This window comes from Acinetobacter sp. CAU_H_S170_2 (genome assembly GCF_058890445.1).
The window spans coordinates 2703624-2761294 of the sequence record NZ_JBZYAE010000001.1; the positions used below are offsets into that span (position 1 = coordinate 2703624).

The window sequence follows — 57671 nt, forward strand, 5'->3', positions numbered from 1 at the left end:
CCACAACCCGATGACACGGCGCAATAATTGAAATCGGATTTTTGCCATTGGCTGCACCCACTGCACGAACGGCTTTTACATTGCCGATCTGTAGCGCAATATCTTTATAGCTTCGGGTTTCACCAAACGGAATTTGCAGTAAAGCCTGCCAAACTTGCTTCTGAAAATCTGTCCCCGCAAAATCCAAAGGCAAATCAAAACATTGACGTTTTGCCACAAAATACTCGCTCAACTGTCGTTCAGTTTCCAGTAAAATCGGATGCTGATTGTGTTCGATCAGCTCAGCTAAACGTACCCGTTTGGGATTTTCATTTTCCCACAATACGGCAACCAAGGCTTGATCATGTGCCACCAGTCTCAGTACCCCGACAGGAGATGGCATATATTTAAAAAATAAGCGCATGGTTCACCACAAAAATTGTCTATGTATACAATATTATGACGATGAAAGTTTCATCAGTACAAGCCCAGAAATGATTAAAACCGCTGCGAGCATCCGCATGGCATTGGCAGGTTCACCCAAAATCAAAATACCAACCAAAAATGAACCAATCGCGCCGATCCCTGTCCAAACGGTATAGGCAGTGCCCAAAGGTAAGGTCTTCATGGCATAAGACAGCAATGCAAAACTGGCCACCATAAATACAAGAGTCAAAATACTCGGCGTCAGTTTAGTAAAACCATCCGATACTTTCATCGCATAGGCCCAAACCACTTCGAGTAAACCTGCAACTATTAAAATCACCCATGCCATAAGCAATACACCTTTTATTCAGAGCAGAAACAACAAAGCTTCAAACGAAGGATCGCTTGAAGCTCTACATATTTGAATGAATTTAGCTGGATGAGAGTTTCATCAAAATCAGGCCCGATACAATCAGCACCGCAGCAAACATCCGCATAGCCGTTGCGGGCTCACCTAAAATAAAAATCCCCACCAAGAAAGATCCAATCGCACCAATTCCTGTCCAAATGGTATACGCGGTCCCTAGCGGCAATGTTCGCATTGCATAGGCCAGTAAACCAAAACTTAAAATCATGAACACAATGGTGATGATGCTGGGTGTGAGTTTGCTAAACCCTTCGGACAGCTTCATTGAATATGCCCAAACGATTTCAAACAGACCCGCAAAGATAAGAAAAACCCAAGCCATGCTACTGACTCCTCTTCACTAGAGTCAGGCCGTCCTGACGAATTTTCTCAATATGAGGGAGGTCGTTCCTCCTAAATATGCCTTAAATTATAGCAAAGAGCGCACCAAAATGAATTATTTTCACACTTAGAAATCATTAAAGCGCAAAAAAGAGTGATCCATACCAACAGATCACTCTTTCAGCACAACCTTGGTGCAATCTCAGATATTCACTTTAAACCTAAACGTGCGACTTAGAACTTAAAGCGAAGACCCACTCCATACTGCCAACCTTTCTCTTCGTCGCTTTCAGCTTGCCAAGCCGTCGCTTCATTGCCTTTGCTATATTCATAGGCAATGTCCACATAAGGCATGACTTTTTTGCTGATCTCATAACGTGTCTCAAGACCAACGGCTGCACTACTGAGACCCGATTTTTTGGCATATTTAGAGTCATCACTGAAAATAATGTTCAGATCTAAATAAGGCTTGAAAATCAGCTTTTGGGTCAGTAACAAGTCCCGCTCAGTTTCTAAACTAAACGCAGCATAGTTGTCTGCACCAGCATATACATAGGCATCGGTTTCAAAGAAATACGGCGCTAAACCATGTAGGCCAAGCACCCCATCCACTTTTTCTTCCGTATCCCATCCCTGCTGTTCACGCTCCACCTTTTCAGCTCGGTAACGTGCACCCGCCTGTACATCCCAAAAGTCTGAGATCATACGGCTATACAGCACTTTGGCATCATACTCAGCCTTATGCGATTCCTGCTTATCCGCATGGACTTTAATAAACAGCTTGTTTTCATCTGTCCCGATACGGGTTTCAAACTCAGACTTTACACCACCATCTCCGTCTTCATTCAGCAACCATTTGTTATCGACAGTGGTAACCGCATAAATTTGCGCACCGTGCTCTTTGCGGTGATCATGCGTATGTGCTGTTGAATCATAATTCATCTGCTGTACATGTTGTGCGCTAGCCTGTGGAGCAGCTTGAGTTGGAATGGTCATCGCCTGATGCTGTGCATGTTGTGACATCACAGACTCAGTGGTCATGGAGATATTTGCGCTTGCTTCAGCAGGCATATGATGCCCTTCATGCGCCATAGTCGCAGCACTCATCAACACCAAAGAACTACTCAATATGCTTTTTGAAAAAAGATTAATGGTGCGCATGATGATCTCCTTTCTGAGCATTTGGCTGCTTGCTTGGTTGAGTCTGAACTTGCTTCTCCGATGAAGACTGACCCACCGCAGTTTTCTGTTTAAGCATCTGAGCATGTTCATTGGCACTATGCTGATGATGCTCATGTGCCATATCTTTGGACTGAACTTGGCTTGTAGATTTGGCTTTTTGTTTTTCATGCTGTGCATGAGATTCGGCAGCCATAGCTAACGAACTCAATAAGACACTAAGAGCTAAAGTAAAACCTGAAAAAAGATTAGTGATGCGCATGTTCATCTCCTTTTGGTTCAGCTTGAGCTGCTGTTTTTTGCTCTTGAATTGGGGTGGTTGACACTTGACTATCACTCACATTGGCCACAATCAGTTTATTCATCATGCCTGAGCTCATGTGGTACAGCAGATGACAGTGAATGGCCCATTCGCCTAACTCATCTGCGGTCAGTAAAGCGGTCACTGTTTTGCCCGGTGGCACAATCAAAGTGTGCTTATTCGGCATATCAACGGCAGCTTGTCCATTTTCCAGTTGCATAAACATACCGTGCAAATGCATCGGATGCGCCATCATGCTGTCATTGACAAATTTGATCCGAATACGCTCGCCGTACTTCACTTTCAACGGTTCAGCATCGCTAAATTTTTTCCCGTTGATGGTCCACAAATAGCGCTCCATAGTTCCACCCAAACGAATCACTAACTCGCTCGTCGCCTCGCGGGTATCTTTTTGCGGCTCTAAGGATTTCAGATCGCTATATTGCAATGCCTTATCACCTTTAGGGGTAGAGGCATTCGCCCACCCATACACTGGTGTAACAGCTTCCTGTACCGAACTTGCTGTCGTATTATGTTGCGCATGACCCATCTGTGTATGATCCATCTCAGACATGGTCTCATGATTCATCTTCGCATGATCCATTTCAGGCATCGCTTCAGGGTTCATTTTGGAGTGATCCATTGCAGGCATCGCTTCATGACTCATCTTTGAGTGATCCATACCTGAATGTTCTGAGCCGTGTCCCATATCTTCCATGGTCAACAATGAGCGTGGACGTGGCGCAGGCATATTTATACTCTGTGCCATTGGAGTCAACTCATTGTGTAAAGTTCCAATGGCGTAGCCTGAACGGTCAATCGACTCTGCTTCAATTTGATAATGCCCTGCTTTCGGTTCCACAATCACATCATAAGTTTCAGCAGTTCCAATCCTGAACTCATCCACAGGAACGGGTTTAACAGGCTGACCATCTGCACTGACTACCGTCATTTTTAAGTGAGGAATACGGATATCAAAAAAAGACATGGCTGAGGCATTGATAAAACGCAACCGAACCTTCTCGTTCGGCTTAAACATACCTATCCAGTTCTGCTCAGGCGTTTTACCATTAATGAGGAAGGTATAACCCGTAACATCCGACAGATCCGTTTTTAGCATGCGCATTTGGTTCCACATGGAACGGTCTTGCCACGCGGCTTTTAAGCCCTCACGCTGTACTTGTTTCCACACGTCAGCAACGGTTTCACGCTGATTTTGATAATATTCTGCAGAAATCTTCAAATTCTTCTGAATTTGTTCACTGCTCTGCTCATGGAAGTCCGACAGCATCACCACATAATCACGCTCTGCTTTTTCATGCTGAGCTAAAGGCTTTTTGTCTTTGGGATAAATGACCAATGCACCATACAGCCCATCTTGTTCCTGTCCTTTAGAATGCGCATGGTACCAATAGGTGCCACTTTGGCGCACTTTGAACTTATAGACAAATTCGCTCTTCGGCTGAATACCATTAAACCCGTTAAAACCTGGTACACCATCCATCAGCCCAGGCAAAAGCAAACCATGCCAGTGGATCGATGAATCCTGTTTTTTGAGGTTGTTTTTAACCCGAATGACCGCATCATCGCCCTCCTCAAATTCAAGCAAGGGAGCTGGAAACTGTCCGTTGACACTAATCCGCTTGAGCGACTTGCCGGTTAAATTGACGGGACTTTCATCAATCACCAATTGGTATTCTTTGACTGCGGCAAAGCTCCAAGAAGATGACATCAGACACACCCCAAGGATGAGGCTTTGTTTAAATTGAATAGACATGACTAAATCCTAATAATTTTAAAAATAAAGTTTTAAAAATCAGGATTAGGCTTTGGGAGGACGTAGAATTTCTTGCCAATAGCCCACTAAATGTTGAGCTTGATAGCGAAAATGGGGGGATGATTGTGCTAAAGCGGCTTCAAGCTGAACCACTGCAAGCAGTTCAGCCTCTAAAAGTGTCAGCGTTGTTTGGCAGTGATACTGTGCACACTCCTGACACTGAACTTGCTTATTTTGCAGCATATCCGAAGCATGACAGTTGCTCTTCGCTGTTATGTCGGTCTGAGCCATATGCATTTGATGTCCAGAGACTGGACTCAATGATTTCGTTTGATGACAGTCGGGCATGCTTTGCCTGCCTGTTGCATGCGCTGAACTTTGCTCACTGGTTGCAGTCTGCATACTTAGTTGCATCATTTGATGCATCGGCGCTGCCGAAGCTTGGGCAATACCACTCCACCCCATTACCAAAGTAATGAGTAAGACAAACCAAGAATGTGTCTTGAGCAATGAACGCACAATCAATCCTATTTAGTCAGTGAAGAATGATATCTCAACGCAACAAAACGCTCTTTGCATGTAAATGCCTGATCTTTTGTTGCTGATCCCAATCTACAGGATAAGCAAAGAATGCTTTATACACAAGTTTATAAATTTAAATTCAATTACTACGACAGTTTAGCCACTACGCACACTTAAACAATAAAGTTATTTTTTAAACAGTGCTATTTTTAAGTACAGATGAATAAAGCATCAGTAACAATCAGGCATTCACACCATAAAAAGGACTCAAATGAGTCCTTTTTATACATTTAACGTCTAAATACTAAACCATTGCTATGTAAACGTTTAAACATTAATCAAGTTATCCATATCGTTATCAACATAGATATCCACCAGTTTATCCATAAAGTTATCCACAACCTGTATAGCATTTATACCTATGAGCTTAAACCTTTACCGCACCCACTTTTGCAAGCTCTGCACGCATATCATCAATCACAGCTTTATAATCTGGTTTTCCAAAAATAGCTGAACCCGCAACAAACATATCTGCACCCGCTTCTGCAATCTCGCGAATATTTGCAGGTGACACACCACCATCCACTTCTAAACGAATATCACGCCCTGAAGCATCAATAATTTTGCGCGCTTCACGTAGTTTATCTAAAGTCATCGGAATAAATTTTTGACCACCAAAACCTGGGTTCACACTCATCAACAAAATTTGATCGACTTTATCCAGCACATAATCTAAATAATGTAACGGCGTTGCTGGGTTAAAGACCAAACCAGCTTTTGCACCGCCTGATTTAATCAACTGTAAAGAACGGTCGATATGGTCAGAGGCTTCTGGATGAAAGGTAATAATATCCGCGCCTGCTTCTAGGAAGTCACCAATCATGCGATCGACAGGTTTAACCATCAAATGCACATCAATTGGGGCTTTGATGCCGTAGTTCTTGAGGGCCTTACAAATACCCGCACCAAAAGTCAGGTTTGGCACATAGTGGTTATCCATCACATCAAAGTGAACCACGTCTGCACCTGCTGCAAGTACATGTTCAACGTCTTCACCTAAACGGGCAAAGTCAGCAGAGAGAATAGATGGTGCAATTAAATAAGGCTTGGACATGCGTGTACCTGGCTTATACAAAAGGGAATAAAGGCATTATAGCAAATTCAGCTTTTGAACTGGGACTTGTGAAAAAAGAAAGCGTTAAGCTTTCTAAATTTGCAACGTAGCGTTGCAACATTCAACTTTTCATTTGACTTGAAACTGTTATGGTAAGAGATCAATCGACGAGGTAAATATGAAAAGTACTGCGGATATTGTCACGACAGATGCGGCTCGAATTGCAAAACGACTGGTGAATCATTGGAAACATAAGTTTGAAATCGAACAAGAACCCAGTAGTTTTACCATTATCATGCCTGAAGCCCGCGTACAGTTAAGCCCTCAAGCCGAACATTTACATGTCAGCATTGAGGCGAGTGAAGAGAAACTGAGTCACTTAGAGCACGTAGTCTTAGACCACCTGATCCGTATGGGACAAACGCCACTCACAGCAACATGGACACAAGTTTAAGTCAACGGCTGAATGAATTAGTTTGATAAGCGTTGCTGTTGGTTAAATTGGCGAATAGCTGCAATACGCTCTTGGGTCGCAGGGTGACTTTGGAAAAATGAACCAATGCCACCGTCCTCCTCTTCTTCGGACTTCCCTTGCGGCTGCTTTTCTTCCTCTTCGGCACGTGCATCATCTTCCATACGTGCTAAAAATTTTGCCAAATGTAAGCTGGAGATATGGTTTTTATCCAGCACTTGCATGGCATACAAGTCCGCATCACTTTCAAAATTGCGTGAATAACTGGCACCAACCAAAGCCACGGGCAAAGTTGTAAATAAGGCCGAACTGTCCCCCGTCACCGCAATCAATAGCACACTAAAACCTAAACTGGATAAGGCTTGCTGTAAGCTATGTCGCTCGACCAAGTGCCCTTGCTCATGTGCTAAAACGCCAATAATTTCATGATCATCTTTGGCTAAATTAACCAATTCATCGGTCAGAATAATGGTGTTGTTGGGAATGGCCAACGCATTGGTTCCAATTTGTCCGCCTGCACGAAACAGTACTTTGGCAGGTTGCCCATTGGCAACAAGGTCTTGATAGCTTTGTATGATTTGTTTTTGACGTGCAAGAGGGATAGTCGAAGGTCCCGTCAGCTTAAATACTTGTTCTTGCGCTTCATCACCGAGTTTATAGATGGTATCGGCAGGCAGTTGCATCGCGACATAATGTGCTGCGCTTGGAATACCCCATCTTAAAATGGCGAAGATAAAAGCGGCAACAAACACAACACTAAACAAGATGAGACTTGGTGAGCGTTCTAATTTCCAAATCGAATGCTGTACATGCTTTTTGTTCAACTCAAACCAGTCAGGCAATGCTTGTGGAAATTCAATCCGTGCATCATCTTTCAACTCAATCACAGGTTGAATCTGCCCCAATGCCCCAATCAACTGCATATCGGCATAGTAATAACGACGTTGCTGCTGGTTATAACAGATCAAGACCGTTTCGCTATCTATCGGTGCAATCGTGGCTGGATAAGGCTTAGAAATCTGCCCATCGTAAAAGATGATGTTTTGTTCCTGCATTTAAGCCTCGTTATAGCGAAATATCGATGTCAAAAATATCACTCAGCTCTTCAGCTATCGCATTCGGGTCATCTTGAGCCAAATTGTACATACGATCTGGATCATTTTTTAGGGTTAAAGTTAATGACTCAATTTGATACTGATACAAACGCACCGCAGCCCATGCCGATAACAAACCGAGCGAAAGAATTTTTAAAATCCAGTTGGTCATCACGATCCATGCATAATGCATTTGACCACAGTCCGTTTGGAAAGGACTACGCCCCAACGTGGCTTTATTCCATGTGGTAATAAAAATACGCGCCATCATCAACGGCCAAATCATAAAAGCAGCAATCATATAAATCACCGCCACGATGATCCCAAACTGGGTTGGAGAACTGCTCCCAACTTGAAGAGTGAAGGCAACGAATAATCCTAAAACAAAGACGATTCCAATAAACAAAAACACAGGGATGTACATAGCACGCATATAGTCAGGCCAATCGGCATGTAGCTCAAAACGTAACTGCCCAAGTTGTAAATTATCCAGCGTGTATTTTTTAAAATACCAAAACAGCACTGGGAAAAAGATCCCGAGGGTAAAGATGTAAATCAAAATGCCTTTCAGCGCCAAGATATAGGCTTCTTTGGTTGTGCCTGTAAAATAAAAACGGCTATTGCCAAATTTACTGTTCCGCGCTCGGAAACGAATGGTTGAACGCACCAACCACGGAACCAATAAAAAGATGATGAGGAAACCAATTAAAGAAGCTTGCCAAGATACCTGAGCCAAAGCTGAAGCGCCAAAGTACACGCCCAAAGCAATAATTCGACCAATCAGGATACGTGTAGGTACACCCGTAAAATCAAACTTGCGGCGATAAAACACCGTGTTGCCATAAAAATAGCGTAAGCGTCTAACCTTCGCCCAAGGCGCATATAAACTGAAGGTAACAATGGTCAATAAGATATTCACAATCCAAATGCCAAAGTACTCTCGGGCATTACCACGGAATTGGAAACGAAAGGTCTGTCCCAAATAGGCGTTTGGCTCATCCGTGGGAACGGCTGGTGGAGGTGGCCAGCTTGCTTCAAAAGAAGCCTCTACAGGTGGCAAAGATGCCTCTGAATTTTGCATGTATACCCTATCTATTATTTTACTGTTTTATTTTTTAAGAACAAAAAATCAATCACCCAACCATGTTAATGCCAGTGCTGGATGATTTCTAGTCAAAAATTAAGAATAAATATGACAAATCAAGATTTAAGATTCGAGCTGTACGGCATGAAACTGCAGGTGATCATCGATAAAACTTTGAATAAAGTAATAACCATGGTCATAGCCTGCATGTTCGCGAAGCGTCAGTGGCTGGCCCGCAGCCTGACAGGCTTGCTGAAATAATGCAGGATTGAGCTGGCTATAAAACTGATCACTCAAACCCTGATCAATTAAAATATCGGCAAAATGAGCTGTTTTTGTTTGGACCAAAGCAGTTGCATCATGTTTCAACCACTCAGCTTGATCTGAACCTAAATAGTTTGAAAACGCTTTTTCGCCCCAAGGACATTGACTTGGTGCACAAATCGGAGCAAATGCAGACACCGACTTAAACTTCTCAGGATATTTCAAGGCCAAGGTTAAAGCGCCATGACCGCCCATGCTGTGCCCGAAAATCCCAATACGCTCTGCTTGTACAGCAAATTGCTGAATCACTAAATCATATAACTCTTCAACGATATAGCTTTCCATCTGGAAATGCTCAGCCCACGGTGCTTGGGTGGCATTGATATAAAAACCTGCCCCTTGCCCAATATCCCAATGATCACCTTGCGCAACCTGTTCACCACGAGGAGAAGTATCAGGCGTTACCAAAACCAGACCTAACTGAGCTGCTAAACGCTGTGCGTGCGCTTTAATGGCAAAGGTTTCTTCGGTACAGGTTAAACCCGCCAAATAAAATAATGTTGGACACGCTTGCCCCGCTAACGCTTGAGCGGGTAAATAAATACCAAACCTGCTCTCGCCTTGAAGGCTGATGGAATTAAATCGGTAAATACGCTGTTCACCATCAAAACTACGGTTAGATTGTACTAATTCCATCAGGGTTCCTTTTTAGATCCAAATTAAGGGGTTGTAACAGCTTTAGGTGGAAACAAGCGCTGTTCAAGTTGTGGAAGCATCAGCTCCATATTTTTACCCATCGACCACTGAGGTTCAGAGGGTTCAAAACCTTGTGCTGTTTCCCATTGGCTCACAGTCTTTTGTGCTTGGCTAAAAGCAGTTTCTATACTGTTTTGTTCACGCATTGCTTGATCGAAAAACGCCCGACCAAAATAAGTATAATCGGCTTCATTGGTACAACCAAAAGACTGACGGTCTGCTGCCGAAGCAGTAATGATCAAGGTATTGTCATTTTGCAATGCTGGTACAAAGCTTCCAGAGAAGCACGATGAAATCACAATCACACGCCAGCGAATACCCGATGCATCTAAGGTTTCGCGTAACCATTTCGGGTCGACCTGAGTTAAGTCTAAAGGTGCATTTTCCATTTCGAACTGGTTCGGTAAACCATGCGAAGTCATATATAAAAATAACACATCGCTTTCACGGTTCATTTGCTGTCCCATACGGCGCAGTGACATTTCAATACTGTGTTTAGAGGCAATCGGAATTTCTGTCCGTGTTGCAGGGTTATTCACCAACATCATCGAACGACCCAAAGTACCAAAACGCGTATCGAACTGTTCTTTTATTCGCTCGACTTCCGAACGGAATACATCTTGATAACTCGCTCCCGCCACACCAAGGAAATACCAATGTGACTGGGCAAATTCACCATATTGCACAGACTCTAGTGCTTTATTCAGTAAACGACTTTGTGCATAAAAGGCATCTTCTGCAAAGGTTGGTGGCGTTTCTTCTACTTTCCAAATCGGCTGACTGGTCACTGACATTTGCCAAACCACAAGGGTAAACAGCGTAGCCAAGACAATCAGAGCACGCTCCCACCAAGGCCATTTCAGCTCACGTGAAAACACCCACACCACAGCCAAACTCTGCCAGACAAACAGTACCATGAACACATTCGGCAGGTAGTCGTAGAAGAAATACGGCAGGACATCAATCATGCCCAAATATTGGATAAAACTTTGTAATAACGCGATATGCGTATCCAACACGAGCCAAAGCAATGCTGGTACCAACATCAAACGCGGATTATTCACCCGTTGAGACAGAAAAATCCCGACAATCAGGGCAATGAAAGGCCAAAGTGCGTAACTGACCAAACCTTGTGGGTTAAAGTCACCGATCTCTCCTGCGCTCAACCAGCTAAATAAAGTATTGGCTGAGCCACCTAAAATTCCCCAGAAGATGAGCTGCATAATCGAAGGATGGACAATTTGCAAAGAGCGTCGTGAACCTAGAAACAACCACATCCCCGCAGTTTGGTTGCTTTTAAAATCATGCCAAAAGTTGATGGAGGGTTTGAAGTCGATCATAAGATTCTAATTAAATTGTGACTTGCGTAGGGACACACTAAGTTTATGCTTGATCAGCATTTTATCAATGATGTTTTTAATTATATAACAAATCTTTGCATACTTTTGAAGCAGTCTTCCACTTCAGTCTAAGCGTTCATGCTGAAAATAGGCATCAAAACGGCATGCATCCCCTAGCCACTGATGAGTGGTTTCTTGATTTGCCAAAAATACGGCCAAGCGAGGACGTTTGACCACCACCCGTTTTGCCACTTTTTGCGCTAAGCCAAGCAGATTATCGCCCAGATCCATTTCACCATCTTCAGGCAATAACATATGTAAAAGCTGCATTTGCTTTTTCACTTGCGCCTGTTTTTTCACCGCTTGCTGGTTTTGATCACGTTGTGGAAACATCGGATCTAGATAAACCACATCGACCTTATTGCCCTGCTCTGCTTGTTGCTGCAAATACTCTTCGGAATCTGAAAAAACCAAGTCAATTCGAGTCACCACGGGATTTAAAAATGCATCCTGCAAAGCCTGTTCCTTACTTGACTCTAACAAGGTGAATAAAATGGGATGGCGTTCTACCAAAGTGACATTGGCGCCTAAATGTGCCATGAGCAGTGAATCATGCCCAAGCCCTGCCGTTGCATCAATGAGCTTAGGTTTTTCAGTCAAGTGGCAAGCACGAGCAATCATTTCAGACTTTAACGACGCACGCTTTAAACGTGGAACTTCAGCTTTCCAATCCGGCTGCATTTTCATGCCATTGGCACAAAGCCAAAGCCCATCGGCATCGGCACACAGACCCAGTTCAGGATGAAAACGGAAGAAACGTGCATTTAACTTTTCGGCGACTTCGATGCTGACTTCGACACCACGAGAAAAAAGCACAGCAACATAGTGCTGTGCTTTTTCTAAATGCTCTTGTTCCACATATAAGCGCATTGGGCCTACCATAACTTCCAACCCGTAAAGGCAAACAGTAGAATCACTAAGCCTGAAGCGATGCGATACCATGCAAAAATCATGAAATCACGCTTCGCCACATAAGCGACTAAAGCACGAATCAACAGTAAAGCCGAGATAAAAGAAACAATAATGCCTGTTGCCAATACGATCCAATCTTGTTGTCCGTCAAACACATGCGCACTTTGGTACAAATCTAACAGACCCGCACCAATAATTACTGGAATACCCAAGAAGAATGAAAACTCAGTGGCTGCTTTGCGCGATACACCTAAGAACATCGCGCCAATAATGGTTGCCCCCGAACGTGATGTCCCTGGAATTAAAGACAGCACTTGAATCAGACCAATCCAAATCGCATCTTTTACACTCAGGTCTTCAACTTCATGCACGCGCTCTTGTGGTGGATGCTTTTCAATCCAAATAATAATCAAGCCACCCACAATCAAACCAATAGCAATCGCAATATCATTAAATAAAAGCTCTTTCACCGTTTGACCAAATGTCAAACCAATCAGCACAATAGGAATCGACGCTAAAATTAGCCCAATCCCGAGACGGCGACCTTGGGGTTCACCACTAAAAATTCCCGTTGCTGCCCCCCACAAACGTGTCCAATATTCATAAATGACGGCTGCAATTGCCCCCATTTGAATGGCGATCACAAAGACATCACTTTTTTCTTTGGTCCAAAAATTCATAAGTTCTGAAGCTAAAATTAAATGTCCAGTACTCGAAATGGGTAAGAATTCAGTAATACCTTCAACAATACCCATAATTGCCGCTTTGAGCAGCAGTAAAAGATCCATAAAAAAACCCTAATTATGCTTTGCCCTGTTCCGGGATTTTTTTCCAAGCGTTATCACGTAAATAGACTGGAAGTGCAAGTTCAGCACTCACCCAGTGTTGTTGCTGTGCATTCTTGCGCGCAATTGTGGCAATATCTTGCGCAGTTGCACTTAAATCTTTGTATTGTATTTGTGATGGATCAATTAAGGTTGCGCCTGAACCAACTAAAGTAAACGGTGTACATTCAGTAGCCGCGGCATAGCTTAGAAGCTGTTCTTCATCGACGGCTTGCATGATGCCGTCCGTATCTAATTGAAAACTTGCAATATAGACTTCACTCATGCGAGCGTCTAAAACTGCGGTGACTGTGGTTAGACCGTGCACACGATGTGCAGCTTGTGCGAGCGCTTGTAAAGTTGAAACAGGAACCACAGGCAAATCATTCGACCATGCCAAAGCTTGAGTCACGGCGGCATTAATACGAACGCCGCTAAAAGAACCAGGACCACGACTAAAAGCGATACAAGACAAATCTTCTGTCTTTATATCCAACTGTAAAAACCCTTGTTCAATCATTGGCAGAATCGTTTGCGTTTGTGCTTTTGCGCGCGTATCCAATTGGAAAAAAAGTTCTTGATTTTCATCTACAATAGAGACGGAACACTGCTCATTTGCAGATTCCAATGCCAGCACTTTCATGCACAACCTTAATGATTTAATCTATAAAAACGTGGCTATGATACTCCACTCAAAAGCACTAGGCGAGATGTTCTCGGAATAGAGCTAAAAAAGCCTAGAAAAATCTAGGCTGAATGGGAAAAAGTAAGCTTATAACTGTGCCGGCTCTAAATCGATAAATTGTTTAAAGTGTTCTGCATAATGCAGTGCACTCATTTTCAAACGAGCTTCAGCCGTTTCATCCAAAGTTTTGACGACTTTACCCGGTGAGCCCATAACCAGAGAATTATCTGGAATGACTTTACCTTCCGGAATCAGTGCATTTGCGCCAATAATACAATTTTTACCAATCATGGCATTGTTTAAAACTACGGCATTAATCCCAATCAGACTGTTATCCCCCACGGTGCAACCATGCAACATAGCTTGATGCCCAATCGTGACATAATTGCCAATATTCATTTCAATCCCAGCATCGGTATGTAAAACCGCATTTTCCTGAATATTGGTAAAGTCACCTAAACGAATTTTGCAATTGTCTGCACGTACGACTGCTCCAAACCAAATACTGACTTGCTGCCCCAATTCGACTTGACCGATAACTGTGGCATTTTCCGCAACCCAGCCATTCCATGGTTGATGCATCGCTTGTGGGGCATGACCTTTAAATTTGTACAGCATATCTCTTCCTTAAAATATTAAACTTACTTGGACAACCGAAATGTCGGTGAATTGACTAAAAATGGCCACTCTTTATGGTAACCCAAACCATATTGAAATAATGTAACAAGCATCCGTGCTGTCAGCCCCCAAACAATTTCATTTTCCACCCGCATACTGGGAAAATAGAGAGATTGATGGGCAAAACGAACTTCATAAGGCACAGCAGGCCCTTCCATCAGCTGTTTAAGTGATGCAAAGAAAATACGATCAATTTCTGTCGGCTGGGCAACCAATTCGACTTCAGGCGGAATCAGCCCGACCACAGGTTTGACTAGCATGCCATTACGGGCCTTTTGCATCGGCAAATCACCGAGCAGCTGTACATCAAAAGGATTCAATGCGGTCTCTTCATAAGCTTCACGCAAGGCAACCACGATATTACTGGTATCTTGCGGATCTCTTTTTCCGCCAGGAAAAGACACTTCACCAGCATGATTAGATAGGTAAACAGAGCGGCGGGTCAGTAAAACTTTGGGATTGTCTTCATTGGTGATCGCGATTAACACAGCTGCATCTGCCGATTTAATTTTGTTTGAAAACCGTAACTGTTGCTGCAGTATGCGTGTTAATGAATGTTCATCCATTGAACGTCGTCCCCATCATTCTTTTTTTCATCATAGCTGAATTTGATACTGAAAAAAGAGAAATGATGCCAAAATTTAATTTTTAAGTTATGCTGAGTCTGAACTTTATCATTGATGATGAATATGGACTTTTGCAGCAATTGCGGACAAAAAACAACAGAACAAATCCCTCTTGGCGACCATCAATTGCGTCGTGTTTGCACCTCTTGTAGTTCTATTCATTATGTGAACCCTAAAGTGATTTGTGGCGCACTCGCACTTTGGGAAAATAAAGTATTGTTATGCCGCCGCGCTATTGAACCGCGTTATGGGCTATGGACATTACCAGCAGGTTACATGGAATTGTTTGAAACCATGGAACAAGGTGCTGCACGAGAAACTCGTGAAGAAGCTGAAGCGGAAGTTGAAATTGAACAGCTATATTGCATGTACAATATTCCGCGTATTGGTCAAATTTATGTGCTCTTTAAAGCGAACTTAGTGGATGGAAAATTCGGTGCTGGCGAAGAAAGCATTGAATGTCGTTTATTTGAAGAAGATGAAATTCCGTGGTCAGAACTGGCTTTCCCAAGTGTCGAACATACCTTACGTCACTATTTTGCCGACCGTAAAAGTAATCAATTTAATCTTCATCTCGAAACCCTAGGTACACGCTTAGACCATACAGGTTAATGTTGCCTAATATCAAAAAAAGCCCATCGATGATGGGCTTTTTTGTATTTACAACGATATTATTTGGCTAAGACCTTATAGCAATCAGCAATGTCAATTGAAACCTCACCCTCACGAAAGTCTGCGGCTGCTTGATTGGCAATGCTATTTTTTTCATAATAATTACTCAAATACGCCTTATAGATATTGGTCCACTTTACCCCTGCACCAGAAAAATCACTGAGGGAAATATAAGCACTTTCATTAACATTGGCAGACAATAAATTACCGAGATTAACACGTGCTCCACCAATCACTGTAGAGGTCTGTTTTCCTTCACTATTCACATCACTTACAATATTGGTATTTGCACCAATAACTGCACCATCAATTTTATCAAAGATAGGATTTGCCAAGAGGATACGGAAGGTTACCGCTTTATTTGAAGTATCTGTCGCACCCAATGTCCCAATTCGGTACTGTATTTGATTGTTATCTGTCGTTAAGGTTGCACCCGTTGTTAGTAGCGGTGTACACGCCGTCGTTTTATTACTAGCGGACTGCATATCAGTACGAATATCTCCCGACTCATCAATTGCAATACCTAAGGCTACGCTATCACTAGAGTTTTTTGCCTTAAAAATTAAGTTGGCATACAGTGGAAAAATATACTTCTGCCCAGCCGCTACATTGCTCTTCGACTTAAATACATCATTATCTAAATAGCCAATTGGAAAAATTTTAAAGGCATCAAATGAACCTTTGAAGGTATCTGTGCCATAGTTTTGCTGCCATAAACCATAGGATGATGGGCTAGCATTCGGATCCTTGGTTAATTGTTTATAAAATTTTTCCGTCCCTGCAATTAGATAGTCATTAAACAACTTGCCTTGGGTAATGGTGAAATCATCCGAATTTGGATCTGTCAGGTTAAACTTAAACGGTTGCTGAATACTTTTAGTTAAGGGGTTAATCCAAGACGTTTGCGCTAAAGCATTCATTTTGGCAGGTTCAATATTTTTCAGTAAATCGACCGTCACACTGGTTGCCAAATCACTGCCTAATTGTTCTTTTAATGGTCCACGCCACTGTACACCTGAACCAAAGGTATAACCTTGTCGATCCGTTAAAATAATAAAACTTCCAATTAAATGGCGAAGATTAGCAGGACTAGTCTTGCAGTCTGTAGCATTACAACCATATAAGCCTTGCGGTAAACCAATCCCTGTCTTGTCCGATAGGGCATTTGCAAAAATCGGGAAGTCCGCTTGATAGGTGGCAGAGTTATTCATGAGCACCAATGTTTGGACCACTTTAAAAGCATCCTCATTGCTGACTTGACTGACATCAATCCATGGTCGGATTTTATCTACGTATGCTCCTGATGCATAATCTTCAGCACTAATCGATGTCAAGAGGAGTGATAAGTCAGCTTTTTTAGAGGCTAAAATACCAAAGGGTTGTACATCCCCAACCACCCCAGCACCACGCTCTAGACCTAAAGCTTGAAAAATTTTCGCCAAAGCCATCGCAATTTTTACGGTCTTATCGTTTGGACTCAAACTGGTTGCAGCCGTTCCACCATTTAACCCTTTTGCCATATCTAAAATACTGAGGCGTGGCAGTGAAGCTGAAACCGTACTCACATTGCCAATTTCAGACAAAGGAACTGTACCGAGTTCGACTTGTTTATCCGAACTTCCAGTCAACAAGAAGTGAATTTTGTCCCCTTCAGAGCACCGACCTGTTGCCGCATTGGTTTTCGGCTCCATCAAAGTCATATACGTATTATCGGGGTCGCTACTACAGACAAAGTTAATCCCATCAACTGGATAATCCAAGGCAAACTCAACACAGTTTTTATCTTTCAGCAAACAGCTTCCGTTGATAGAATTCACTTGATTCGGCTCTGGATTCACATTGGCACTTTCTCCACCACAACCAGCTAAGGCAACAACCAATGTCGACAAGGTAAATGGCCATAAAATTTGTTTTTGCATTTTCATACTCTATTTATTTTTAGCGAATTGCGATTAATTTTAACTGACCGTGATTGGTTAGAACTTTATGTTCGACATCTACAGTAGAAGAGAGTGGTGTCAACAATAAATAATGACTTTGTTCAGGTACATGTAAAATACCTGCGATCATTTCATGCGATAGCATAGAGGGTGAGTTTTCATCATTTTTAAACCCTCCTGCCCCTTCAAGCACACAGGCATTTTGGTCTAAGAACACAGCAAAAGGCCAATAAAATGTGGGATCATTTTGTGTAGATGCATACGAATTTAATTGAATATTTTGAATATTGCTGTCCACTTTGATGATTTCAAATTCAAAATTTTCTTTGATCGGCTTTTTCGGCCAAACATTAATATCGTGATTGGCTTGTAAGCTTTTTGCTTTTCTCAGCTTTTTATCCTTAAAACAAGTTTGTCCTAAGCTAGCGATCGTGTCTTGTTGTGACATTCGGTAATAGGTCGATGCTAAGGCAATCGGTGCTAAGTTTTCTTTTTGCTTTGGTTTAAACATAGTGTTAAGGACAGATTTACTCACTCCTTTTTCTCGCTCAATGACCTGAAAACGAGTCGCTCCAGTTTTATGATCAATCACCCCTTCAGGCATGGTATAAAAACGACGTTTGCCTTCTAAGTTAAATTCACGGTCTTCTAAATATTCATTGCGAACGTAATCAGTTCCATCCATTTGATTAAACATGCTTGAGGATGCTATTGATTTCTCTGCACTTACCGAATCCGTATGAGTTATGCTTTGAGGCGTTGATGCAGGCTTAATGGTTTGAGTACTACTCACTGGGGCTTGCGGGATCTGCTGAGTGGTTTCAATCACTTTTTGTTGAACCAGCACCTTGGTTTCAGTTTTGCTTAATGGACGCTCAGCCTGAATCACTGTAGAAGAAGTGACTTGCTTCTCAGCAGAAAGTTTCTTTTTTGGCGCAGGCTTTGTATCTGGTAAATGAGCCTTCATTTCGGTTATTGGCTGTATCGGCTGTGGTGCAAATTCCTGAGCGGGCATTAGTACTGGTACTCTGACCTCAGAGACTTCACGCGTTTCCTTTTCTTCCTGCTTACGACCCTGTTTCACTTGCTTATCTGGGGACTCACTGGCTTTGCCTTGTACCACCATCGGTCTACCATCTGGACCAATAATCGTAAAAAACTCTCCCGCAAAACTTGCACTCGAAATCCAACCCAATAAGCATAGTGATGAGGGCAATAAAATCCTTTTTATTGTATTCAATGTGCTTACCACCGTGTTCTATAGTTCAACCCTAAAATCGTAATGGTTGTATCTGTTTTTACATTTAAACCGGCATACGGGTTTAATAAAATATTATTTACCCCAGTTTGGTTCGCTAAGCTACTAGAATTTGCAGGAATTTTATCTCGGCTTTGCAAAAAACCAATCGATAGATCTAAATCAGTATCTGCATCAAAACGATAACCAACACCCAAACCAAACAAGCGTGCATTGTTAATCGGCACCATCGTATTCCGTTTATCATCAGGTATCGCACTGGTCCGTGGCTCATAGCCTGCACGGAGTTTTAAACGATCTGTTGCTGAATATTCAATCCCAATACCGTAGTTCCATGGTGACTCAAATGCCAAAGGCAAAGCCAAACTACTATCTGAAATATTGGCTGAAAGCAATTTTGCAATTTTGAGCGCCGAAACTTGACGGTCAAATTCAAATTTAAATTTGTCCCATGCTTTATAGTCGGTCCAACCTACATCGACATTGACTTGTAAATCGGGTAAAAGTTTATATTTAATACCCGCTTGGAAATGTGCTGGATATTCTAAATCCATTGATACCAGACCCGACTCACTGGCTGGTACTGAACTTGGAAAACCTAAAACTGCAGCCAGAATCTGCCCTGTTGGGGAGGACATCAATCCCTTAATGAGTTCTTGTGGTGCTTTAGCATTGTCTATGTGATATTTACCTTTCATCCGCATTTTTGCGGCACTTTGGTAGACCACACCAAAACTAAAATCTTCTGTCGGCTCCCACAGTACACCTAAGTTATAGCTTGGACTCAGAGATTGTTCTGCTGAAAGTTCAAGTTGACCAAAGCGCCCAAAAGGATTCATTCCCTCTTCAGCATTACACATGCCCAGCAAGAGAATGTCGGTAATCACATCAGAGTTTTCTTTGAACGGGGTACAAACGACATCATCAATCATACGCAGCATCCCAATCAACTCATTGGGAAAACGTAGATCATTTTTTAATGCCAAAGCTTGATAAGACATCCCAATTGAACCACCAATGGAAAGTTGATCATTGATTTGGTAGGCCATAGACGGTGATAAATAGGTGATCCGTTCTAGCGCAACTTGTTGACCCATAAAATTGCCAGGATTGCCATCTTCCGCACCGAATCCTGCAATTAATGGCGCATACATAGCTGTTGCAAACGTCATTTTAGAGCCAGGCGGATTATATGCTATACCCGCAGTCGGGGCAGCCACAGGCATACCTTTACCCAAGTCCACCATTTTCTTTAAACCAGGGACATATAAGCTCGGGTATTCAACATCACCGCGGACGGGCCCTTTAAAGTCGGTACAGATATCGGCATCAACTTCAGGCCCATCATTACAAACAATTGGGTCATCTGAATAGCCAAACACGTTATAACCTGCGGGAACAGAGAACTCACGCTCGATATTAAAATCAGCGAGAATACCTTGCACATCCGTTTGCAAACCTTCAATTTTGGTTAGTGCTGCTGGGTTAAAGTGAATAGCACTAATCCCAGGTGGATCAGCAGTGACCGCATTTCCCATTGCCAAAGAGCGAATATCAACTGATAAGTTTTGTCCTAAAGCAGCAAAGGTAACACTAGAATAGCCCGTTAATAATATGGCAGACACCAAAGGGCTAAGTCGGATATTTTTCATACGACTCCCCCTATTATTTAAGCTTTTTTCCAAAACCAAGAATATCTAACGGGAAAGACAACCCTAATGAAACATCAGGCGCATCTTCTGTTAAACCAAGGCCAACCGTCCCATTCACAATTGTTTCAGGTGAAACGCGTACACCTAAGGAAATCGCAAAAGTTGAACTGGTTTGATCTGCTGGAGAGTAACTTTCCCCCGAGCTATAGGTAAATTCAGCCCCAGTATTGAAACTTTGTTGGTATGACATCGTCATTGAGACATCATAGTTAAAGGAATAGGCAAAACCGAAGGCAAAACCACCACTAATCCCAGGTTCAAACGCTTCAATCACACGGCTACCGCGGCGCTGATCTAAGCCCGATTCTTTGAAACCATAGTTTGCAGAGACCGATGCAAACAGCACCACGGGATCAATATATTTACGCGTACTTGCTCCAACACCTGCTGAATAATACCCCTTGCCTGTTGCTAAGTCTGAAGTAGCATTAATTTCATAAGGACTATCCCCAGTTTTAGTAGATACGTTACCAAATAAAATTAAAGGCAAACGGCCAGCTTTGAGTGGAAACGGTTCCCAACGTGCACCAAAGGAAATGTCCCCAAGACCCGCTGTAGAGGTGTCTTTTAATAAGTCAGTTTTGGCAACCAAAGGCAATGATGCTGTTAAGGTTAAGTTATCTCTTAAACCATATTGTGCCGTAAAGGTATTGGTTAGACTGTGTGTTGCATTTTCTTGTACCCGCAGTTGATAGAGCTGACCTTGTGCCATCTCTAAATCCAGTTGAGTATCTCGGTAATAGGTATAATCGATGTCGTAATAAGATGAAATCTCACCTTGTTTAATTAATGAATACTGACGTTCATTTGAGGTAAAAACTTCTTCTAAGTTGGTCTCTTTAGTTGCATCACCCTCTTGCTGTTGCAATGCAGACGACGCTGCTTGCTCAACACTTCCAGTGTTTACAGATGCTGGCTTTTCTGGTTGTGCGGGCGCAGTGGTTTGATCCGACCCAACTTGATCTTGTGCTTGCTCAGTAGTTTGTTCTACCTCAACGGTTTCATATCCTCCTAAGCTCGGTTCTTCCGCAGCATAGGCCACCCCAAGAATCATCTGCACACTCACTGCGAGCAGTGTTTTATTCATCCATGTCTTCATCATTGTCCCTTAGCTACACCTTTGTTCTTGTTTTATTTTTTTCACACTTTATTTGTTTTTATAATAAAGCCTGAGAAAATTGTACGTCGGCTGTCCATAGTATTCCGACTCTTTATTTTTATTACGCTCTAGGCGAATTGTAGATGCACGATCGGCTATTTTTTCCATATAGTGTTGCGGATATTGAATATCGACGAGTGCATAGCGATTGACCGTAGCATCATCTACATGTCGCAGATCGGCTTCCTGTAAAGCCAACATATTTTTACGCATTTCAGTCGGAACATTAATTAAAAACAACGTGTTATTTTCCCAAACATCCTTGAAACGTTGTTCATCAAAACTAATATTTCCTAAGGCAGGATCGGCAACATAGACCCGTCCATCTTTATAGCCCTTATACACCACAAAATGTTTAAAACCAGCATAAGAAATTGGAACAATGGCAGGTTGACCTTGCTTGACCAAATCTTCAAATTCCCCCTTGTAGCCTCCACTTTCTAAGCCAAGTGCAGTCACAAAGCGTTTCATGTCCAATAAAGAAAAACTACGACGCTCAATAATTCGCTCATATTCGCCATAGCGAAGCAAGCCATCCATGGTTTGTTGTTCTGTAAGTTGAGCACCGACATAGCCATTGATTAAGGTGGTCAGTGCTGCTGAACCACAACTATAGTCATAAGCTTGACGGACAATGCCTCGAAATTGGTCTTCTACAGCAGGGTTAATTAGGACAGGTTCATGATGCATTCTGGTAAAAGATGCATTTCGAGAGTCTAAAACTTCAGTATAGTAAACCGCTTCCGCTGGTTTTTTCTTAATATCAAAGGCTTCGGTGGCAAAGTAATACATCATTGCTGAGCCCAATGCGATCTCTAACATAGCTTTTTACTTTTTTTAATAATATAGGCATCCCGCCCATTTTTTGTTTTTAGAGTTAATACTCTATATCCATACATTCAAGAAGATACTGCGTTTTATCTAAAAAAAATAGTCTTTTTTTGCATTTTTTATGAATAAATTTTAGAAAAAAAGCGCGTGAATTCACGCGCTTTCTTGAAGTCTAATTTTAGTGCCCCGAAATGGTAATCACAGCACCTGGCATGTATACACCAGCAGCTGGGCTAAAGTAAGTTTGCATACCTTGAACTTCGACATCACCAATAGATGCAGCATTACGGCTACCCAAATGTACACCTTTAACATAAGTGTCGTGCGCGCCACTTGTGCTAATCATACGAATATAGCCCTTATTCGCACCCTCTTCACCAATCACACTAATTTTTTGATTCAGTGTTAAATCTAGAGAATTTGCATCTGCAACTTTAATGCTTTCCACAAAGATTTCGCCTGCAGCACGCGTTCCTGTTTTAGTTGAGTTATCTAAGATACCGAGATCTTTAATTTCTAAACCACCAACCATAGTCGCACTTAATTGGATCATTGCGCCTTGCGGTGCAGCACCTAGTTGGATGTTTGCAGACATTGGACCTGTTTTCAGTGATAAACCACTTAGAATCGGATTCACCGTACCTGTACCACCACGACGGATAGAAGTTGCACCAGTTGCAGGCATATCAGCTGAAGCCACGACACCAATTTGACCAATATTAATATCTAGGCCTGAAACTTGAGCTGCAACATTAATAAATGCATTACCACTGTTTGCATCTGTGTCAATTTGCAAGTCAGCTAAGTTACGAGAAGGAAGTAAATATGCCCCAGCTTTATCATAGTTTGCACCAATGACAATACCGTTAACTTTATTTACATGCGCTGTACCATCAGCATTATCTTTCCCATTACCTTGAATCACAATAGCACCAGCCTTAGCAGTACCACCATTTGCAGTAGCTAAACCATCATTATCGTGAATAAAGACTTTACCGATTTCGACCTTAGAAATACCAATCCCAATACTAATGCCATCTTGACCTGTAGCGGCACTAAGCGAAGCGTCATCCATTGCTTGCATTGCCATTGCATTTGCACTGATTGCCATTGAAGAAACTAAAGCAAGTTTAGTAATAATTTTCATCGCGTTCCTCTCCTAAGAGCTTTATTTTTGTGATATCGATCACTCGGTGTTAGTTACTGTTTTTTTATTTTGTCGCAGTATTAACACCTATCCTTGAGTGACTTTATTGCCTGAACTAAGTTATATGCGAGTGATTTTTTGATCAACTACTGTTGGTCGCAATCCATAGCTTACCGATAAACGGTATTTCCTCTATGCGTACACCTACAATGAGGTAAAATAGCCTGAATTTTTTAATCCTATTTGCGTTAGCATGACTCTAAGCCAATCATTTAAAAAGATAATTTGTGATTCAAGCCTCTCTGTATCTCATATACTACAGGCATTGAATGAGCTCACACAGTTAGTCTATTTACAAAATGTCGATGCACCTGTCATTGCTTTTTTACCCGAGCGTTATCAAGTTTTTCAAAAAAACCAGCACTTTTTCTTTCAACGCACACGGGATTTTTGTTATATCCGTGATGATGAAGAAATAGACATTTCCAGTAATATTCAGCCAAGCTCAGAACAAAAAGAAGCATCTTTTAGTGGCGGACTCATTGGATTCGTCAGTTATGATTATGCCGCCCAGCAACACGTTCCGGTTCAAATTAAGTCACAGCCAAGCCTATTTTTGGGTTTATACAGCAGTTATCTACAATGGACTGATGCAGGCTGGCTATTTTGTAGTAGTGATTCACAAGCAGAACGCATTTATCGCAAAATTGAATCGTATTTATTACAGCCATCGGCCTTAACCCATCCACTCAAACTTGAGTCGATCTGCCAAGCACGCTGGACTGAAACCGAATACAAACAAGCTTTTCAGCAAGTACAGGAGTACATCAAAGCTGGGGATTGTTATCAAATCAATCTCACACAAGAGTTCACGGCTAACGCAGAGGGTCAGTTACTCAGTGCCGTTGAACATTTTTGGAAACTCACGGATGCACCCTATTCAGGATACTTACGCCTTGATGATTTTGAACTTCTAAGCTGCTCCCCTGAACTGTTTATCGACTTTAAAGAACAGCGGAAAATTGTCACAAAACCAATTAAAGGCACCATGCCGCGCTATGCAGATCCCGTCTTAGATGAACAATCGAAACAACGTTTGATGGCTTCAGAAAAAGACCAAGCTGAAAATGTGATGATTGTCGATCTACTGCGTAATGACTTGAGTGTTTATGCAGAAACGGGCTCAGTCAAAACACCTAAACTGTTTAATATTGAAAGCTTTAATCAAGTCCATCATATGGTCAGCGAAGTCGAAGCAACACTTAAAGCAGAAGTTCATCCCTTTCATGTGCTGCTCTCTGCGCTACCTGGCGGGTCTATTACAGGTGCACCTAAAATTCGAGCAATGCAGATTATTGAAGAACTCGAAGGTGCACCACGTGGAGCGTACTGTGGCTCAATGGGTTATTTTAATTTCGATGGTACTGGTTCTTGGAACATTCTGATTCGTTCCATTCAAAAATTCCAAGATGAGGTTTCACTTTGGGCTGGCGGTGGAATTACCATTGCATCAGAGTGTGAAGCTGAATACCAAGAATGCTTTGACAAGGTCTCAGCACTGCTTAATTTACTCAATACTTTTGTGCAAACGGACGCTGAATAACCACCAAAATAAAAAAGTGAACCTTCACATCAGTGAAGGTTCACTTTTCAAAGATCACAACTGTTGAAAGTTTATTTTAAAATATCATTTTTCAATGTATCGACTAAGCGTTGATTTTGTTCATCAGTTCCAACCGTGATACGTAAAAACTGGTTAATACGCGGTTTATTGAAATAACGCACAATAATGCCTTGTTCACGTAATTCAGCCGCTAATTCACCTGCATCTTTGCTAGGTAATGATGCAAAGATAAAGTTGGCACTTGATGGCAAAACGTTAAAGCCCAGTGCGGTCAATTGTTCAACCAAATGTTCACGGCTTTGAATTACTTTTTGATTTTGTGCTTCGAAATAAGCTTGATCTTCAAATGAAGCAACCGCAGCAGCTATCGCAAAACGGTCCATCGGATAAGAGTTAAAACTATTCTTCACCGCTTCCAGTGCCGCAATCAAATGCGGTTGAGCAATCGCAAAACCAACACGTAAACCTGCCAGTGAACGAGACTTAGACGTGGTTTGACACACCACCAAGTTCTCATACTTTTCCACCAAACTGACTGCCGACTCAGCACCAAAGTCCACATAAGCTTCATCAATCACCACGACTGAATTTGGATTGGCCTGAAGCACTGCTTCTATTGCAGCTAAACCAATATCTATACTGGTTGGTGCATTTGGATTGGTGATAATAATGCCGCCATTGGCTTGTTTATAATCATCCACCACAATTTCAAAGTCATCATTGAGTGGTAAAATTTTGGTTTTGACCCCAAAGAATTGGCTATAAACAGGATAGAAGCTATAGGTAATATCAGGGTAAAGTAAAGGCAGCTCTTGCACAAAAAAAGCTTTAAAAATATGCGCTAAGACCTCATCTGAACCATTGCCAACAAAGACATTTTCAACCGCAACATTTTGTTGTTTCGCAATCGCCTGCTTTAACGCAGAAGCATCTGGATCTGGATATAAACGCAATACATCTGCAGAGTTTTCCAAAACCGCTTGAACAGCCTCCACCACTTTTGGTGAGGGTGGATATGGGTTTTCGTTGGTATTGAGCTTCAATAAATTTTGAATTTTCGGTTGTTCACCTGGCACATACGGTTCTAATTCACGTACTTCAGGACTCCAAAAACGCATTTGTTCTTTAGTAATGTTAAACATTGTCTATCTCATTTATGCACTCAACTTACTTTTATATAAGCCCTATCCTTCTAGGAGAGGGTTTGGGAGAGGTTTATAATGTCCCAAACTGAATTAAATATTTTCCCCTCTCCTAACCTCTCCCATAGGGAGAGGAACATTCATTACTGAACAAATGAGGGATCTAAATTTATATTATTGATAACGATAACGTGCCGAACGCGCATGCGCATCTAAGTTTTCTTGTTGCGCTAAGATATCCGCGGTTTTCGCCAAAGTTTTCACACCTTGCTCAGAGCACATAATCAAACTTGAACGTTTTTGGAAATCATATACACCCAGCGGCGAGGAAAAGCGTGCCGTACCTGAAGTTGGCAAAACGTGGTTGGGCCCTGCACAATAGTCGCCAATCGCTTCTGGCGTATAACGCCCCATGAAGATTGCGCCTGCATGACGAATATCTTCAGCCATTTCCTGTGCTTCATCTAGGCAAAGCTCTAAATGCTCAGGCGCAACTTGATTAATCAGTTCAACTGCTTCAGCGCGGTCTTTCACAAGCACTAACGCGCCACGATTCGCTATTGAAGTACGCGCAATCTCCGCCTTAGGTAAAGCTTGTAAATGCGCTTCAATAGCCAGTTCTACTTCATTTAACAACTGCTCATCTGGTGTAATAAACACTGCTTGTGCCACAGTATCGTGTTCAGCTTGGGACAATAAATCCATTGCCAGCCACTGTGCGTTATTCACGCCTTCGGCATAAACTAAAATTTCAGATGGCCCTGCAATCATGTCGATACCGACCTGTCCGAATACCGCACGTTTCGCAGCCGCGACAAAACGGTTACCTGGTCCTGTAATCTTATCTACTGCTGGAATCGTTTCTGTACCATAGGCTAAAGCTGCAACTGCTTGCGCTCCACCAATGGTAAAGACACGGCTGACGCCAGCCAAATAAGCAGCTGCTAATACCAATGGATTCAACTCACCATTCGGTGAAGGTACGACCATAATAATTTCAGGTACACCCGCCACATGCGCAGGCACAGCATTCATCAGTACAGAAGACGGATAAGATGCCAAACCACCAGGTACATAAATACCAACGCGATCTAAAGGCGTTACTTTTTGCCCAAGTGTGTTCCCTAAGGCATCCACATAGGTCCAGCCTTCTTGTTTTTGCGCTTGGTGAAACTCACGAATGCGGTTTGCAGCAAGCTCTAACGCCTCGCGGACTTCGGTACTCAAACCCTCAAAAGCGGTTTTTAATTGCTCTTGGGTCAGTTCTAAATCTGAGAATTGATGCGCGGGATGTCGATCGAACTGTTGAGTGAGTTTAAGAACATGAGCATTACCATGCTGACGAACATCAGCGATGATTTGATCTACGGTTTTTAAAAGTTCTGGGTCACTCACGGTTTCAAAAGCCAACAAATCAGCAAAGACTTGTTTAAATTTCTGATCTTGAGTCGATAAACGTCGCATCAATTTATCCACAATGAAAATAAAGGGAAGCTTTAGTTTACCTTGTTTCCTGTATTTTGTGGGCAACAATCCTCCAGCTAAACACAGAGTGTAATGAAAAATTACTTTTAACTTCATCGGGAAATGAATCTGATTCAATATTTTTAAACTAGAATCATTAAACATGACTAAAAAACAGGCAAAACAAGATGGCCCTTACGGACATAGCCACCTACTTTTCAACGGGGCAATTTAGCCGCATCCAACAGCATTTTTCACAAACCATTACATGGGAAATTGTGGGTGAACAACGTCTTTCAGGTTTTGATCAAGTACTGAAGCATTGCCAGTCTATCGAACATTATTTTACGACGGTCGCGCATGAGTTCCATATTCAAGCAATTCATCAAGCGGGTCATCATGTGATTGTTCAAGGTGAAGCACAATTTCATGACACCCAGCAGACATCGCGAATTTCTGCTTGTGATGTCTATACTTTTAATACTTTAAATCAACTGGCTCAAATTAAATCCTATTGTATTTCAACCCAATAAAAATATTAAAAAATGAGCAGGTACAAAAAAACCGCCATCATCGATAGCGGTTTCTTAAACAAAAAAGATGAACTTATTTGTTTTTTAACGCTTCACGTTCAGCGACTGCTGTTTCTAACTGTGCAAGAATTGGGTTTAACAATGCTTGCTTACGTTTGAAACTTGCCTTGTTCACGATCAGACGTGAAGACACTTTACAAATTTCTTCCAAAGGTTCTAAACCATTGGCACGTAAAGTATTCCCAGTATCGACCACGTCAACAATGTAATCGCCCAAACCCACCAACGGTGCAAGTTCCATTGAACCGTACAACTTAATTACATCGACTTGCTCACCTAAGCTTGCATAGTACTGACGGGTTAAGTTTACGTATTTAGTGGCAATTTTTAAACGCCCTTTGGGACGCGCCATGCCAACTTTGCCTGCAGTCATCAGTTTACATACTGCGATTTTTAGATCGAGTGGTTCATAAACGTTTTGCGCGCCATGTTCCATAAGCACGTCTTTACCCGCAACACCGATATCAGCCGCACCATTTTCCACATAGGTGGGTACGTCAGAAGCACGTAAAATTAAAATACGGACTTGTTTATGGGTGGTTGGGAAAATTAACTTGCGTGACTTATCAGGATCTTCCAGTAAGTTAATTCCAGCCGTTTCAAGTAAAGGCAGGGTTTCTTTTAAAATACGACCTTTACTCAATGCCAATGTTAAACCATGATCAAAATTGCCCATTACGTCAAAATTTGGATCATCGTTTCTCATATCGCTCATGAACTTACTCGCTTAATTTGGGCGCCTATACCTTGTAATTTCGCTTCGACATCTTCATAACCGCGATCAATATGATAGATACGATCAATCAGCGTCTCACCATCCGCAGCAAGCGCAGCTAACACTAGCGAGAAAGAAGCGCGTAAATCTGTTGCCATCACAGGTGCAGCAGAAAGTTTCTCTACACCGGTCACAACAGCATCATTACCTTCGACCTGAATATTGGCACCCATACGTGACAATTCAGGTACATGCATAAAACGGTTTTCAAAAATCGTTTCAGAAATGGTGGCAAAACCACGACCAATGGCATTGACTGCCATAATCTGTGCTTGCATATCAGTTGGGAAATCTGGATGTGGAAGCGTTTGGAAACTCACTGCTTTCGGGCGTTTACCCATCATATCCAGTTCAATCCAATCATCACCACGGGTCACTTCCGCGCCCATTTCTTCAAACTTTTCTAAGACCGATTCCATCAACGTTGGATCAGTATGTGTGGTTTTTACACGACCTCCGGTAATGGCCGCAGCAGCCAAATACGAACCTGTTTCAATACGGTCAGCAACCACAGCATATTCACAGCCATGTAGTTTTTCAACACCTGTGACCACTAGGGTATCTGTGTCTAATCCTTCAATTTTTGCACCCATCGCGATCAACATTTTCGCAAGGTCCGTAATTTCAGGTTCACGTGCCGCATTACGAATCGTGGTCACACCTTCTGCCAATGCCGCAGCCATTAAGATATTTTCGGTACCACCCACGGTCACCATATCAAAAATGACTTCGCCACCTTTCAGACGTCCATCAACTTTAGCATGTACATAACCCGCTTCAACTTCAATCTCTGCACCTAAAGCTTCTAAAGCTTTTAAATGTTGATCGACTGGGCGCGAGCCAATCGCACATCCACCCGGCAAAGACACTTTTGCACTACCATAGCGCGCCACCAATGGGCCCAGCACTAAAATAGATGCACGCATAGTTTTCACCAGCTCATACGGTGCAAACTGATTGTCCAGTGTTGAGGTATCCGCAGTAACCGTGTCACCTTCATAGGTCATGGTAATACCTAGACCACCAATCAACTGCACCAAAGTATTTACATCTTTTAAATGCGGTACGTTGGTGAGCTTGGTTGGGGTTTCAGGCAAAATCATTGCTGCAAGCAACGGCAAGGCAGCATTTTTAGCACCCGAAATACGAACTTCGCCTTCGAGCTTCGTGCCACCTTGAATTAAAAATTTATCCATCTAATTTTAAGCTCCGAATAAGCTTGCTTTACGCCATTCTTCTTTAGTCATTGCACGAATAGTCACCGCATGCACTTCGCCACTTGCGATATAAGAATTTAATGGTGCATAAACAGCTTGCTGACGTGCAACAGGGCGTTTGCCTTCGAATTGGTCGTCGACAATACGTAAGTCAAACTTTCCGCCTTGCCCACTAACTGCAACTTCAGCTTCAGGAAAAGCAGCTTTTAAAATTTCAGTGAGCTGTTCACTATTCATCACAAAGACCTCTTATAGGACCAACGGTGTAAAAACCTGCCATTTTACTATAAATCTGAAAAATAAATCATAAACCCGCACACTTTATATATAAAAAAAGAGGTTTTAAAAAACCTCTTTTTGCATAAAAAACAAACTAAATGGCAATAGGTTGGTAAACCTGCTGCATTTTACGGTGCTTATCGAGCTGTCTTTTTAGTTTTTCTGATAATTTTTTAATCGACGTATACATATCATCTGCTGAAGCCTGAGCAAAAAATTCAATGCCTGGTAAACGGATAATTGCTTCTGCAATATGATTGCTACTGCCTTTTTTAGTATGTTTATCGACCTGATGATCCTTGGTTAATTTCACCTGCATACTGTTCACCTGATCAATATGCTTGGTCATTTCTGCAAATTTGCAGCGAATGGTATCTTCAATAGCTGGGGTAATGCTCAAATGATGTCCACGAATTGTTATTTGCATATATCTATCCCTCACCTTCATTAGGATTAATGAGGAAAAGCCAAGACGATTTAATGACTACAAAATAACCAGCACGCATAGAAACATCAAATCATTTTAGCCATTCCTTAAAGAAAAAAGAGGTTCATTATGTTGTCATAATGAACCTCTAGAATAGTCAGATTTTAAATTTTAGATCAAGACTTTTCGTTCAGAAGATGACGGAATATGTAACGATTCGCGATACTTTGCCACTGTCCGACGCGCTACATCAATTCCATCGTCTTTTAAAAGATTGGCAATTGCGTTATCAGACAAAGGTTTACGTGCATTCTCTTCAGCAATCAATTTTTTAATCTTGGCACGAATTGCAGTTGAAGATGCCTCACCGCCTGAAGTAGTCCCCACATGGCTTGAAAAGAAATATTTCAACTCGAACAAGCCTCGTGGCGTCAGCATATATTTGTTGGTTGTCACCCGAGAGACGGTCGACTCATGCAATTCAACTTCTTCTGCAATATCTCGAAGTACCAAAGGCTTCATCCCTTCAGCACCAATTTCTAAAAATGCACGCTGATGTTCAATGATACACGTCGCCACTTTCAGTAAAGTTTTATGTCGTTCATCGACACTTTTAATAAAGTTTTTCGCATCCAACATCTGATTACGTAAGTACTGATTATCTTCACTTTGATCAGCACGCTTAATCATATTGGCATAAAACGAGTTCACACGAAGTTTTGGCATCACATCAGGATTTAAAGCCACTTGCCATTGTTCGTTTTTCTTCATTACCACGACATCAGGAATTTGATAATCCGAGTCTTTATCTTCAAATTCAAGTCCTGGATGCGCTTTTAGCGTTTTCAATAAATCAACCGCACACTTGAGCTGCTCTTGATTTAAACCTGTTTGTTTAATCAGTTTCGCCAGTTCATTGCTGATCAATAGTTCATAGTTTTTCAGCAGATTCATGGCATCATTTCGACATGCGGTCTGCATCGGCAAGGCTTCCAACTGCACCATTAAGCACTCTGCAAGATTCCGCGCCCCAACGCCAAGTGGGTCTAAACGCTGAATATGCTTGAGCACCACAACCACTTCGTCATCTTCGACTTCGTCGTCATAGTCCATGCTTGTTAAAAGATGTTGAACTGAAGTCGTTATTTCTGAAATATCACTGTCTAAAAAACCTTTATCGTCCAACGAGTCAATAATGCAATAAGCAATCAACATATCTACTTGCGAAAAATGCAACAGATTGATTTGCTCGAGCATATGCTCTTTTAAGCCCAAATGACCTTGGCGATTATCTTCTCGTTCTTCAAACTCTGCTGCGCCCAAACTGGTCGGTTGATGGGTGTAAACATCATCCCAGTCGGTATCGACCGGTAAATCATCGGGTAAATGGTCGGCGTTGAGTTCGTTGGTTAAATCTTTCTTATCCTGTTCTTGCTCTTGCACACTGGATAAGCTTTCGATAGATGACTGTTCTTCTACTTTTTCTAAGAGTGGATTGCTGTCGAGTTGAATCTGAATTTCCTGTTCAAGTTCAAGGCTCGATAATTGAAGCAATCGAATAGCTTGTTGTAATTGGGGGGTTAGCGACAAAGAGTTCGAAACTTTCAATCCAACCGATAACTTCATAAAACTCTACTCATCAATACAACTATTTTTAAAGCACGCTTTATAAGCAATTTTTGTGCCGTTTTATTTTTTATAGCATAGAAAATTCAAAAAACCTACATTTTTTGAGCAGATTGTTTTTCATTTCCTACCTAGTTTTAGATTTTATGGATGTATTAATGCATATCAATTATTGAAAAGGCTCATTAAAACCTTCACACAGTCTAAAGTTACACGAAACACTGCATCGACTACTTTCACTTACTTACAAGAGTCCGTTAAATCAAAACATCGGTATCATTCTGCTTTGTTAGGCTAAAGCATAGACATTTTTTAGGTGATTTACATGACTCAAAAAGTATTGTTCATAACCTCAAATGTAGGCGTAGAAAATGATGAGCTAATTCAGCCTCTCCATTTTCTACAGTCCAAAGGCATAGAATGCATTCATGCCGCGATTGAAGCTCGTGATGTTCGAACTGTCAAAATGGACTCAGACTCGGCAGCAAGCTATCCTCCAGACGTCGATTTGGATCATGTTCATTATGACGACTACGACTTGCTGATTATCCCCGGCGGTGCAGTTAATGTTGATCTCTTACGCCACCATCCTAAAGCTCTCGAAATTATCCACAGTTTTAGCAACCAAGCCAAACCGATCGCCGTGATTTGTCATGCGCCTTGGGTTTTGACTAATGCTGAACGGATTCAAGCTAAGCAACTGACTTCGCATAAAAATATACGACTCGATCTGGAAAATGCAGGTGCTATATGGGTCGATGAAGCCGTTCATAAATGTAATGCAGGTGGTTGGACGCTCATCAGCTCACGTAGTCCAGAGGATCTTCCCGCTTTTAATCAAGCGATATTGAAAGAAATTGAATCCAATTCGTCCATTTAAGATGCCATAAAATAAAAAGAGCCTGATATTGAGCAGGCTCTTTTATTCATTATAAAAGTTACAGACTTTTTAAATATTCAATAATTTCTACTTGTTCTGCCATTTCAGCCAGTTGAAGCGCTGTGTACTCACCTTTGTAGTGGACATTCGCACCTTTTTCAACCAGTAGTTTCACCACATCTAGATAGCCATTTTCAGCCGCCGCTTGGAGGGCGCTATAACCTTCATCATCAGTAGAGTTCACATCTACACCATTGGCGAGACTTTTTTCTACTTCAGCGAGTTCACCTAAAGACGCCCAATACACCAATTCAGGTAAATGCAGTTCATCATCGTTTTCAGGAATTGGGGAGAATGAGTTGAGTTTCATAATAAGTTACCTAATTAAATCAAATTTCAGACCAAAGTGTAATCCTGATAACTGTTCAGATAACTCTTTTAGAACTTCATGAATCTCACTTAACACTTCATTATCGCTTACGTATGATTCGATGATTTCATCGTCCCCATTATGGACAAGTAAGAAAATCTTAGATTTTGATTCACTTTTCGACTCTTTTGGAGTTTTTCCTTTAACAAGATTACATTTTTTAAAAGTAGATTTTTGATAATCTAAATTTTTATCCATACTAATAGGATATCTAAACATAGTTGAATTACTATCATATTCTTCTAATTTATTAATTAATATAGGTATTTCTTCAGGAATATCAAACCAGTTATATCCTGTTCTACTATCTATAGAATCACGATTATTTTCTAAAATAATTAAAAAATTTTCAAATAAAGTTTTAATTGAATGGACATTAAATATTTTTTTCTCTTTACCATTTTCAACTAATTTTGGGAAATCATCATTTCCAGTTTTTGATTTTTTAAAACTGATCTTATATATGAGAGTAATTGCTGATTTTAGATATAGTTCAATCGAATGCCTATAAAGATATAGAATTGGTAATTTACCTCCACCGATACCAAAACCATATTTTGTATCTTGATTATCATCTAGTGCCTGTGCCGCATAATAGAAAGAATCCGCTGTTGCCCCCAATCCTAAATCTGTCTGCAAAGCTAAAGGTTTAAAATAATCCTCGATCATAATTTCAATAATACTTAATATTTATAATCAATAATATACATCTACTAGATAAAAAAAGCCTCCTTTCGGAGGCTTTTCTTTTTAAGGAATCACAACTTATGCTTTAGCTATAGACGCGTCTTTAAGATCAATCTTATCGCTGTCACTATCATGCATAATCAGAGCAACCGCAATAGCAGTAATCAACACAGGCAAACCCACTGCAATAAAGTTAAAGTGCGCTGGCAAATTCATTCCCAACAAACTCCCGATTAAAATTGGTCCAATGATTGCACCCATACGGCCAATCGCAGACGACCACCCGATCCCAGTTGAACGAACAGCAAGCGGGTAGTACTGAGCAACATAGCTATAAAGCAGCATTTGCGAACCAATGGATGCAGCACCCGCCAAGAATACTAAAATATATAAAAGGAATTGATTCGATTGGAAGCCCATCAAGCTCATCACAACAGCACCTATCATCCCCAAGCACATCAGCACAGGTTTCAAATGGAAGCGATCTGCCAAGATCCCTCCACCCACAATACCAATCACAGCACCAATATTCATCACCATCATAAACATCAAGCTATTGTCCATTGAGTAGCCTGCTACCATCATTAACTTCGGCAACCAACTGCTTAAAGCATACATCGTCAGTAAGCAGGTGAAGAACGCCACCCAAAACAACAAGGTATTTACCGCACGCCCACGTTTAAATAAGCTCACAACATTTGCAGACTCTGGCACATCAAGCTGATGCAACTCAAAAGTTGTATCTTCTTTTACCGTTACTGTTGGTGCTAAACGACGAACAATTTTACGTGCTTCCACTTGACGGTTTTGTTGCACAATAAAAGTCAAAGACTCGGGCAAAAACTTCCAAATAACTGGTAACAACAACAAAGGAATACCCGCAATAAAGAACATAATTTGCCAACCAAAACTTGGAGTAAACCACGCACCTAGTAATGCAGCCATTACACCACCCACAGCATAACCACTAAACATTGTGGTTACTAAGGTACTACGCATTTTTTGTGGTGCATACTCAGATGTCAGCGCAACAAGGTTTGGCATTACTCCACCAATTCCTAGTCCCGCAAGGAAACGGAGAATTGCAAATTCCGTTGGGTTTGATGCAAAACCACCTGCACAGGTAAGCCCGCTAAAAAGTACAATACAGATCATAATGACTTTTTTACGACCAATTTTATCCGCCAAAGAGCCAAATATCATTGCACCAAACATCATGCCTGCTAAAGCAGTACTTGCAAGCATACCCGCCTGTACAGCACTTAAGCCCCAGTCTTCCATTAATAATGGCAATACCACACCATTAATTGCCAAATCATAACCATCAAATAAAATAATTAGCAGACACCAAGCAACAACTTGAAAATGGAAACCCGAAAATTTTGCACGATCAATAATATCATTCACATTAACTGCTTTAGCTGACATTATTCACCTCCTATGAGCTATTGTTTCATTGCACTTTAACTAGCGCCCTTCAGTTTTTATAATGTGCTAATTCAGCCCAAACAGAAGTCATTCACCAAAGTAATTTGGTGTTATATTCACACAATTTATAGTGATATAAAAATTCAACATTAGTCTAAATAAATGATTTAATTCGCATTAAAAATAAATAAAACCAACCATTAACACTTGTCTTTCTGATATGAAATAAAATAATAATTAACAATAAAGGCCTAATTTAAATTAGATAAAAATATAGTATTTAGTTGATAGTAAAAATTAACTGATAGTAAAAAAGAAAAATAAGTATAGAAAGGTTCATTTAAATAATAATTATGACTATTTAGGATGTTTTATTTAATTACGATAAATCTCAATTAGACGATTGATTCATTTATTATTTTAACCTTCCTTGCATAAAAAAATCCCCCTCAGCGCTTAGCGGAGGGGGATTTAGAATTAATGAGCTGGCGATGACTTACTCTCACATGGATAACTCCACACTACCATCAGCGCTAAGAGGTTTCACTTCTGAGTTCGGGAAGGGATCAGGTGGTTCACTCTTGCTATTGTCGCCAGCACAACTGTTTATGACTATTCGTTGGGTCTTATTTACACATTGTGTATGCCTAACTTTCATCAAATGAGTTATTAACAGGTATATTTGAGTTGGATATTGTATCTAGCTTTATAACTAAATCAAGTTGTTTGCAGTGATTTGAACCACAACACCAACTGTTTGGGTGTTGTATAGTCAAGCCTCACGAGCAATTAGTATTGGTCAGCTTCACATATCACTATGCTTCCACATCCAACCTATCAACGTCGTAGTCTTCAACGGCTCTTTAGAGGACATAAAGTCCTAGGGAAATCTTATCTTGAGGTAGGCTTCCCGCTTAGATGCTTTCAGCGGTTATCCCTTCCGAACATAGCTACCCGGCGATGCGACTGGCGTCACAACCGGTACACCAGAGGTTCGTCCACTCTGGTCCTCTCGTACTAGGAGCAGATCCTCTCAAATTTCCAACGCCCACGGTAGATAGGGACCGAACTGTCTCACGACGTTCTAAACCCAGCTCGCGTACCTCTTTAAATGGCGAACAGCCATACCCTTGGGACCTGCTTCAGCCCCAGGATGAGATGAGCCGACATCGAGGTGCCAAACACCGCCGTCGATATGAACTCTTGGGCGGTATCAGCCTGTTATCCCCAGAGTACCTTTTATCCGTTGAGCGATGGCCCTTCCATACAGAACCACCGGATCACTAAGACCTACTTTCGTACCTGCTCGACTTGTGGGTCTCGCAGTTAAGCGCGCTTTTGCCTTTATACTCTACGCGTGATTTCCGACCACGCTGAGCGCACCTTCGTACTCCTCCGTTACTCTTTAGGAGGAGACCGCCCCAGTCAAACTACCCACCAGACATGGTCCTCGCTCCAGATAATGGAGCAGAGTTAGAACCTCAATATTACCAGGGTGGTATTTCAAGATTGGCTCCACCGAAACTAGCGTCTCGGTTTCAAAGCCTCCCACCTATCCTACACAAGTAAGATCAAAGTTCAATGTCAAGCTGCAGTAAAGGTTCACGGGGTCTTTCCGTCTAGCCGCGGGTACACCGCATCTTCACGGCGAATTCGATTTCACTGAGTCTCTGCTGGAGACAGCGCCCCCATCATTATGCCATTCGTGCAGGTCGGAACTTACCCGACAAGGAATTTCGCTACCTTAGGACCGTTATAGTTACGGCCGCCGTTTACTGGGGCTTCGATCAAGAGCTTCGCTTACGCTAACCCCATCAATTAACCTTCCAGCACCGGGCAGGCATCACACCCTATACGTCCACTTTCGTGTTTGCAGAGTGCTATGTTTTTAATAAACAGTTGCAGGGGCCTGGTTTCTGTGGCTGCCAATAGCTCAAGGAGTAAATCCTATCACCGTCGGCAGCGTACCTTCTCCCGAAGTTACGGTACCATTTTGCCTAGTTCCTTCAGCAGAGTTCTCTCAAGCGCTTTGGTCTACTCGACCTGACCACCTGTGTCGGTTTCGGGTACGATTCCTATGTAACTGAAGCTTAGAGACTTTTCCTGGAAGCATGGTATCAGCCACTTCACTGTACAAGTACAGCTTGCTATCAGTTCTCAGCATAGAGTACCCCGGATTTGCCTAAGATACATGCCTACAACCTTCCACCTGGACAACCAACGCCAGGCTGACTTAACCTTCTCCGTCCTCTCATCGCATTACATAGAAGTATTGGAATATTAACCAATTTCCCATCGACTACGCCTCTCGGCCTCGCCTTAGGGGTCGACTCACCCAGCCCCGATTAACGTTGGACTGGAACCCTTGGTCTTTCAGCGTGCGAGTTTTTCACTCGCATTGTCGTTACTCACGTCAGCATTCGCACTTCTGATACCTCCAGCATACTTCTCAATACACCTTCATCGGCTTACAGAACGCTCCCCTACCACTTGCAATAAATTGCAAATCCGCAGCTTCGGCATATAGTTTTAGCCCCGTTACATCTTCCGCGCAGGCCGACTCGACTAGTGAGCTATTACGCTTTCTTTAAAGGGTGGCTGCTTCTAAGCCAACCTCCTAGCTGTCTATGCCTTCCCACATCGTTTCCCACTTAACTATAATTTTGGGGCCTTAGCTGGCGGTCTGGATTGTTTTCCTCTTGACTACGGACGTTAGCACCCGCAGTCTGTCTCCCGGATAGTACTCATTGGTATTCGGAGTTTGCATCGGTTTGGTAAGTCGGGATGACCCCCTAGCCGAAACAGTGCTCTACCCCCAATGGTATTCGTCCGAGGCGCTACCTAAATAGCTTTCGGGGAGAACCAGCTATCACCGAGTTTGATTAGCCTTTCACCCCTATCCACAAGTCATCCCCTGGCTTTTCAACGACAGTGGGTTCGGTCCTCCAGTTAGTGTTACCCAACCTTCAACCTGCTCATGGATAGATCACCCGGTTTCGGGTCTACACCCAGCAACTAAACGCCCTATTAAGACTCGATTTCTCTACGGCTCCCCTATTCGGTTAACCTCGCTACTGAATGTAAGTCGCTGACCCATTATACAAAAGGTACGCAGTCACCGAACAAGTCGGCTCCCACTGCTTGTATGCATGCGGTTTCAGGATCTATTTCACTCCCCTCACAGGGGTTCTTTTCGCCTTTCCCTCACGGTACTGGTTCACTATCGGTCAGTCAGGAGTATTTAGCCTTGGAGGATGGTCCCCCCATATTCAGACAAGGTTTCACGTGCCCCGCCCTACTCGACATCATCATATAAGCCCTTTCGTGTACAGGACTATCACCCACTATGGTTGCACTTCCCAGAGCATTCCACTAGAACTTATATGACTTAATGGGCTTTTCCCCGTTCGCTCGCCGCTACTGAGGGAATCTCAATTGATTTCTTTTCCTAAGGGTACTGAGATGTTTCACTTCCCCTCGTTCGCCTCGTATGACTATGTATTCATCATACGATACCTGCCTTATGACAGGTGGGTTTCCCCATTCAGAAATCTCCGGATCACAGGATATTTGCCGCCTCCCCGGAGCTTATCGCAGGCTATTACGTCTTTCATCGCCTCTGACTGCCAAGGCATCCACCACATGCACTTAATTACTTGACTATACAACCCCAAACAGTCGTTAATCCCTACAAGTAGGATTAAGACAGTCTATGATGATTTCTCATCACTTCCTTACAGTTTGTTGTTCTGTGTACTTAAACACTGTACAGCTTCAATTCAATTCACATACCAAAACGCTTGATTCAGTTAATTTCGCTAGTAACTCATTTCTTTAATCTTCATCATCCAGTAATAAATCACTGTTAATGTCGATCTTAAAAACGAGTATGAACAAATTATTTCAACTCAAATATATTCTGTTAATGATTTTTCCAGCCTTCGTCAGGTCAGGAAACTGTGATAAATCACAGAAGTTAATAAGCTTTAACTTACTAAGTTCTATAATCTATGGTGGAGACTAGGAGAGTCGAACTCCTGACCTCCTGCGTGCAAAGCAGGCGCTCTACCAACTAAGCTAAGTCCCCAGCTTATCAATAAGTCAATGTTTCTGTTTTCTGTATTCAGCATTTAACAATGCTTGTTAGTCAGATTTGGTGGGTCTGACAAGACTTGAACTTGTGACCCCACGCTTATCAAGCGTGTGCTCTAACCAACTGAGCTACAGACCCTCAGATACATCGTCATGAAGAACAACTTGTTGTGGATTCTTACCAATCGTCAATCTTTCGTTAAGGAGGTGATCCAGCCGCAGGTTCCCCTACGGCTACCTTGTTACGACTTCACCCCAGTCATCGGCCACACCGTGGTAAGCGTCCTCCTTGCGGTTAGACTACCTACTTCTGGTGCAACAAATTCCCATGGTGTGACGGGCGGTGTGTACAAGGCCCGGGAACGTATTCACCGCGGCATTCTGATCCGCGATTACTAGCGATTCCGACTTCATGGAGTCGAGTTGCAGACTCCAATCCGGACTACGATCGGCTTTTTGAGATTAGCATCCTATCGCTAGGTAGCAACCCTTTGTACCGACCATTGTAGCACGTGTGTAGCCCTGGTCGTAAGGGCCATGATGACTTGACGTCGTCCCCGCCTTCCTCCAGTTTGTCACTGGCAGTATCCTTAAAGTTCCCGGCTTAACCCGCTGGCAAATAAGGAAAAGGGTTGCGCTCGTTGCGGGACTTAACCCAACATCTCACGACACGAGCTGACGACAGCCATGCAGCACCTGTATGTAAGTTCCCGAAGGCACCAATCCATCTCTGGAAAGTTCTTACTATGTCAAGACCAGGTAAGGTTCTTCGCGTTGCATCGAATTAAACCACATGCTCCACCGCTTGTGCGGGCCCCCGTCAATTCATTTGAGTTTTAGTCTTGCGACCGTACTCCCCAGGCGGTCTACTTATCGCGTTAGCTGCGCCACTAAAGCCTCAAAGGCCCCAACGGCTAGTAGACATCGTTTACGGCATGGACTACCAGGGTATCTAATCCTGTTTGCTCCCCATGCTTTCGTACCTCAGCGTCAGTATTAGGCCAGATGGCTGCCTTCGCCATCGGTATTCCTCCAGATCTCTACGCATTTCACCGCTACACCTGGAATTCTACCATCCTCTCCCATACTCTAGCTTCCCAGTATCGAATGCAATTCCTAAGTTAAGCTCAGGGATTTCACATCCGACTTAAAAAGCCGCCTACGCACGCTTTACGCCCAGTAAATCCGATTAACGCTCGCACCCTCTGTATTACCGCGGCTGCTGGCACAGAGTTAGCCGGTGCTTATTCTGCGAGTAACGTCCACTATCCTAGAGTATTAATCCAAGTAGCCTCCTCCTCGCTTAAAGTGCTTTACAACCAAAAGGCCTTCTTCACACACGCGGCATGGCTGGATCAGGCTTTCGCCCATTGTCCAATATTCCCCACTGCTGCCTCCCGTAGGAGTCTGGGCCGTGTCTCAGTCCCAGTGTGGCGGATCATCCTCTCAGACCCGCTACAGATCGTCGCCTTGGTAGGCCTTTACCCCACCAACTAGCTAATCTGACTTAGGCTCATCTATTAGCGCAAGGTCCGAAGATCCCCTGCTTTCCCCCGTAGGGCGTATGCGGTATTAGCATTCCTTTCGGAATGTTGTCCCCCACTAATAGGCAGATTCCTAAGCATTACTCACCCGTCCGCCGCTAGGTCAGGTAGCAAGCTACCCTTCCCCGCTCGACTTGCATGTGTTAAGCCTGCCGCCAGCGTTCAATCTGAGCCATGATCAAACTCTTCAGTTAAAATCATTAGTAGCTTATGGCTACAAATCTTGGCTCATCAATTTTCTGACAAATATTTCTCAAATAAACTTCGAGTAATTTTTACCTTCAATCAATGAAATATTTTCGATCGATCAATCAGTAAAAATCCACACAAGTTGTTCTTCATAATCTCTTAATGATCTTCTTGCTGATTCGTCATCAGCAAGCTAGGTCGGCTATACTACTCTCTTTCAAGAAGAAGTCAACTGGTTTTGTTAATTATTTTTAAACTTATTCAAGACTTCCAGATTCTACCGCTTGGGCTAAATCCTTGTTTCTCAACAAGTTTTAATCAACATCACCGCCGATGGATGTGCATTCTACAGCATTTCCAAACCAACACAACCCCCTTTATTCAATTATTTATAAAAAAACCTCCAACTGTTTACTTATTCAGCAAAATATCGCTTTTTTACTAACATTTCTTAAAATTTGATTTAACAATGAGCAATAAAGAGCTGTTAAGATAGTTAAAAGATTATTTTTTTAATTCACCTGCTGATTATAAAGTTCCGGAACTCTTTTATATGCAACACATTCGCCACTTATGTGCTGGTCTACTCTTTGTAGGCTTTACAACATTTGCATTTGCTGAAGATGTAGCGCCTACAGCTGCCAGCGAAATAGATACCAGTGCTGATCCGCAAACAGCTCAATCTTCTTCGCTTAAAGAATTAAAGAATATTAAAGCAAAAGATTTAAAAGTAGATGCCAATGCAGCACAACCTGATAATGTAAAAGATCCGCTTCAACCTTTAAATAGACAAATTTTTGCCGTCAATGATGCTTTAGACCGTGCGATCGTTCGCCCAATTGCGGTGGAATATAAAGAAAAGATCCCTTCTCCGATTCGTGACTCTTATAGTGGCTTTCGTAAAAACCTCGGTGAACCTTGGAATGCGGTGAACCAACTTATACAAGGTCGTCCCGGCCGTGCCGCAAAAACTTTAGGTCGATTTACCATTAATACGGTAACTACTTTAGGTTTTGCAGATCCTGCTTCGCGCTTAGGTTTAGAAACTGAAGATGAAAACTTTGGTACGACTCTTGGCTATTGGGGGGTTCCATCTGGCCCATATCTAGTACTCCCAATTTTTGGACCAAGCACTTTCCGTGATGGCTTTGGTTTGGTTGTTGATGGCTATGCACGCCCACAAAGATATATTTTAGAAGATGAAGAAGGCCTGTATTGGGCGGAACAGGCTTTACGTGGTATTGATGTGCGATCACAACTGATTGATATTGAGGGTGCGATTCAAGGCGACAAATATTCCTCAATTCGTGATATTTATTTACAACGTAAAAACTTCATTATTGCTGAGAAAAAAGGCCAAGAAGCTGAAGGAATGTTCATTGATGAGGTCGGTGATGATGATTCTTCTAGCTCTCCATCAACCAATGAATCGCATCAAATGTTAGATACGGAATAACAATGTATTGCAGCTAGAGTTGAATTTTTTTTCTCTAGCTGTAATTTGCTTGTTATAGTAAAGCAATAGCTTAATGCTAAGGATAAGCCATTTTTTTTATGTATTTCATTCAACCTTCTCGCCATATTCCATATTTAGAACAGGTGCTAGACACACTACCAAGTGTGCAAATGATTCGCATAGAAGACATTGATCTTTATGACCCGACTATTATTGCTATTGCCGATATCCAAGATTATTTAGATTATAAATGGACACTGCCTACCATTGTCCTTGCCTTTGAAAATGAAGGTAGTGCTTTAGCCCAAGCTTGGGAACTCGGTGCTTTAGCAGGTTGGATGTGGAATAAACTGCCCAGTAACCCACAGCAATCCTTACTCAAAATTGATGCTCAATATAAGCGTAATCAAGACAGTCGCGATCTGCCTTCCGCTGCAGAGTTACAAAAGCGACTTTTACCAAACCCTATAGAACTCCAAAACTACACCGTTGAAACGTTTTTTCAACCTTCTGCTTATTTGTCTGGAGACTGGTTTGATTATTGGAAAATTAGCGATAAAGAAGTGATGTTCTATTTGGCTGATGTATCCGGTCATGGGGTCACCAGTAGTTTATTAACCTCTTGGATGGCGGCTTTTCATGGTCGTGCAAAAACACCGCGTGGACTCATTAAGAAACTCAATGGCATGTTAGTTCAAGAGAATATTGAAAAGCACATCACCATGATTGCAGGGATTTTAAACCTCGAAACCCATCAACTTCGCTGGTCGAGTGCAGGGCATTACCCCCCCGCAATTATCTTTGAGCCAAATCAAGCTCCTAAAATATTACATACCAGTAGTTTTCCTTTGGGCCTTACTGAAGAATTGGAAGTTGAAGAGCATGAATGTGTACTCAACCGTCATGCCCGCTTCATTATTTGTTCCGATGGCGCACTTGAACCCTTCAATGGCGGACTGAATGATCAGTTCACACAATTGGTGTATCATTTGCAAAATCAATCCTTTGAAGCACCAGAACATGTTGCAGATGATATTGCCATTTTAAGTTTACGTCGAATGAATTAATCAAATTATCAATAACTTATTACAATATCCTATCTTCTAAGACTGTTAGATACTTGAGTAAGTATTTGCCCTATGGGATAATTTCCTATCCTTCTCTGCAAATGGCATTTATATGTCAACAGGTCATGTTGAATATGCAAGCTTGAATGGAACGCATATTTTTAAGCTTATTGGCGAAGTGCGTGCCCAATCTTGTATCAGTCTAGACAAACTTTTAAACCGTATTGAACAACAGTCAAATGTTGTTGGTGCAATCGTAGATTTAACCCAAACTACATTCATCGACAGCACTGTGTTAGGCATTTTGGCAAAGTTAGGCTTAAAGCTTAAACAGATCCATAATATCCAAGCTGTCATGTTGTCCACCAACTCTGATATCACTACCTTAGCCAACAGTATGGGGCTAGGGCAGGTTTTTGTGATTTTAAACTACTGTGGCGATCCAAACGTTTGTACCCTCGAACTGATGGAAGAGCACATTACACATCGTAATATGTTAAACACCGTACTAGATGCGCATAAGACTTTGATGGAACTGAATCAAAGTAATCAAAATATGTTTGAACCTTTAGTCAAACAGTTGCAAAAAGAACAAGACAGCCTCGATCAAGTGTCACAGCAACAAAACGCATAACAACAAATTTTGTAGGCCCATTTATGACTTTACTTTCTGTTGCACAGATGAACTCTCAAAATGACATCGAAGCAAACTTCCTTGTTATTGAGTCTCTCATTCAACAAAGTAAAGCAAATGGTGCTGAACTTATTGTGTTTCCAGAAAACTTCGTTTGTTTTGCTGCAGGCAAACAACGTGAGACAGCAGCACAGTTTGAAGACATTCAAAAGCGTTTAGAAAATCTTGCTCATCAATATCAGATCTGGATCGTCGCGGGTACTCTCCCATGCCCGTTCCGTCCAGATGGTTCTGTTATTGAGGATGGTCGTGTTCGTACAGTCAGTCTTTGCATTAGCCCTGAACGTACTGAAGCACGTTATGACAAAATTCATTTGTTTGACGTACAAGTTGGCGATGCTGTGGGTGGCTACAAAGAATCGAAGTTTTTTGAACCTGGTACAGATGTCGTTGTGGCAAAAACGCCTTTTGGTAATATTGGCTTGATGGTTTGCTATGACTTACGCTTTCCTGAATTGGCTTTAACTTTACGCGCGCGTGGTGCAAATATTTTGACTGCTCCTGCTGCATTTACTTACACCACGGGGCAAATGCACTGGCAGTTATTATTACAAGCCCGTGCGATGGATAGCCAAAGCATCGTGTTAGGCGCAGCGCAACAAGGTTGGCATGGTGAAAAGAGACAAACTTGGGGACATGCAGCAGCAACCAATAGCCGTGGTCAAGTTTTGGATTTAATTCTTAACCCGGGTGCACAGTTGATTACGGTACCGTTTGACTTGGCGGAACAAGTTCAAATTCGTGAAAGCATGCCGTTAATGCAACACCGAAAATTAGTGCAGTTTTAATCACGCTGCGATCGTTTAAGACAAGGTTATTCTTCGCACAAAAACTTCATATTGATTCACTACTGCTCTTTCATGGAGTAGCTCTAGCTCTCATAAAATACATGACTCTAATTTATCTTTAAAATTAATAATCACTCGAATCGCTCTCAGTTTTCATTCACATCGACAAGCCCTGATTGCGAATGTTAAAAAACAATAATAGGATTCTATATCATTGATTTTTAATTAACTAAACCCTCAACTTAATCGCAAGCATTCTCTGTATAAATTTACAAAAACACTGCTTATTCTTTCTGCAATTTAGGACAGGATAAGGACTCAAATACAATATTCAGGGAATCACAATGTCTTTAGAAAAAGTAGTTTATACAGCACATGCTAAAGCGACAGGTGGGCGTGATGGTCGCGCAACCTCTTCTGATGGAATTTTAGATGTAAAACTCACCGTTCCTAAAGAAATGGGCGGCGCAGGTGGTGGAACCAACCCTGAACAGCTTTTTGCCGCAGGTTATTCTGCATGTTTTCTAGGTGCAATGAAGTTTGTTGCTAACCGTGACCAATTAAAAATTACACCTGATGTTTATATCGAAGGTGATGTAGGTATTGGCCCGATTCCAACAGGCTTTGGTATTCAAGTGACCTTGAACATTCATTTAGAAGGTTTAGAGCAAGCAGAAGCGCAAAAATTAGTGGATGCAGCACATATTGTTTGTCCTTATTCAAATGCAACGCGTGGCAATATTGATGTGACGTTGAATGTGATTGTTTAATTTTTAAATGAACATCCACTTAAAAATAAAGACTAATTTTTAGGTGGATTTAATTTATTCAAATATTCTATATTGACTTAAAGAATGTAGAAAAACACCTAAAATGAAACGTGACAAATCAAATGATGAAACTTTTCTTCAACTGACTAATATTGCAAATAATTTTAAATCGACTGAAGAAAATTATCTCCTTTCCTATCCTTATTTTTTAAATTACTTCCAAAATTTAGAATCTATCAATTTAGAGAATTTGGTTATCGGAATAAGTTTACTTACTCTTGGATGCCCATGATCCTAAAAGCGCTAAATCTTAAAAATACAGAAGAAGTTCTCTTCATCTTAAATGAAGTCAAAAAAGGCAAACTTATCGATGAACAACAACTTACAACGCTAAAAACTACCTTTAACAATTCACTTGTTGGTACATCAAAACTCTTACATTTTATAAACCCAAAGCAATATGCGATTTGGGACAGCCGTGTTTTTAGATTTCTAAACGATGTAGAACCACATAAATATAGACTAGAAAAGCCCAGAGCTTATATTGAGTATTTAAATCTTATCGAAGAGCTAAAAAATGAAAAAGCATTTACAGCATTTTTTGAGTTAATGAAACAAAAAGTTGGTTATGACATTACGGAATATAGAGCTTTGGAACTTGCATTTTTTAAAGGCTCTCAATTTCAAAATAAATGAACCCCTCTAAAATTGGATTTTTTAAATTTAATCTTTAGCTTCACTCATTACTCAGCCGCTTCATTAGTCACACGTAATACTTCTTCCAGTGTGGTTTTCCCAGCCAACACTTTACGCAAACCATCATCACGAATAGAGCCTGAGTGTTGTCGGGCATAACTTTCTAATTCATATTCAGCGGCATTGCCATGAACTAAACGGCGCATCTGATCGTCCACAGCGACAATTTCATAAATCGCCGTCCGCCCTGTAAAACCTGTATGTGCACAACGTTCACAGCCATTCGGTTGAGGTAACTGAAGTTCTGCTTTTGGATTCAAATGCTGAAACAGTTGTGTTTCAAAAGTATCGGCTTCATGCCATGTCACACAGTGACTACATAAGGTTCGCACTAAACGCTGTGCAATGACACCAATCAAAGAACTCGACAACAAAAACGGCTCAATGCCCATATCTTTTAAACGGGTCACCGCACCAATGGCCGTATTGGTATGCAGTGTAGATAAAACCAAATGCCCTGTGAGTGATGCTTGGACCGCAATTTCAGCCGTTTCCAAGTCACGGATTTCACCCACCATCACCACATCAGGATCTTGACGCAGCATGGCTTTTAAGGCTCTCGCAAAAGTCATATCGACTTTGGTGTTAACTTGGGTCTGTCCAATCCCTTCCAATTGATATTCGATCGGGTCTTCTGCGGTCAAAATATTTTTCGAACCATCATTAAGGTCTGAAAGCGCCGCATAAAGCGTTGTTGTTTTACCCGAACCTGTCGGCCCTGTGACCAAAATAATGCCGTGTGGGCGATGCACCAATTGGGTTAAACGCTCATAGTCAGGTTTCAATAAGCCCAAATGTGTCATGTTCAAACGACCGGCTTGTTTATCTAATAAACGCATCACCACACGTTCGCCATGTGATGATGGCAAAGTCGAAACACGCACATCCACTTCACGACCGGCTAAACGCAGTGAAATACGCCCATCTTGCGGAATCCGTTTTTCTGCAATATCCAATTTGGCCATGACTTTAATACGAGACACCAACAGCGGTGCTAGTTCACGGCGTGGCTGCACAATTTCACGTAATTGCCCATCGACACGTAAACGCACCGATAGTTTCTTTTCAAAAGCTTCAATATGAATATCTGATGCGCCAACACGAATGGCTTCAGACAATAACGCATTAATCAAACGAACAATTGGAGCATCATCTTCTTGATCCATCAGATCTTCAGCTTCAGGCACTTGGTCAGCTAAACTGAGTAAATCGGGATGATCTTCTAAACCTGCGGCCACTTGTTGTGATTCGCCACTGTCCCCTGCATAGCTACTGCTTAAAAGCTGGTGAAATTCTTCATCACTACACAGTTGATGTTGTGCTGCCACACCTAAAAAACGACGTGCCTCTTGCAAAGCCAACAACGAAGTACTTTCACGGCGCACAATAAAGGCTTGATCGCCTTCGTAACGCAACAGCACGCCATGACGCTTCGCAAAACTATAGGGAATTTGTAATTGTTTAAGCACTTGCATCTTAAAATTATAATAATGATGAAAAATATTATTTTGAGTGTACTCTAAGCATATGACAGCGTGAAGTCTGTTTTTCACTGATTTGCAATATAAGGAAATGTGCTGTTGCCTAATATGAATGAACTGTTTGAATCGGATAGCCCCAATTTAAAATGGTGGGGGGAATACAACTTTGAGTTGAATCAAGCTCGTGCGTGGCAGTTCGGCTCATTACTTTTTCGCCTCACCCGCGGTCTACAAGAATGGCGTTTAGAGTTCCATCGTCCTCAAGTTCAGTATGACTATGAGCAAAAGTGGCATGCGATAGAGGACCCACATTTCGCCTTTCCACAACCCGTTGAAATTAAACGCTACATGTTTAAAAACACTCACCATACGATTCAACTGATGCCACGTTTGGCCGATCGTTCAGTGGTAATTAAACCTGTCGACCCGATTTATATTCCAGCTGGTCAGCGCGGGACGCTGTATATCAGCACTCCGTTATGGATTTCGGGTTTTATTGAAGGTCAGCGCGATCCCCTATTTGATATTCCTGTGATTTTACCCAAAGAAACTTGGTTTGGGCCAAACCACCGTACAGGTGAAATTGCCTACGCTACAGCTGTCGATGGTCGAACTGAATTGCATCAACTCAAACCACGTGCATTTCGTGCAGTGACCCCCATTGAGTTCCACAATACCAGCCATTTACAACTGCGTTTTGACCGCATGAACGTGCCTGTTTCAGCCCTGCCTTTATTTTATAGTGAAAGTACGGATCGACTTTGGACATCACAAATTAAAGTCTTGCATGAAGGTGCCGATCGGCCACCGAGAATCCGTATCGAAAATCGTACGCCTCCGCATGCAGGCAAAGTGATTTATGTGCATCCACCTCGCTCTTCGGCGAGTGCGTTATTTAATATGTTTGATTCATTCTTCTAAGGGGGAAATATGCCAAACTCAAATATTCCCCAAGAAATTACCAGTAGCCTAAAAGGCATTTTCACCAACATCAATACAGAACGATTAACGGAAATCTTAATTGCCTTAGTGCTGTGTTTTGTTGGGTTTCTCTTGGCACGTCTGGTTTCAAATACCTTTATCCGAACCATTGGAACCAAGTTTAACGCCCACCAACGGCTGGTCTGGCGTCGTGGTATTTTTTACTTTATTTTCCTAATTTTTGTGATGGCCAGCCTCAAAGAAGCTGGTTTTAAACTGAGTGTATTTTTAGGCGCCGCAGGTATTTTGACGGTTGCTTTGGGTTTTGCCTCACAAACCTCAGCATCCAACTTAATTAGTGGATTGTTCCTGATTGGTGAAGGTTCTTTTGAAATTGGTGACACCATTTCAATCACCCTTATTCGCGGCAATACCATTGAAGGTGAAGTCATTTCAATTGACCTCCTCTCGGTTAAGTTACTCACTCAGGACAACATTTATGTACGACTACCGAATGAACAACTGATTCGAGCCCCAGTTCATAACCTCTCTAAGTTTCCAATACGGCGCATTCCCATCACCCTAGCAATTAACTTTCATGAGAACATCATTAAAGTACGCGAGGTGCTGATTGATGTGGCTAATAAATATCCTTTGGTGCTTGCAGACCCTAAACCTGCCGTCACCGTCACCGCCTTTCGCGAATCTTCGATTGAGTTACTGTTTGCCGTGTGGTGTCAGCAAGAACACTTTTTACAAGTGCGCGATGAAATGCAGGAACGTATTCGCAATGGTTTCTTAGATAACCAAATCGAAATTCCTGTGCCGAAAATGGGTTTTGTCGATCATCCGCTTTCGCGTCCATTATCCAATGAAGAAATTGATCAATATGCCAATGCACAAGCCTTGAAACGAGAACCGAACATCAAATAAATCGCCTCAGCTCCTTATGATCCATGCAGACATAAGGAGCTGAACTTGTTTAATTGGTCTTTTCCTCAAGTTCAGGCATCGGTGCAATATACGCAATTATCAACATCACCAAACCTGCGCCTAAGAATGAAATCACACGGGTGAGTGTCCCAATGTGAGATAAGTCAAACAAGACCAATTTCAGTGTCACAAGAACTAAAATACACCCACCAAAAATCCACAATGAACGCAAGTTCCGTTTGGTCGCCGTCAGCATGCAAATGAAAGCCAAACTGACCCAAAGCAAAGTAAAGCTCAGTTGCACCAAGGCATTTTCCCACATTTTCCAGTCATTATAGGGTGTTGCAAAATAGACATGCAGCGCACGTAGCACCACATAACTACTGAGCCAAAGTAGACTCGACATCATCAAAATGGCACCCAGACTTTTTTCCAAACCCGCTTTCATTTGTAAATTCAACATCCAAATGAAACCGATCAGCATCGCAATACTGACCAAGTCAAATGGGTTGAAAATGGGTAACCAGTACCCTGCAAAAGCTTGTTGGCTAAAGATCTGAGAACACACGATCCAAAACAACATGAGCACTAAGGTATTGCGTGCTTGCCAAAACTGTCTCCATCGCGTTTGAGTCGGTTGTGTATAGCACCATGCAGCAAAGGCCAGCGGTAAAATGACCATGCTCAAATACGGCATACTTGGAATGAGGGTTAAGCTGGTGAGCGCCAAACTCAGTAAAGCCCCCAAACTCACCCACTCCTGCTCATCCTCTACGCCCTGTAACGGGCGAAGCCACAACAATGTGAGCAATCCGTTCGTTAAAGCAAACAATAGGCGGTCTAAACCAGACTGCCACATAATGATGCCATCATGGCTCAAGCCCACCAAGAAAATGAAGGCAACTGCATACAGCGGAATCAGGCCAATCCATTTGGGTAATAGCCATGACCAACTGGCTTTACGGTAGAGCAACCATTCATTTAGCACCGTATATAAAAGCACAATGATCAGCAGCGCCATCGTTACCTGACTTTTACTGTCGATTTCATCCAAAAGTAAAATAAACAACATGGTGGTTGCTGAAAGTAGTTGTAAGCAAAAAAAGGCAATGGTGGCAAAAGACAACTGTTGTCTAAAGCGCTCTACACTGTTGGCAACGGCAACCACAGCAAAATAACTCAGACATAGCGCCCAATAGACTTCCGTTGGAAAACGATTAAGCTCCACCACATAGTACAGACTTGAGAGCCCTGCCACGGCCAGTAAGCCCATCGCCAAATAACGACTCAAACTCGAGGTCCGATACAAAGCGTAGATAAAGATCAGTGCCCCCTCAACACTCCAACCCACCACACCCCACTGATCAGGCAGCAAAATAGGGGGAATCAGCGCCAAAAAGACCAAGGACAAGCTGAGATAACTTTGCGCAATCAACTCAACACTGTGAGCTCTCTTTATGAGTTGATAAAGCGTGGCATAGAGCGCTGCAAAGCCGAGACTAAAGCCTGCTTGCCATGTTGTCTCCTCAAAATACATCACATACAAAAAAGCAAAAGCAACAATAGGGGTAGCAAAAATCAAAGCCACATCCAAGATCGGTTTCAACTTAAACTGAGTTAAATCCTCACGCGCCAACAGTTGACTATAACGAAAACTCAACCAAATAAAGACCGTACTATGTGCCAAAACCAACAAGGCTAGCATGTCTCGCTCAGGCGCTTTACCTTGATAAAAGGCATAAGCTCCGCCTACGACCACCGTCATTAAAAAAGCAATTTGGTTGAGGACTTTCCATGGTCTGAACGTGCTTAAAACAGCAACCGCAATATTGATGATCAAATAATAAGCCACCATCTCTATCGCAGTGGCATTCCGTACAGGCAAAGTAAAAGGCGCCAAATAAGCAATGATCAGCGCCATCAACGCCAGCTCAATCGACTGTTGTTTTAAACTGAGCCAAAGTGTAACCGCCATCACCACCACAAAGCACAGGCTTGCAATCACTAAACTTGCAATCACACCGTTGTAGTAAGCAAAAAACAAAGTCAAAAATAAACCTGACAGTCCAAGTGCTTCCAAAGCCAAAGCAAAACTGCGGTTCTTTTGTAGGAGCACATAACCAAAGATCACAACGCCCACACTTACCGCAGCAACGAGGCTCAGCTTAACCGCGAGACTCAACTGCCAATGTTCGGTGGCAAAGCGTAATAATAAAATAAGCCCAATCAGCAGTACCACAATCGCAACTTTTAAGACAGGATTACCCTGCCAAAGCCAGCGTTTCACTTGCTCACTGAGACTTAAATCATCTGTGTTGTTTAGAATAGTGGGTAAAGAGGGAGCGTTTTCAGATTCTGGGAATCGGTCAGATATCACCTGATGTGGTTGTGCTTGTACGAATAACAATAGATATTCTAGACGACGCAACCATCGAAAGAAAAAGAACAGCCAGCCACTGATCCCCAATCCAATGAGTCCGCCCCATTGCCCCACCATACCGATCAAAATGACGAAAGCAGCAAGGTAAAGCGGCACTTTTGACGTTGGCTGAAAAGCAATGCCCCGTTGTTCCGCCAAGGTCATACTAGGGTTTTCAATGCTATCAACATAGTGCATAACACTCATGATCAAAGCAATTCCACACAATGCACTCAACAGCGGTACGGCCAGAAACCATGCTGCAATAGCAACAATCGTGAGCCCCATTAACCACATCATGCGAATTTCACGCTGTTCAGTTTGCATCCGTTCTCAATCTCTTTTTCTCATCTTCAAATAATACATCAGCTTGTAGTACATCTTTAAGCGCATAACCGTAACCATCTATGCCAACCGGTACATCAATACACTTTGTTCTGTGCCAAAATCACGTACAATAAACGGGTTATTTGGATAAGGAATCTTGCAATGCCACCATTTGTCTTGGTCGATGGCTCATACTTTTTATTTCGTGCTTTTCATGCTTTGCCACCGCTCACCACGTCAACTGGCTTACATACCAATGCAATTCGTGGGGCAATTTCTGCCATCCAAAAACTGATGCGTCGTACCCAGCCAACACATATGGCGGTCATTTTTGATACGCCAGAACCAACTTTTCGTCATGTGCTGTCGCCCATTTATAAAGGTGACCGCCCAAGTATGCCTGAGGAGTTATCAGAGCAAATTCCATATTTGCATGCCTTAATTCGTGCTTTGGGTATCCCCTTGTACATGCTCCCAGGTGCAGAAGCAGATGACATCATCGGGACATTGGCCAAACGTGCGGAAGCCGCGGGACAGCAAGTGCTGATTTCCACAGGCGATAAAGACATGGCACAGTTGGTGACCGATAAAGTCACCTTAGAAGACAGCTTTAAAGACAAGCCGATGGATGTAAATGGCGTGTTTGAAAAGTTTGGGGTGTGGCCAAACCAAATTATTGACTATCTGACCTTAATGGGCGATGCCTCTGACGGCATTATGGGCGTTCCGGGTGTTGGTGCAAAAACTGCGGCAAAACTGTTAACAGAATACGGCTCGATTGGTGGCATTTTAGAAAATGTCGATAAAATTAAAGGCAAAGTCGGTCAAAACATCAAAGAACATACCGATGGAATTGCGCTTGATCACCAACTGGCAAGTATTGTCTGTGACTTAGAGACAGGACTGACCTTTGACGATCTGAAGCTCCAAGATCCGAATACCGAAGCCTTGCGTTCACTGTATACCGAGCTTGAATTCCGTCAGCAGTTGCAATCGCTCGATCATCCAAACAATCCGAATAGTGCAACCTATAAACAAGCAACACAAGAAATTGTAAAATCAGCACAATCTGAAACTGTTATTAATACAGAAGATCAGGCCGTTCAAAGCAGCGTCGATGACCAACTGGGTCAAGCGAACTACCATACTGTGCTCAGTGCAGAACAGTGGACTCAATTATTCAAACGTTTAACTACAGAAAAACGTTTTGCCTTTGATACCGAAACCACCAGTTTAGACTATCGCGTAGCGCAAATTGTTGGTTTCTCGGTCGCGTTCGATGCGCAAGATGCATATTACGTTCCACTTGCGCATGATTATGAAAATGCACCTGCGCAGTTAGATCGTGAACAGATCTTGGCGCAAATCAAGCCTATTTTAGAAGATGAGTCGGTTCAGAAAATCGGTCATCATTTGAAATACGATGCACATGTCTTAGAAAATCATGGCATTGAACTCAAAGGCTGGTATTTCGATACCATGTTGGCATCTTATGTACTCAATGCTGTGGCGACTCGTCACGGGATGGATGACGTTTCGCGTCTCTACCTCAGCCACTTAACCACGACCTTTGAGCAAGTGGCTGGTAAAGGTGCAAAACAGAAAACATTTAACCAAATTGAGATCGAAACCGCCGCGCACTATGCTGCGGAAGATGCCCATGTAACCTATCGCCTGTTTGAAGTGCTCGATGCCAAACTGCAAAAGCATCCCGAATTGGTCAATATTTTACATAATGTCGAAATGCCAGTTGCCCGCGTCCTGACCATCATGGAAGAAAACGGCATTGAGCTCGACTTAAGCTTCCTTGACCAACTCGGTGTTGAGTTTGCCAATACCATGGCCAATCTTGAAAGCCAAATTACCGAACTGGCAGGACAAAGTTTCAATGTCAGCTCACCGAAGCAAGTCGGTGAAATTCTGTTTGATAAACTCGGACTTAAGGGCGGAAAAAAAACCGCAACAGGTCAGTACAGTACCTCTGAAAGTGTTTTAGAAAAGATTGACCACCCGATTACCGAGCTAATTTTGGACTATCGTGGGTTATCCAAACTAAAAAGCACCTATACCGATGGCTTATTAAAACAAGCCAACAATGATACCCATCGTGTGCATACCAGTTACCACCAAGCACTGACCGCAACAGGCCGTTTATCTTCGACCGATCCCAACTTACAGAACATTCCTGTGCGGGAAGAAATTGGCCGTCAAATTCGTAAAGCCTTTATTGCACCACAAGGTCGCGTGCTCTTAGCAGCCGATTATTCACAAATTGAACTGCGTTTAATGGCGCATTTCTCACAAGATGAAGCCTTAGTCGATGCTTTTAATCATGGGCAAGATGTTCACCGTCGTACAGCGGCTGAGGTCTTAGGTGTTGCACTTGAAGATGTCACGTCAGACCAACGTCGTCAGGCCAAAGCCGTCAACTTCGGTCTACTCTACGGCATGTCTGAGTTTGGCTTAACCCGTCAACTCGGTTTTAGCCGTGAAGAATCGCGTGGCTATATTGCGAAATACTTCCAACGTTATCCGGGCGTGCTCGACTATATGGAACGTACCCGTCAAATTGCACGTGAACAAGGTTTTGTCGAAACCATTTTAGGCCGTCGCTTGTATACGCCCGATATTATGGCAAGCAATAAAATGATCAAACAAGCGGCTGAACGTGCCGCAATTAATGCACCGCTGCAAGGTTCTGCTGCGGACATTATTAAAATGGCGATGATTGCTGTTGATCAAATGCTACCTAAAGATCAAGCCAAAATGCTACTACAAGTACACGATGAATTGGTTTTTGAAGTCGATGAAAGTATTGCAGATGAACTGGCTCTAAAACTAGCAGACGTGATGCAATCTGTTTTGCAAATTTCTGTGCCATTGTTGGTTGAAGTCGGCAAAGGTCGAAACTGGGATGAAGCCCACTAAAACATTTGCGCCTTTCTCCTAGGAGGAAGGCTGATATGGAAGTCATTTGCCTCCTAGAAGAAATATCAACGTCTTCACCTAAAAATTTCAACCACAAAAAAAGGACTCGCAATCGAGTCCTTTTTTTATTCGCTACAATCTTATAAACCAGTGAGCAGAACAATCGCCACTTCATTCATAATCATTTCGGCAATATACAGCGCTAAGAACGCCACGATTGGAGAAAGATCAATCATCCCCATATTGGGCAACAAACGGCGAAACGGTGCCAATAATGGTTCAGCAAGCTCCTGAATCACTTCGATATAAGGCGAGCGTGACTGCGTAAACATCACCACCCAACTTAAAATAATCGTTGCAAAAATTAGGTAACGACAGAAACGAATCAAGTCCTGAATCATGGTCACAAAAGTTAAAATGACCAAATGCACAGGACTATTCGGCATCGCTCCAGAGAGATACATGACACCAAATATTTTCAGTAAATACAATAAAACCAAAAGCACTAAAGCCGCTAAGTTAACGCGGCCTTTCGCTACATTTGGAAAAATACGACCAAACATATCCACAATTTTTGTGGCTTTTACGGTCGACATCACTACTGGGTTATAAAAGTTAACCGCTGCCAACTGCATGAGAAAGCGGAAGAACACCAGTAAAATTGCAACGTTAATAATGATGCCAAAAATTAGCGCAGAGTTTGCACCCATACTTGAACTTTCCTAAATAAAACGATTATTTGCTACTTTCACTCAGCTCTTGAGCAAGTTCCTGACTGCGCTTTTGAGCAGCAGCCAATGCAGCTTGGATATTTTGTGAAATTTGTGCACGATCAAACACTTCAAGTGCCGCTTGGGTTGTACCATTCGGTGAAGTGACATTTTTACGCAATTCAGCTGGTGTATTTGAGCTGGTGATTGCCATTTGTGCCGCACCCAATGCAGTTTGCAACGTCAATGCCGTTGCTACTTTTTCATCTAGGCCTAGGTTTTTACCTGCACGGATCATACTTTCCATCATATAGAAGAAATACGCAGGACCTGAACCAGACACAGCAGTCACAGCATCAATTTGCGCTTCCTCGCCTACCCATAAGGTCAAACCTGTTGCAGCAAGTACTTGGCTCGCCAAATCACGGTCTTCTTTATCTACAGCCTCAGTGGCATATAAACCA

The 57671-nt window shown here is 42.3% G+C and carries 51 protein-coding genes, 2 tRNA genes and 3 rRNA genes (2 of these 56 cut by a window edge); 14 read left to right on the top strand and 42 right to left on the bottom strand.

The genetic code is table 11. The annotated features are described in order from the left end of the window. The 8 genes from AC5EUN_RS13280 to rpe form a co-directional block, all read right to left on the bottom strand. Positions 1 to 403: the 5' portion of a methylated-DNA--[protein]-cysteine S-methyltransferase gene (locus AC5EUN_RS13280; RefSeq protein WP_010325990.1), read on the bottom strand. The gene continues 83 nt to the left of window position 1, outside the view; 403 of the gene's 486 nt are visible here — the first part of the coding sequence; the start codon lies at positions 401 to 403; its stop codon lies beyond the left edge, outside the window. Between the two features lie 33 nt (positions 404 to 436). Next, the gene (gene sugE / locus AC5EUN_RS13285; protein ID WP_010325989.1) at positions 437 to 754 is read right to left on the bottom strand and encodes a quaternary ammonium compound efflux SMR transporter SugE; all 318 of its coding nucleotides are present in this window, start codon (positions 752 to 754) and stop codon (positions 437 to 439) included. 82 nt (positions 755 to 836) lie between these two features. Next, entirely contained in the window at positions 837 to 1154 is a 318-nt protein-coding gene (sugE, locus tag AC5EUN_RS13290; protein ID WP_005400191.1) for a quaternary ammonium compound efflux SMR transporter SugE, read from the bottom strand. Positions 1155 to 1387: 233 nt separating this feature from the next. Further along, entirely contained in the window at positions 1388 to 2314 is a 927-nt protein-coding gene (locus tag AC5EUN_RS13295) for a copper resistance protein B (RefSeq protein WP_010325988.1), read from the bottom strand. Further along, positions 2301 to 2594, bottom strand: coding sequence for a hypothetical protein (locus AC5EUN_RS13300; RefSeq protein ID WP_010325987.1), 294 nt, complete (start codon positions 2592 to 2594; stop codon positions 2301 to 2303). Before AC5EUN_RS13300 ends, AC5EUN_RS13295 begins: the two co-directional genes overlap by 14 nt. Continuing rightward, the gene (locus AC5EUN_RS13305; RefSeq protein ID WP_010325986.1) at positions 2581 to 4410 is read right to left on the bottom strand and encodes a copper resistance system multicopper oxidase; all 1830 of its coding nucleotides are present in this window, start codon (positions 4408 to 4410) and stop codon (positions 2581 to 2583) included. Before AC5EUN_RS13305 ends, AC5EUN_RS13300 begins: the two co-directional genes overlap by 14 nt. A 45-nt stretch (positions 4411 to 4455) precedes the next feature. Further along, the gene (locus AC5EUN_RS13310; RefSeq protein WP_010325985.1) at positions 4456 to 4929 is read right to left on the bottom strand and encodes a hypothetical protein; all 474 of its coding nucleotides are present in this window, start codon (positions 4927 to 4929) and stop codon (positions 4456 to 4458) included. 430 nt (positions 4930 to 5359) lie between these two features. Continuing rightward, the gene (rpe, locus tag AC5EUN_RS13315; RefSeq protein ID WP_004694978.1) at positions 5360 to 6046 is read right to left on the bottom strand and encodes a ribulose-phosphate 3-epimerase; all 687 of its coding nucleotides are present in this window, start codon (positions 6044 to 6046) and stop codon (positions 5360 to 5362) included. Positions 6047 to 6224: 178 nt separating this feature from the next. Here rpe and AC5EUN_RS13320 point away from each other — a divergent pair, with 178 nt between their 5' ends. Next, positions 6225 to 6500: a DUF2218 domain-containing protein gene (locus tag AC5EUN_RS13320; RefSeq protein ID WP_010325984.1), complete on the top strand. Its 276-nt coding sequence runs from the start codon at positions 6225 to 6227 to the stop codon at positions 6498 to 6500. Positions 6501 to 6517: 17 nt separating this feature from the next. On the opposite strand, the gene AC5EUN_RS13325 is transcribed toward AC5EUN_RS13320, so the two are convergent. From AC5EUN_RS13325 to AC5EUN_RS13365, 9 genes are all read right to left on the bottom strand, one after another. Next, complete coding sequence (locus tag AC5EUN_RS13325; protein WP_010325983.1) at positions 6518 to 7573, bottom strand: M48 family metallopeptidase; 1056 nt, start codon at positions 7571 to 7573, stop codon at positions 6518 to 6520. Between the two features lie 10 nt (positions 7574 to 7583). Then, entirely contained in the window at positions 7584 to 8693 is a 1110-nt protein-coding gene (locus tag AC5EUN_RS13330) for a YjgN family protein (protein WP_010325982.1), read from the bottom strand. Between the two features lie 126 nt (positions 8694 to 8819). Further along, positions 8820 to 9656 (bottom strand): S-formylglutathione hydrolase, encoded by an 837-nt coding sequence (fghA, locus tag AC5EUN_RS13335; RefSeq protein WP_010325981.1) that lies wholly within the window; start codon positions 9654 to 9656, stop codon positions 8820 to 8822. A gap of 23 nt (positions 9657 to 9679) precedes the next feature. Next, the gene (locus AC5EUN_RS13340; protein WP_010325980.1) at positions 9680 to 11056 is read right to left on the bottom strand and encodes a C13 family peptidase; all 1377 of its coding nucleotides are present in this window, start codon (positions 11054 to 11056) and stop codon (positions 9680 to 9682) included. A gap of 123 nt (positions 11057 to 11179) precedes the next feature. Further along, entirely contained in the window at positions 11180 to 11998 is an 819-nt protein-coding gene (locus AC5EUN_RS13345; protein ID WP_010325979.1) for a class I SAM-dependent methyltransferase, read from the bottom strand. After that, positions 11992 to 12816 carry an undecaprenyl-diphosphate phosphatase gene (locus AC5EUN_RS13350; protein ID WP_010325978.1) on the bottom strand — a complete coding sequence of 275 codons (825 nt, stop codon included), beginning with the start codon at positions 12814 to 12816 and terminating at the stop codon, positions 11992 to 11994. The genes AC5EUN_RS13345 and AC5EUN_RS13350 overlap by 7 nt, the downstream gene beginning before the upstream one ends. Before the next feature lie 13 nt (positions 12817 to 12829). Then, the gene (gene tsaB, locus AC5EUN_RS13355; protein WP_010325977.1) at positions 12830 to 13495 is read right to left on the bottom strand and encodes a tRNA (adenosine(37)-N6)-threonylcarbamoyltransferase complex dimerization subunit type 1 TsaB; all 666 of its coding nucleotides are present in this window, start codon (positions 13493 to 13495) and stop codon (positions 12830 to 12832) included. A gap of 129 nt (positions 13496 to 13624) precedes the next feature. After that, on the bottom strand, positions 13625 to 14155 hold the full coding sequence (locus tag AC5EUN_RS13360) for a gamma carbonic anhydrase family protein (RefSeq protein WP_010325976.1): 531 nt from the start codon (positions 14153 to 14155) through the stop codon (positions 13625 to 13627). 23 nt (positions 14156 to 14178) lie between these two features. Then, positions 14179 to 14781, bottom strand: coding sequence for an NUDIX hydrolase (locus AC5EUN_RS13365; RefSeq protein ID WP_010325975.1), 603 nt, complete (start codon positions 14779 to 14781; stop codon positions 14179 to 14181). Between the two features lie 123 nt (positions 14782 to 14904). Here AC5EUN_RS13365 and AC5EUN_RS13370 point away from each other — a divergent pair, with 123 nt between their 5' ends. Continuing rightward, positions 14905 to 15453: an NUDIX hydrolase gene (locus tag AC5EUN_RS13370; protein WP_010325974.1), complete on the top strand. Its 549-nt coding sequence runs from the start codon at positions 14905 to 14907 to the stop codon at positions 15451 to 15453. 59 nt (positions 15454 to 15512) lie between these two features. Here the strand turns inward: AC5EUN_RS13370 and filF are convergent, their stop codons facing one another. The 6 genes from filF to filA form a co-directional block, all read right to left on the bottom strand. Continuing rightward, positions 15513 to 17432: a putative pilus system protein FilF gene (gene filF, locus AC5EUN_RS13375; protein ID WP_010325973.1), complete on the bottom strand. Its 1920-nt coding sequence runs from the start codon at positions 17430 to 17432 to the stop codon at positions 15513 to 15515. A 19-nt stretch (positions 17433 to 17451) separates the two neighbouring features. After that, positions 17452 to 18669, bottom strand: coding sequence for a putative pilus assembly protein FilE (gene filE, locus AC5EUN_RS13380; RefSeq protein ID WP_493352378.1), 1218 nt, complete (start codon positions 18667 to 18669; stop codon positions 17452 to 17454). A gap of 29 nt (positions 18670 to 18698) precedes the next feature. Continuing rightward, a complete protein-coding gene (filD, locus tag AC5EUN_RS13385; RefSeq protein ID WP_004984191.1) occupies positions 18699 to 20363 on the bottom strand; it encodes a putative pilus system OmpP1/FadL family transporter FilD in 1665 nt (554 codons plus the stop codon). 13 nt (positions 20364 to 20376) lie between these two features. Next, positions 20377 to 21510 (bottom strand): putative pilus system protein FilC, encoded by a 1134-nt coding sequence (filC, locus tag AC5EUN_RS13390; protein WP_010325971.1) that lies wholly within the window; start codon positions 21508 to 21510, stop codon positions 20377 to 20379. A gap of 60 nt (positions 21511 to 21570) precedes the next feature. Beyond that, the gene (gene filB, locus AC5EUN_RS13395; protein WP_004695004.1) at positions 21571 to 22404 is read right to left on the bottom strand and encodes a putative pilus system C39 family peptidase FilB; all 834 of its coding nucleotides are present in this window, start codon (positions 22402 to 22404) and stop codon (positions 21571 to 21573) included. A gap of 187 nt (positions 22405 to 22591) precedes the next feature. Further along, on the bottom strand, positions 22592 to 23560 hold the full coding sequence (gene filA, locus AC5EUN_RS13400; protein WP_010325970.1) for a putative pilus system protein FilA: 969 nt from the start codon (positions 23558 to 23560) through the stop codon (positions 22592 to 22594). A 253-nt stretch (positions 23561 to 23813) separates the two neighbouring features. Here filA and pabB point away from each other — a divergent pair, with 253 nt between their 5' ends. Beyond that, positions 23814 to 25163, top strand: coding sequence for an aminodeoxychorismate synthase component I (gene pabB, locus AC5EUN_RS13405; protein WP_029574949.1), 1350 nt, complete (start codon positions 23814 to 23816; stop codon positions 25161 to 25163). A 71-nt stretch (positions 25164 to 25234) separates the two neighbouring features. Here pabB and hisC read toward each other — a convergent pair whose 3' ends face one another. Both hisC and hisD read right to left on the bottom strand, forming a co-directional pair. Further along, positions 25235 to 26326 (bottom strand): histidinol-phosphate transaminase, encoded by a 1092-nt coding sequence (gene hisC, locus AC5EUN_RS13410; RefSeq protein WP_010325968.1) that lies wholly within the window; start codon positions 26324 to 26326, stop codon positions 25235 to 25237. A 174-nt stretch (positions 26327 to 26500) separates the two neighbouring features. Continuing rightward, positions 26501 to 27802, bottom strand: a complete 1302-nt coding sequence (gene hisD / locus AC5EUN_RS13415) for a histidinol dehydrogenase (RefSeq protein WP_493352491.1) — start codon at positions 27800 to 27802, stop codon at positions 26501 to 26503. Between the two features lie 176 nt (positions 27803 to 27978). Between hisD and AC5EUN_RS13420 the strand changes: the two genes are divergently transcribed. Further along, entirely contained in the window at positions 27979 to 28323 is a 345-nt protein-coding gene (locus AC5EUN_RS13420; RefSeq protein ID WP_010325966.1) for a nuclear transport factor 2 family protein, read from the top strand. 73 nt (positions 28324 to 28396) lie between these two features. On the opposite strand, the gene hisG is transcribed toward AC5EUN_RS13420, so the two are convergent. The 5 genes from hisG to AC5EUN_RS13445 all read right to left on the bottom strand — a co-directional run bounded on the left by hisG (position 28397) and on the right by AC5EUN_RS13445 (position 32707). After that, the gene (gene hisG, locus AC5EUN_RS13425; protein ID WP_010325965.1) at positions 28397 to 29098 is read right to left on the bottom strand and encodes an ATP phosphoribosyltransferase; all 702 of its coding nucleotides are present in this window, start codon (positions 29096 to 29098) and stop codon (positions 28397 to 28399) included. Then, a complete protein-coding gene (murA, locus tag AC5EUN_RS13430) occupies positions 29095 to 30354 on the bottom strand; it encodes a UDP-N-acetylglucosamine 1-carboxyvinyltransferase (RefSeq protein WP_005400214.1) in 1260 nt (419 codons plus the stop codon). Before murA ends, hisG begins: the two co-directional genes overlap by 4 nt. A 6-nt stretch (positions 30355 to 30360) precedes the next feature. Then, positions 30361 to 30612, bottom strand: a complete 252-nt coding sequence (ibaG, locus tag AC5EUN_RS13435) for a BolA family iron metabolism protein IbaG (protein ID WP_004695019.1) — start codon at positions 30610 to 30612, stop codon at positions 30361 to 30363. A 136-nt stretch (positions 30613 to 30748) separates the two neighbouring features. Further along, entirely contained in the window at positions 30749 to 31081 is a 333-nt protein-coding gene (gene hpf, locus AC5EUN_RS13440; RefSeq protein WP_004695021.1) for a ribosome hibernation-promoting factor, HPF/YfiA family, read from the bottom strand. A gap of 171 nt (positions 31082 to 31252) precedes the next feature. Further along, a complete protein-coding gene (locus AC5EUN_RS13445) occupies positions 31253 to 32707 on the bottom strand; it encodes an RNA polymerase factor sigma-54 (protein WP_005400217.1) in 1455 nt (484 codons plus the stop codon). A 325-nt stretch (positions 32708 to 33032) separates the two neighbouring features. Between AC5EUN_RS13445 and AC5EUN_RS13450 the strand changes: the two genes are divergently transcribed. Next, complete coding sequence (locus AC5EUN_RS13450; RefSeq protein ID WP_159153708.1) at positions 33033 to 33587, top strand: DJ-1/PfpI family protein; 555 nt, start codon at positions 33033 to 33035, stop codon at positions 33585 to 33587. Between the two features lie 58 nt (positions 33588 to 33645). On the opposite strand, the gene AC5EUN_RS13455 is transcribed toward AC5EUN_RS13450, so the two are convergent. The 8 genes from AC5EUN_RS13455 to AC5EUN_RS13490 form a co-directional block, all read right to left on the bottom strand. Continuing rightward, positions 33646 to 33957, bottom strand: coding sequence for an ankyrin repeat domain-containing protein (locus AC5EUN_RS13455; RefSeq protein ID WP_004695027.1), 312 nt, complete (start codon positions 33955 to 33957; stop codon positions 33646 to 33648). Positions 33958 to 33963: 6 nt separating this feature from the next. Continuing rightward, a complete protein-coding gene (locus AC5EUN_RS13460) occupies positions 33964 to 34686 on the bottom strand; it encodes a hypothetical protein (RefSeq protein WP_228276932.1) in 723 nt (240 codons plus the stop codon). 96 nt (positions 34687 to 34782) lie between these two features. Then, on the bottom strand, positions 34783 to 36132 hold the full coding sequence (locus AC5EUN_RS13465; protein ID WP_159153709.1) for an aromatic acid/H+ symport family MFS transporter: 1350 nt from the start codon (positions 36130 to 36132) through the stop codon (positions 34783 to 34785). Between the two features lie 483 nt (positions 36133 to 36615). Beyond that, positions 36616 to 36730 (bottom strand): 5S ribosomal RNA (rrf, locus tag AC5EUN_RS13470). A gap of 170 nt (positions 36731 to 36900) precedes the next feature. After that, positions 36901 to 39794, bottom strand: a 23S ribosomal RNA gene (locus AC5EUN_RS13475). Between the two features lie 349 nt (positions 39795 to 40143). Then, positions 40144 to 40219, bottom strand: a tRNA-Ala gene (locus AC5EUN_RS13480). A gap of 67 nt (positions 40220 to 40286) precedes the next feature. After that, a tRNA-Ile gene (locus AC5EUN_RS13485) sits at positions 40287 to 40363 on the bottom strand. A 61-nt stretch (positions 40364 to 40424) separates the two neighbouring features. After that, a 16S ribosomal RNA gene (locus AC5EUN_RS13490) occupies positions 40425 to 41962 on the bottom strand. The 16S, 23S and 5S rRNA genes sit together here with 2 tRNA genes alongside, the layout of an rRNA operon. A gap of 548 nt (positions 41963 to 42510) precedes the next feature. Between AC5EUN_RS13490 and AC5EUN_RS13495 the strand changes: the two genes are divergently transcribed. The 6 genes from AC5EUN_RS13495 to AC5EUN_RS13520 all read left to right on the top strand — a co-directional run bounded on the left by AC5EUN_RS13495 (position 42511) and on the right by AC5EUN_RS13520 (position 47428). Next, complete coding sequence (locus AC5EUN_RS13495; RefSeq protein WP_159153658.1) at positions 42511 to 43413, top strand: MlaA family lipoprotein; 903 nt, start codon at positions 42511 to 42513, stop codon at positions 43411 to 43413. Positions 43414 to 43511: 98 nt separating this feature from the next. After that, positions 43512 to 44480 (top strand): RsbU family protein phosphatase GigA, encoded by a 969-nt coding sequence (gene gigA, locus AC5EUN_RS13500; protein WP_078388698.1) that lies wholly within the window; start codon positions 43512 to 43514, stop codon positions 44478 to 44480. A gap of 112 nt (positions 44481 to 44592) precedes the next feature. Continuing rightward, positions 44593 to 45114, top strand: a complete 522-nt coding sequence (gene gigB / locus AC5EUN_RS13505; protein ID WP_004692241.1) for an anti-anti-sigma factor GigB — start codon at positions 44593 to 44595, stop codon at positions 45112 to 45114. A gap of 23 nt (positions 45115 to 45137) precedes the next feature. Then, a complete protein-coding gene (locus AC5EUN_RS13510; protein ID WP_159153657.1) occupies positions 45138 to 45962 on the top strand; it encodes a carbon-nitrogen hydrolase family protein in 825 nt (274 codons plus the stop codon). A gap of 344 nt (positions 45963 to 46306) precedes the next feature. Beyond that, positions 46307 to 46732 (top strand): organic hydroperoxide resistance protein, encoded by a 426-nt coding sequence (locus tag AC5EUN_RS13515; protein WP_005400731.1) that lies wholly within the window; start codon positions 46307 to 46309, stop codon positions 46730 to 46732. Positions 46733 to 47020: 288 nt separating this feature from the next. Continuing rightward, entirely contained in the window at positions 47021 to 47428 is a 408-nt protein-coding gene (locus tag AC5EUN_RS13520) for a hypothetical protein (RefSeq protein ID WP_228276927.1), read from the top strand. Between the two features lie 47 nt (positions 47429 to 47475). Here AC5EUN_RS13520 and gspE read toward each other — a convergent pair whose 3' ends face one another. After that, positions 47476 to 48963: a type II secretion system ATPase GspE gene (gene gspE / locus AC5EUN_RS13525; protein ID WP_159153656.1), complete on the bottom strand. Its 1488-nt coding sequence runs from the start codon at positions 48961 to 48963 to the stop codon at positions 47476 to 47478. A 114-nt stretch (positions 48964 to 49077) separates the two neighbouring features. Between gspE and AC5EUN_RS13530 the strand changes: the two genes are divergently transcribed. Further along, positions 49078 to 49890 carry a DUF432 domain-containing protein gene (locus AC5EUN_RS13530; protein ID WP_017396988.1) on the top strand — a complete coding sequence of 271 codons (813 nt, stop codon included), beginning with the start codon at positions 49078 to 49080 and terminating at the stop codon, positions 49888 to 49890. Positions 49891 to 49899: 9 nt separating this feature from the next. Continuing rightward, a complete protein-coding gene (locus AC5EUN_RS13535) occupies positions 49900 to 50823 on the top strand; it encodes a mechanosensitive ion channel family protein (protein ID WP_004692251.1) in 924 nt (307 codons plus the stop codon). A gap of 49 nt (positions 50824 to 50872) precedes the next feature. Here the strand turns inward: AC5EUN_RS13535 and AC5EUN_RS13540 are convergent, their stop codons facing one another. Beyond that, the gene (locus AC5EUN_RS13540; protein WP_493352379.1) at positions 50873 to 53569 is read right to left on the bottom strand and encodes a DUF2339 domain-containing protein; all 2697 of its coding nucleotides are present in this window, start codon (positions 53567 to 53569) and stop codon (positions 50873 to 50875) included. 162 nt (positions 53570 to 53731) lie between these two features. Here AC5EUN_RS13540 and polA point away from each other — a divergent pair, with 162 nt between their 5' ends. After that, entirely contained in the window at positions 53732 to 56497 is a 2766-nt protein-coding gene (gene polA / locus AC5EUN_RS13545; RefSeq protein ID WP_493352380.1) for a DNA polymerase I, read from the top strand. Between the two features lie 140 nt (positions 56498 to 56637). On the opposite strand, the gene AC5EUN_RS13550 is transcribed toward polA, so the two are convergent. After that, on the bottom strand, positions 56638 to 57207 hold the full coding sequence (locus tag AC5EUN_RS13550) for a YggT family protein (protein ID WP_004979206.1): 570 nt from the start codon (positions 57205 to 57207) through the stop codon (positions 56638 to 56640). Positions 57208 to 57232: 25 nt separating this feature from the next. After that, a protein-coding gene (proC, locus tag AC5EUN_RS13555) for a pyrroline-5-carboxylate reductase (protein ID WP_159153653.1) crosses the window boundary here: on the bottom strand, positions 57233 to 57671 show its 3' portion. The gene runs 392 nt beyond the window's last position; the window shows 439 of its 831 coding nt (coding positions 393-831); its start codon lies beyond the right edge, outside the window — the gene reads right to left on this strand; its stop codon occupies positions 57233 to 57235.

What these genes read in the sequence shown, in the direction of transcription:
- sugE (WP_010325989.1), bottom strand. Translation starts at nt 754, where the DNA reads ATGGCATGGGTGATTTTAATAGTTGCAGGTTTACTCGAAGTGGTTTGG.
- sugE (WP_005400191.1), bottom strand. Translation starts at nt 1,154, where the DNA reads ATGGCTTGGGTTTTTCTTATCTTTGCGGGTCTGTTTGAAATCGTTTGG.
- AC5EUN_RS13295 (WP_010325988.1), bottom strand. Translation starts at nt 2,314, where the DNA reads ATGCGCACCATTAATCTTTTTTCAAAAAGCATATTGAGTAGTTCTTTG.
- AC5EUN_RS13300 (WP_010325987.1), bottom strand. Translation starts at nt 2,594, where the DNA reads ATGCGCATCACTAATCTTTTTTCAGGTTTTACTTTAGCTCTTAGTGTC.
- AC5EUN_RS13305 (WP_010325986.1), bottom strand. Translation starts at nt 4,410, where the DNA reads ATGTCTATTCAATTTAAACAAAGCCTCATCCTTGGGGTGTGTCTGATG.
- rpe (WP_004694978.1), bottom strand. Translation starts at nt 6,046, where the DNA reads ATGTCCAAGCCTTATTTAATTGCACCATCTATTCTCTCTGCTGACTTT.
- AC5EUN_RS13320 (WP_010325984.1), top strand. Translation starts at nt 6,225, where the DNA reads ATGAAAAGTACTGCGGATATTGTCACGACAGATGCGGCTCGAATTGCA.
- AC5EUN_RS13325 (WP_010325983.1), bottom strand. Translation starts at nt 7,573, where the DNA reads ATGCAGGAACAAAACATCATCTTTTACGATGGGCAGATTTCTAAGCCT.
- AC5EUN_RS13330 (WP_010325982.1), bottom strand. Translation starts at nt 8,693, where the DNA reads ATGCAAAATTCAGAGGCATCTTTGCCACCTGTAGAGGCTTCTTTTGAA.
- fghA (WP_010325981.1), bottom strand. Translation starts at nt 9,656, where the DNA reads ATGGAATTAGTACAATCTAACCGTAGTTTTGATGGTGAACAGCGTATT.
- AC5EUN_RS13340 (WP_010325980.1), bottom strand. Translation starts at nt 11,056, where the DNA reads ATGATCGACTTCAAACCCTCCATCAACTTTTGGCATGATTTTAAAAGC.
- AC5EUN_RS13345 (WP_010325979.1), bottom strand. Translation starts at nt 11,998, where the DNA reads ATGGTAGGCCCAATGCGCTTATATGTGGAACAAGAGCATTTAGAAAAA.
- AC5EUN_RS13350 (WP_010325978.1), bottom strand. Translation starts at nt 12,816, where the DNA reads ATGGATCTTTTACTGCTGCTCAAAGCGGCAATTATGGGTATTGTTGAA.
- tsaB (WP_010325977.1), bottom strand. Translation starts at nt 13,495, where the DNA reads ATGAAAGTGCTGGCATTGGAATCTGCAAATGAGCAGTGTTCCGTCTCT.
- AC5EUN_RS13360 (WP_010325976.1), bottom strand. Translation starts at nt 14,155, where the DNA reads ATGCTGTACAAATTTAAAGGTCATGCCCCACAAGCGATGCATCAACCA.
- AC5EUN_RS13365 (WP_010325975.1), bottom strand. Translation starts at nt 14,781, where the DNA reads ATGGATGAACATTCATTAACACGCATACTGCAGCAACAGTTACGGTTT.
- AC5EUN_RS13370 (WP_010325974.1), top strand. Translation starts at nt 14,905, where the DNA reads ATGGACTTTTGCAGCAATTGCGGACAAAAAACAACAGAACAAATCCCT.
- filF (WP_010325973.1), bottom strand. Translation starts at nt 17,432, where the DNA reads ATGCAAAAACAAATTTTATGGCCATTTACCTTGTCGACATTGGTTGTT.
- filD (WP_004984191.1), bottom strand. Translation starts at nt 20,363, where the DNA reads ATGAAAAATATCCGACTTAGCCCTTTGGTGTCTGCCATATTATTAACG.
- filC (WP_010325971.1), bottom strand. Translation starts at nt 21,510, where the DNA reads ATGAATAAAACACTGCTCGCAGTGAGTGTGCAGATGATTCTTGGGGTG.
- filB (WP_004695004.1), bottom strand. Translation starts at nt 22,404, where the DNA reads ATGTTAGAGATCGCATTGGGCTCAGCAATGATGTATTACTTTGCCACC.
- filA (WP_010325970.1), bottom strand. Translation starts at nt 23,560, where the DNA reads ATGAAAATTATTACTAAACTTGCTTTAGTTTCTTCAATGGCAATCAGT.
- pabB (WP_029574949.1), top strand. Translation starts at nt 23,814, where the DNA reads ATGACTCTAAGCCAATCATTTAAAAAGATAATTTGTGATTCAAGCCTC.
- hisC (WP_010325968.1), bottom strand. Translation starts at nt 26,326, where the DNA reads ATGTTTAACATTACTAAAGAACAAATGCGTTTTTGGAGTCCTGAAGTA.
- AC5EUN_RS13420 (WP_010325966.1), top strand. Translation starts at nt 27,979, where the DNA reads ATGGCCCTTACGGACATAGCCACCTACTTTTCAACGGGGCAATTTAGC.
- hisG (WP_010325965.1), bottom strand. Translation starts at nt 29,098, where the DNA reads ATGAGCGATATGAGAAACGATGATCCAAATTTTGACGTAATGGGCAAT.
- murA (WP_005400214.1), bottom strand. Translation starts at nt 30,354, where the DNA reads ATGGATAAATTTTTAATTCAAGGTGGCACGAAGCTCGAAGGCGAAGTT.
- ibaG (WP_004695019.1), bottom strand. Translation starts at nt 30,612, where the DNA reads ATGAATAGTGAACAGCTCACTGAAATTTTAAAAGCTGCTTTTCCTGAA.
- hpf (WP_004695021.1), bottom strand. Translation starts at nt 31,081, where the DNA reads ATGCAAATAACAATTCGTGGACATCATTTGAGCATTACCCCAGCTATT.
- AC5EUN_RS13445 (WP_005400217.1), bottom strand. Translation starts at nt 32,707, where the DNA reads ATGAAGTTATCGGTTGGATTGAAAGTTTCGAACTCTTTGTCGCTAACC.
- AC5EUN_RS13450 (WP_159153708.1), top strand. Translation starts at nt 33,033, where the DNA reads ATGACTCAAAAAGTATTGTTCATAACCTCAAATGTAGGCGTAGAAAAT.
- AC5EUN_RS13455 (WP_004695027.1), bottom strand. Translation starts at nt 33,957, where the DNA reads ATGAAACTCAACTCATTCTCCCCAATTCCTGAAAACGATGATGAACTG.
- AC5EUN_RS13460 (WP_228276932.1), bottom strand. Translation starts at nt 34,686, where the DNA reads ATGATCGAGGATTATTTTAAACCTTTAGCTTTGCAGACAGATTTAGGA.
- AC5EUN_RS13465 (WP_159153709.1), bottom strand. Translation starts at nt 36,132, where the DNA reads ATGTCAGCTAAAGCAGTTAATGTGAATGATATTATTGATCGTGCAAAA.
- AC5EUN_RS13495 (WP_159153658.1), top strand. Translation starts at nt 42,511, where the DNA reads ATGCAACACATTCGCCACTTATGTGCTGGTCTACTCTTTGTAGGCTTT.
- gigA (WP_078388698.1), top strand. Translation starts at nt 43,512, where the DNA reads ATGTATTTCATTCAACCTTCTCGCCATATTCCATATTTAGAACAGGTG.
- gigB (WP_004692241.1), top strand. Translation starts at nt 44,593, where the DNA reads ATGTCAACAGGTCATGTTGAATATGCAAGCTTGAATGGAACGCATATT.
- AC5EUN_RS13510 (WP_159153657.1), top strand. Translation starts at nt 45,138, where the DNA reads ATGACTTTACTTTCTGTTGCACAGATGAACTCTCAAAATGACATCGAA.
- AC5EUN_RS13515 (WP_005400731.1), top strand. Translation starts at nt 46,307, where the DNA reads ATGTCTTTAGAAAAAGTAGTTTATACAGCACATGCTAAAGCGACAGGT.
- AC5EUN_RS13520 (WP_228276927.1), top strand. Translation starts at nt 47,021, where the DNA reads ATGATCCTAAAAGCGCTAAATCTTAAAAATACAGAAGAAGTTCTCTTC.
- gspE (WP_159153656.1), bottom strand. Translation starts at nt 48,963, where the DNA reads ATGCAAGTGCTTAAACAATTACAAATTCCCTATAGTTTTGCGAAGCGT.
- AC5EUN_RS13530 (WP_017396988.1), top strand. Translation starts at nt 49,078, where the DNA reads ATGAATGAACTGTTTGAATCGGATAGCCCCAATTTAAAATGGTGGGGG.
- AC5EUN_RS13535 (WP_004692251.1), top strand. Translation starts at nt 49,900, where the DNA reads ATGCCAAACTCAAATATTCCCCAAGAAATTACCAGTAGCCTAAAAGGC.
- AC5EUN_RS13540 (WP_493352379.1), bottom strand. Translation starts at nt 53,569, where the DNA reads ATGCAAACTGAACAGCGTGAAATTCGCATGATGTGGTTAATGGGGCTC.
- polA (WP_493352380.1), top strand. Translation starts at nt 53,732, where the DNA reads ATGCCACCATTTGTCTTGGTCGATGGCTCATACTTTTTATTTCGTGCT.
- AC5EUN_RS13550 (WP_004979206.1), bottom strand. Translation starts at nt 57,207, where the DNA reads ATGGGTGCAAACTCTGCGCTAATTTTTGGCATCATTATTAACGTTGCA.